The following is a 55,288-nucleotide window of genomic DNA, read 5'->3' as shown; positions in this document are numbered from 1 at the left end:
ATGAGCCCCAGCTCGGCGCAGACCCCCTCCCCATGACCGGCCGCTCCCCGCGCGAGCGGGGATGAGCCCTCACCTCTTAAGAGGTGAGTTTCGGCGAGTGACCGCTCCCCGCGCGAGCGGGGATGAGCCCAAGCGGATCTGCCGGGCCTGCTCAGAACAGTGCCGCTCCCCGCGCGTGCGGGGATGAGCCCGACCCGAAGGGCGCACTGAGGAAGGGCAGCATCCGCTCCCCGCGCGTGCGGGGATGAGCCCCGCGTCAAGGAAGCGGCTGCCGAGCAGTGGCTCCGCTCCCCGCGCGTGCGGGGATGAGCCCAGCCAGGGCCGGGTCCGGCATCCGGCGGTGGCCCACTCCCCGTGCCCGCGGGGATGACCCCTCGCGGTGGTAGGTGGTGGCCTCATTCGGACCCGCTTCCCACTCCCCGCGCCCGCAGAACGCTCCAGTTCCCTGTGCACCGTTCCAGTGCGGCGCCCCCACAGCGCATCGGCACCGTGAAAACCCCGCGCGGCGCGGGCCCGCCCCGGAGCAGAATCCCCCCCCATGACCGACATGAACGCGTTCCGGGACGCCGTCGCCGCGTGGGCGGCGGGCGGTGCCGGCGAGGTGGTGGCGGGTGGGGCCGGGGCGGGGGAGCTGGCGCGGCTGCTGCCGGTGCGGACCGCGGTGCTCCTTGAGGGGCCGAGCGACGTCGCCGCCGTCGACGCGCTCGCCGCGCGCACCGGGCGCGACCTCGCCGCCGAGGGCGTCTGCGTCCTGTCGATGGGCGGGGCGATGAACATCGGCCGCTACGCCGCCCTCCTCGGCCCGCCCGGCCTCGGGCTGCGCCTCGCCGGGCTCTGCGACGAGCGCGAGCGCGGCTTCTACGACCGCGGCCTGGCCCGCGCCGACGCGCCGGGCCGGTCGTTCTTCACCTGCGTGGCCGACCTGGAGGACGAACTCGTCCGCGCGCTCGGCGTGCCCCGGGTCGAGGAGATCGTCGGCGCCGAGGGCGACCTCGCGGCCTGGCGGACCTTCGTGCGCCAGCCCGCGCAGCGCGACCGCTCGCCCCGGCAGCGGATGCGCCGCTTCCTCGGTACCAAGAAGGGCCGCAAGATCCGCTACGGCCACCTCCTGACCGAGGCGCTCGCCCCGGAGGAGGTGCCGGTGCCGCTGCGGCGGCTGCTGACGAGCCTGTGAAACGGCCGCCGCCCGGCCGGCGTCACGTGGAGATCGTCGTCACCGCGTCCACCCCGTAGGTGCGGGCGTACCCGTTCTCGGTGCCGACCAGCAGCTCGACGACTTCGAAGTACCGGTCCCAGAACGGGGTTTCGCGCAGGGCGTCGACGAGGAGCTGGTAGGCGTCGTGGTCGTCCGCCTCCCAGACCCAGACGTCGGTGACGCGCGCGGAGTAGAACTCCGTGTCGTAGAACCGGGACCTGACCCCGGTGGTCTTCGCCCTGACAGCCGGGACGACCTGGCCGGTGAAGGCGGCCACCCGCTCCTCGACGGTCATCGCGAGCCATTCGGGGGTGGTCTTGACGAGCATGAACGCGGTGACGGGCGGCGCCGTCCTGGTGGCGGGCACGGGGGCGCTCCTCCGGTCGGTGGTCAAGTGCCGTGTTCGGCGGGCGGGTTCAGGCACGGTCGAGCACCGCGGGCCGCAGGGTCCGCGCGCACCAGTCCGCGAACCCGGTCGGGGACGCGGTCTCCGGCGTGCGGGCCACCCCCGCGTCCAGGCCCTGGTCCTTGGCCGCCTTCATGTCGACGACGCCCCGCGCGAACGCCGGGTCGAGGCCGTACCCGACGAGGGACGCGTACAACTCGTCGAGCGGCAGCCGTTCGTAGCGGACGGGGCGGCCGAGCTGCTCCGTCATGACGCGGGCGAGGTCGTCGGGGGAGAGGTCCTGCGGGCCGAGGACCGGGACGCTCCCGGTGCCGCTCCACGACCGGTCGAGCAGCAGACCGGCGGCGACGGCGGCGATGTCCTCGACGGCGACCAGCGGCGCCCTGCGGTCCGCGGCGACGGAGTCGGTGAAGACGCCCTTCTCGCGGATCGAGTCGGCCTCCTCCAGCAGGTTCTCGAAGAAGGACGGGTTGGCCAGCGCCCGGTAGGCGGTCCCGGTGGACGCGATCAGGTCGTCCATGGCGAACGTCGCGGTGACCAGCCCGGCCCGGTCGGCGAGCGGGGTGCCGCGGCCCAGCGCGGAGACCCCGACGACGTGGCCGACCCCGTGCGCGGCCAGGGCCCGCGCGGCGGGCCGGGTGAACCCGGCGTAGGCGTCGTCGGGGGCGCGGGAGGCGTCCGGGGGCGTCAGCCAGAAGACGGCGTCCGCGCCCGCGAAGGCCCGGTCGACGACGGCGGGGTCGCCGTGCGAGCCGGTGACCACCTCGACCCGGTCGCGGACGGCGTCCGGGAGCCGGGCGGGATCACGCGCGACGACGCGCAGCTCCTCGCCCGCCGCCGGGGCGGACTCCAGGAGCCGGGGAACCAGGTGACGGCCGATGTTGCCGGTCGGGGCGGTGATGACGATCATGCGGACCTCGCGGGTCGAAGGGGTGGGTACGCCCCTCATCCTGCGGAGGACCGCGGTGTTGCCACAATGGGAACTTCAGCACGCAATCATTGACGAGAACGGAATGATGCAGGTGGAGAGCGCAGAGCCGGTCATCGACGCGCAACTCGCGGTGGCGCTTGACGCGCTGCTGGCCGAGAACAGCGTGACCCGCGCCGCCGCGCGGCTGCACACCTCGCCCGCCGCGATGAGCCGCACCCTGGCCCGGCTGCGCCGCGTCCTTCAGGACCCGCTGCTGGTGCGGGCCGGGCAGACCATGGTCCCCACCCCGCGCGCCGAGGCCCTGCGCGAGGAGGCCGCCGCGCTGGTCCGCGGGCTCGGCGCGCTGCTCAGCCCCGGCACCGGCGTCGACCCCGCGAGCCTGCGCACCACCTTCACCCTCCAGGCCGCCGACCTGGTCGGCGCGGCCCTCGCCCCGGGGCTGCTGCGACTGGCCCGGCGGGAGGCGCCCGGCGTCGCCTTCCGGCTGCGCGCCGAGGAGTGGGAGGGCGGACCGGCCCTGCGCCTGGGCCGGATCGACCTGGAGGTCGGGGCGATCGACCACGTCGACCCCGAGACCCGGGTCGAGGACCTGGTGGAGCTGCGCATGACGGCGGCCGTCCGCCCCGGCCACCCGCTCACCCGGGCGCCGCTGACCGCGGCGGGGCTGGCGGCGGCCGAGCACGTCGCGGTCAGCCGCCGGGGCCGCTTCACCGGCCCGCTGGACACCGCCCTGGCCGAGCAGGGCCTGAGCCGCAGGGTGAGCGTGGTCCTGCCGGGTCACCTGGCCGCGATGACGCTCGCGGCCCGCAGCGACCTGGTCTGCCTGGTCCCGGCGTCCCTCCCGGGCGAGCCCCCGTCCCCCCTCACCGACGACGCCACGACCCTGGGCCTGCGCCTCCTGGACATCCCGCTGCGGCTCCCCCCGGTACGCATCGGCATGGCCTGGCACCCCCGCCACGCGGCGGACGGCGCCCACCACTGGCTCCGGGGGGCGGTGCGGCGGGTGCTGAAGGGGGATGCGGAGCTAGTGAGTTGAGGGGGTGTCACCAGGCTTCCGCGCCTGCGCAGGGCGGCGCCGACAACTCCCGCCAACTTCCGTCACCTTCGGCGAGCTGCGCCCGACAACTCCCGCCAACTTCCGTCACCTTCGGCGAGCTGCGCCCGACAACTCCCGCCAACCTCCGTCGCCGTCGGCGAGCTGCTCCGACAACTCCCGCCAGCCTCCCTCGCCTTCGGGGAAGCGGCGCCGACAATCCCAGCATCCCCACCGCCCCACCCCGCCCCACCCCCTCCCCGGGCGTCGGCGAATCGTCAGGCGTCCGGGGCCGCCTCCGGGTGGGTGAAGCGCACCGGCTTGTCCAGGGAGCGGGCGTAGGCGATCTCGGCCCGGGTGCTGTCCCCGATGTGGTCGCCGACGACCAGCACCTCGTCGGCGAGCCGGATCTTCGCGCGGTGCAGAGCGTCCAGCCGGACCTTCAGCGCCTCCGCCGCGACCGGGTCGGACCAGAGCTCGTGCGGCGACTTCAGGTCGCAGCCCGGCCTGACGACGATCCTCCCGGCCGCGGTCTCCCGCAGGTCCGCCTCGGCCATCGCGCTCATGAAGCGGGTGGAGCCGCAGATCGCGACCACGCGCGGGATCTCCAACAGCGCCTTCGCCTCCGCGAGTTGTTCCTCGGGGGTGGGCTGACGGGGGTGGGACACCGGTTCCTCCTGGTGGTGGAAGGGGCGTGGGAGGGGCGTCCGGCGGGATCCCGCACCGGCCGACGGCCCCCGGCGGAGCCGACCGCCACCGAAAAGGGCGAGGTCCGAAGACCTCGCCCGCTGTCGCCGCAGCCGTCGGTCAGGGCCACACCAGGCAGTACGCCTGATGCCCGGCCTCGTGCAGGCGGTGGCTGAAGTCCTGCCATTCGTGCAGGAGTTGGTACACGTTGAACGCGTCTCTCGGGCCCCCGCGGTCCGGGACCGTCGACCAGATGAACGCCGCCGCGCCCACCGCCTCCTCGCCTATGCCGCGCAGCGGGTCCACCACCGTCATCGGCAGCTTGACCACCGCGTAGTCCGGGTGCAGCACGACCAGTTCGAGGGGCGGGACCTTGTGGAGGGGGACGCCCTCGATGCCGGTGAGGACCATCGCGGCCATCGTCTCCGGCTTGATCTTGGTGAACATGCCGTTCATGCCCAGCTCGTCGCCGCCGAGTTCCTCGGGACGCATCGAGATCGGGACGCGGGCCGCGGTGGCGCCGTCGGGCGCACCGAAGTATTTGTAGGTCACCCCCACCCGACCACCATTCCTGCTCCCGGCCCCGGGACGGTCGACCCCGCGTTCGTTCTTCTGGTCCTTGCGATCCATACGGTCCATACGGTCCATACGTCGGTCGCGTCGTTCCGACTCACCCGGCACGTCCTTGCGTTCCTGGAGTGCGTCGGCCGCCTCCTCGGCGTCGCGTCGGTGCCTTCCCCGCCGGGCACGTCGAGGACCCAGGTCATCGGTCCCCTCGCCCAGTCCGCCACCGCGATGCATATCTCCACCCGACTGCTTTTCTAGGACGCGTGGCCCCCGCCGCGCAACCCGATCATCGTGTCAGTGACCTCCCCCACGGCCGCCCGCCGAAACGTGCGGTGAAACACCTGTCCGCAGGATCTTCGCAGCCCCGGAGCGGCCCCTCGTCCCTTCTTACGGACGGGAAGGCCGTCCGCGCTGTGTGTACCAGGTCTCAGTTTCGCAGATCGGCGGCGCCCCCTGCGGGCCGAGCGCCCTGGCCTACCCTGAGAGGGCCACAGACCACCGGAGCCCGGGAAAAGCCGAGACACCCCAGAAGTCGGAGACGTCGCAGGTCATGACCGAACTGCCCTATCCATACGATGCGCCTGCCTCGCAGGCCCTGTTCGACCGCGCGTCCGTGGTCACGCCCGGGGGCGTGAACTCCCCGGTGCGCGCCTTCCGCGCGGTCGGCGGCACGCCCCGTTTCATGGTGTCCGGGACGGGGCCGTACCTGACCGACGCGGACGGGCGCGAGTACGTCGACCTGGTGTGCTCCTGGGGGCCGATGATCCTCGGCCACGCGCACCCCGAGGTGATCGCCGCCGTCCAGGAGGCCGTCGCGCGCGGCACCTCCTTCGGCACCCCCGGCGAGGGCGAGGTCGCCCTCGGCGAGGCGATCGTCGAGCGGGTCGGACCGGTCGAGCAGGTCCGGCTCGTCTCCAGCGGCACCGAGGCCACCATGTCCGCGATCCGGCTCGCCCGCGGCTTCACCCGCCGCGCCAAGGTCGTCAAGTTCGCGGGCTGCTACCACGGCCACGTGGACTCGCTGCTCGCCTCGGCGGGCTCCGGCGTCGCCACCTTCGCGCTGCCCGACACCCCGGGCGTCACCGGCGCCCAGGCGGGCGACACCATCGTCCTGCCCTACAACGACCTGGACGCCGTACGGGAGGCCTTCCGGCTGCACCCCGGCGAGATCGCCTGCGTCATCACCGAGGCGTCGCCCGGCAACATGGGGGTCGTGCCGCCGCTGCCCGGCTTCAACCAGGGCCTCAAGGACCTCTGCGCGGAGCACGGCGCCCTCTTCGTCTCCGACGAGGTCATGACCGGGTTCAGGACCAGCCGCGCCGGCTGGTTCGGGGTCGACGGCGTCGTGCCCGACCTGATGACGTTCGGCAAGGTCATGGGCGGCGGGTTCCCGGCCGCGGCGTTCGGCGGCCGGGCCGACGTCATGGCGCACCTCGCGCCCGCCGGGCCCGTCTACCAGGCGGGCACCCTGTCGGGGAACCCGATCGCCACCGCGGCCGGTCTGGCCCAGCTCCGGCTGCTCGACGGGGCCGCGTACGACGTCGTCGACGCCGTCTCCGCGCAGGTGCGGTCGCTGGTCGGGGAGGCGCTGAGCAAGGAGGGCGTCGCCCACCGGGTGCAGAACGCCTCCAACATGTTCTCCGTCTTCTTCACGGACCGCGAGGTGCGCGACTACGAGGACGCGAAGGCCCAGGAGTCGTTCCGGTTCACCGCGTTCTTCCACTCGATGCTGGCGCAGGGCGTGTATCTGCCGCCCTCGTCCTTCGAGTCCTGGTTCGTGTCCACGGCGCACGACGAGCGTGCGCTGCAGCGGATCGCCGACGCCCTCCCGGCGGCGGCCCGAGCGGCGGCGGAGGCCACCTCAGCATGAGCAGCGAGAAGGACATCACCGTCGTCCACGTGATGCGGCACGGCGAGGTCGCCAACCCGGAGGGGGTGCTCTACGGGCGGCTGCCCGGGTACCACCTGTCCGAGCTGGGACGGCAGATGGCGGAGCGGGTCGCCGAGCACCTCGCCTCCCGTGACGTCACCCACGTCGTCGCCTCCCCGCTGGAGCGGGCGCAGGAGACGGCCACCCCGATCGCCAAGGCGCACGGTCTCGACCTCGGCACCGACGCGCGGCTGATCGAGGCGGAGAACGTCTTCGAGGGCAAGACCTTCGGCGTCGGGGACGGCGCGCTGCGCCGCCCGGAGAACTGGAAGCACCTCGTCAACCCGTTCAAGCCGTCCTGGGGCGAGCCCTACGTCGACCAGGTGGTCCGGATGACCGGGGCGCTGGAGGCGGCCAGGGACGCGGCGCGCGGCCACGAGGCGGTGCTGGTCAGCCACCAGTTGCCGATCTGGATCGTGCGCTCGTACGTGGAGCGGCGGCGGCTGTGGCACGACCCGCGCAAGCGGCAGTGCACGCTCGCCTCGCTGACGACGTTCACCTACGAGGGCGACCGGATCGTCTCGGTCGGCTACACCGAGCCCGCCCGTGACCTCGTCCCGGCCCATCTGCTGTCCGGCGCGAAGCCGGTCAAGGGGCAGCCGGGGCAGGGCAAGGCCTTCGGCGCCTGAACGACCCGGACCCGGCAGCTCCCCGGAGTCCGGCGGTTTTCCCCGCCTTCTCCCCGCACCCGTCCCGCCTCCTCCCCGCGCCCCAGGGCGTGTGGGACGGGTGGGGCGGGTGAGCTGTCCGGGGTCTCTTGCGGCTTCGTTACTTTTATTACGATATTCACACGCTGATCTGGAACCTCTTCGTTCGTCATTTCCTCTGACTGGGTGACCATCGCAAGAAATGACGAATCGGGGATGCAATGCGCTCGCTCTCTCGCAGGGGAATGCTCGGTCTCGGCGCGGGAGCCGCGGCGACCGTCGGCCTCTCGGCCTGCGGAGGCCAAAAGTCGTCCGACGGCGCGAGCCACGCCGCCGGATCCCGGCCCAGCCCCTCGGGCAGCAGCGGCGGCCCGCACCCCGCGCGGCCGATCGGCGACGGCTCCACCTCCTTCACCGGCAAGCAGCCCCACCAGCCCGCCGCCCCCGAACCGCTGGAACCCGGCCAGACCCCGCCGCAGTTCGTGGTCTTCTCCTGGGACGGCGCGGGCGAGGTCGGCAACGGACTCTTCCCGCGCTTCCTCGACCTGGCCAAGCAGCACGACGCGCACATGACCTTCTTCCTCTCGGGCCTGTACCTGCTCCCCGAGTCGAAGAAGCGGCTGTACAACCCGCCGAACAACCCGCGCGGCGCCTCCGACATCGGCTACCTCACCGACGAGCACGTCAAGGCGACCCTCGCCAACGTGCGCCGCGCCTGGCTGGAGGGGCACGAGATCGGCACCCACTTCAACGGCCACTTCTGCTCGGGCAACGGCACCGTCGGCAACTGGACCCCCCAGCAGTGGCGCAGCGAGATCGACCAGGCCAAGGCGTTCGTCACGAAGTGGCGCACCCACACCGGCTGGACCGACCTGCCGTCGCTGCCCTTCGACTACGAGAAGGAACTCGTCGGCGGACGCACCCCCTGCCTGCTCGGCCAGAACAACCTGCTGCCCACCGCCAAGGACCTCGGCTGGCGCTACGACGCCTCCTCGCCCGGCGGCCGGCAGACCTGGCCCGTGAAGCGGCTCGGCATCTGGGACCTGCCCCTCCAGCAGGTCCCCTTCCCCGGGCACAGCTTCGAGGTGCTCTCCATGGACTACAACATGCTCGCCAACCAGTCCGTGAACTCGACCAAGGCGCCCGCCCACAACTACCCGGGCTGGCGCAAGCAGTCCGCGCAGGCCTACATCTCCGGCTTCCGGCGGGCCTACGAGACCAACCGCGCGCCCTTCTTCGTCGGCAACCACTTCGAGCAGTGGAACGGCGGCATCTACATGGACTCCGTCGAGGAGGCCTTCAAGCACATCGCGCGGGAGAAGGAGAAGGGCGAGGACGTGCGCCTGGTCTCCTTCCGGCAGTTCGTCGACTGGATGGACGTCCAGAAGCCCGAGGTGCTCGCCAAGCTGCGCACCCTCGACGTCGGCCAGGCCCCCACCGGCGGCTGGAAGACCTTCCTCGCGGCCGGCGCCCCCACCGCCACGTCCTCCGGGAACGCCGCCTGAAATGCGGATTTCGGCCCGCGAGGGGGGTGCGCAAGATCCCCAGAACGGGCATGCGAAACTTTTCACATGAGTGCCGCCCGCCGCGCCCCCCTGCGCTCGCCCCGTAGCCGTGCCGCCCTGCTCAGCGCTGTGGCCGCGGCCGCCGCGCTGACCCTGTCCGCCTGCGGTTCCGGCGGCACGTCCGGGGGCTCGGGCGACACCAACTTCGTCACCGGCGCCGACGGCGTGGCGACGGCGGCGAAGGGCGAGCGCGCCGACGCCCCCGACCTCTCCGGGAAGACCGTCGACGGCGGCCGGGTCGACGTCGACGACTACAAGGGCAAGGTCGTCGTCATCAACGTCTGGGGCTCCTGGTGCCCGCCCTGCCGCGCCGAGGCCAAGAACTTCGAGACCGTCTACCAGGACGTCAAGGGCAAGGGCGTCGCGTTCGTCGGGATCAACACCCGCGACACCGGCACCGGACCGGCCAGGGCCTTCGAGAAGGAGTACGGGATCAGCTACCCCAGCCTGTACGACCCGACGGGCAAGCTGATGCTCCGCTTCAAGAAGGGCACCCTCAACCCGCAGGCCATCCCCTCCACGCTCGTCCTCGACCGGCAGGGCCGGATCGCCGCGCGCACCCTCCAGGCGCTCAGCGAGGAGAACCTGCGCGCCATGCTCGCCCCGGTCCTCGCGGAGAAGTGACGTGAGCACAGCCGCCACCCTCGTGAGCAGCCCCCTCACCACCCTCGCCGCGACCGGCTACAACGGCACGGTCCTCAACGGCGCCCTGCTCGCCGCCCTGCCGATCGCCCTGCTCGGCGGACTCGTCTCCTTCTTCTCGCCGTGCGTGCTGCCGCTGGTGCCCGGCTACCTCTCCTACGTCACCGGGGTCACCGGCACCGACCTGGCCGACGCCCGGCGCGGCCGGATGGTGGCCGGCGCCTCCCTCTTCGTCCTCGGCTTCACCGCCGTCTTCGTCTCCAGCGGCGCCCTCTTCGGCTACTTCGGCGACACCCTCCAGGAGAGCCGGGACGTCCTGTCCAAGGTGCTCGGCGTCCTCATGATCGTGATGGGCGTCTTCTTCATGGGCCTCATGCCCTGGATGACGCAGCGCGAGTTCCGCCTGCACCGGCGGCCGGTCGGCGGCCTGGTCGGGGCCCCGCTGCTCGGCGCCCTGTTCGGCATCGGCTGGACGCCCTGCATCGGCCCGACCCTGGCGTCGGTGCTCGCGCTCTCCTCGCAGCAGTCGAGCGCGGGCCGCGGCGCCCTGCTCACCGTCGCCTACTGTCTGGGACTCGGCGTGCCCTTCGTGCTCGCCGCCGTCGCCTTCCGCAAGGCCCTCGGCGCGTTCGGCTGGGTCAAGCGGCACTATGTCTGGGTCATGCGGATCGGCGGCACGATGATGATCGTGACCGGCCTGCTGCTGCTCACCGGCGTCTGGGACTCCCTGGTGCAGGAGATGCAGACCTGGTCCAACGGCTTCTCTGTGGGGATCTGATCGATGAGCACGCCTTCCGGGACGGCGCCGAAGAGCACCGCGTCCGCCGCCGACCGTCCGGGCAGCGAGAGCGCGGCCGGGACCGCCGAGGACCAGGACGTCAGCGCCGCGGCCTCCCAGCTGTCCACCGCGCCCCGTGAGGACGCGCCCCAGCCGGGGCTCGGCGTCGTCGGCTGGACCCGCTGGTTCTGGCGGCAGCTCACCTCGATGCGGATCGCGCTGCTGCTGCTCCTGCTGCTGTCGCTGGGCGCGATCCCCGGCTCGCTGATCCCGCAGAGCGGCACCGACGAGACGAAGGTCGCCGACTTCCGCGCGGCCCACACCGTCCTCGCGCCGGTCTACGACCGGCTCGGCCTCTTCCACGTCTACAGCTCGGTGTGGTTCTCCGCGATCTACATCCTGCTGTTCGTCTCCCTCATCGGCTGCATCGTCCCGCGCACCTGGCAGTTCGTCGGGCAGGTGCGCGGCCGTCCGCCGGGCGCCCCCCGGCGCCTCGACCGGCTGCCCGCCTACACCACCTGGCGCAGCGGCGCGACGCCCGCGGAGTTCCGGGAGGCCGCCCTCGCCCTGCTCAGGCGCCGCCGCTTCCGGGCCCACGCCGTCGGGGACGCCGTCGCCGCCGAGAAGGGCTATCTGCGGGAGGTCGGCAACCTCGCCTTCCACCTCGCCCTCATCGTGATGCTGATCGCCTTCGCCTGGGGCCAGTTGTTCAAGTCCGAGGGCAACAAGCTGATCGTCGAGGGCGACGGGTTCTCCAACACCCTCACCCAGTACGACGACTTCAAGTCCGGCAACCTCTTCACCCAGGACGACCTCGACCCGTTCAGCTTCCGTCTGGACGACTTCGAGGGCACCTACGAGGAGACCGGCCCCAACCGCCGGCACCCCCCGCACCTACCAGGCCGCCGTCACCTACAGCGCCGGCGCGTACGGCAAGGACGAGAAGCGGCTCATCAAGGTCAACGAGCCGCTGGAGATCGGCGACTCGAAGGTGTACCTCACCGCCCACGGCTACGCGCCCGTGGTCACCGTCCGCGACGGCAAGGGAGCCGTCGTCTACCGCCAGGCCGTGCCGCTGCTGCCGCTCGACTCCAACGTCACCTCGTCCGGCGCGATCAAGGTGATGGACGGCTACCGCGACGCCAAGGGCGCCAAGGAGCAGCTCGGCTTCCAGGCGTTCTTCCTGCCGTCCTACGGCGGCGCGAACACCGCCGTCGTCTCGCAGTTCCCGGCGCTGCTCAACCCGATCCTCAACCTGGCCGCCTTCCACGGCGACCTCGGGGTCGACTCGGGCATCCCGCAGAGCGTCTACCAGCTCGACAAGAAGAGCCTGAAGGCCTTCAAGGACGCCAAGGGCCAGGCGCTGCGGGCGAACCTGAAGCCCGGGGAGACCATGAAGCTCCCCGGCGGCGCGGGCTCGATCACCTTCGAGAAGGGGGTCAAGGAGTGGGCGAACTTCCAGGTGACCCGGCAGCCGGGCAGCGGCTGGGCGCTCGGCGGCGCCCTCACCGCGATCTTCGGCCTGGCCGCCTCGCTGTTCATCCAGCGCCGACGGGTCTGGGTGCGCGCCACCGAGGGCCCGGACGGTGTCACCGTCGTGGAGATGGCCGGGCTCGGCCGCAGCGAGTCCGCGAAGGTCCCGGAGGAGCTGGGCGACCTCGCCGGTCTCCTCTACGACGGGACACCCGCCCCGCCCGGGGCCGACGACGATCCCACCGACCCCGCCGCACCCGCGACACCCTCTGAATCCTCCGACTCCCGAGTCGCACCCCCCGAAGGGGCTGAGCAGCAGTGACCCTCGCCGCCGCCACCAACGAACACCTCGCCAACCTCAGCAACACGCTGATCTACTCGTCGATGGCCGTCTACACGCTGGCCTTCTTCGCGTACATCGCCGAATGGCTCTTCGGCAGCCGCAGCAAGGTGGCCCGCACGGCCGCCGCGCTGACCGGGGACAGCGCGAAGAAGAAGGCCGCCGCGCCCGCCGTCACCGTGCAGCAGGCCGGCGGGACCGCCGTCCTGGAGCGGCCGCGGGTCGTCGTGCGGGCCTCGGCCGGGTCGCGGGACGTGCCCGACGGGCCCGGCGCGCACGGCGGCGACGAGCAGGGCGACCTGTACGGGCGGATCGCGATCTCGCTCACCGTGCTGGCGTTCGCCGTCGAGTTCGCGGGCGTCCTCACCCGGGCCCTGTCGGTGCAGCGGGCGCCGTGGGGCAACATGTACGAGTTCAACATCACCTTCTCGACGGTCGCCGTCGGCGTGTACCTGGTGCTGCTGGCGCTGCGCAAGAACATCCGCTGGCTCGGCCTGTTCCTGACCACCACGGTCCTGCTGGACCTGGGTCTCGCCGTCACCGTCCTGTACACGGCGAGCGACCAGCTCGTGCCCGCCCTGCACTCGTACTGGCTGTACATCCACGTCTCGACGGCGATCCTGTGCGGCGCGGTCTTCTACGTGGGCGCGGTCGCCACGATCCTGTACCTCTTCAAGGACTCCTACGAGAACAAGCTCGCGGGCGGCGGCAGGCCGGGCACCTTCGCCACCTCGGTGATGGAGCGGCTGCCCGCCTCGGCCTCCCTCGACAAGTTCGCCTACCGGATCAACGCGGCCGTCTTCCCGCTGTGGACGTTCACGATCATCGCGGGCGCGATCTGGGCGGGCGACGCGTGGGGCCGCTACTGGGGCTGGGACCCCAAGGAGACCTGGTCGTTCATCACCTGGGTCGCCTACGCCGGTTACCTGCACGCGCGGGCGACCGCGGGCTGGAAGGGCCGCAAGGCCGCCTACCTGGCGATGATCGCCTTCGGCTGCTGGCTGTTCAACTACTACGGCGTCAACATCTTCGTCTCCGGCAAGCACTCGTACGCGGGCGTGTGACGGCGGCCCCCGCCGCGGCGGGGGTCACTCGCCGATGTCCTCGCGCCACAGCTCCGGGCGCTCGGCGACGAAGCCGCGCATGAGGGCGACGCACTCCGGGTCGTCCAGCAGCACGATGCGCACCCCGTGATCGGCGAGCCAGCCGTGCCCGCCGCTGAAGGTGACGGCCTCGCCGATCACCACCCGGGAGATCCCGAACTGCCGTACCAGGCCCGAGCAGTACCAGCAGGGCGAGAGCGTCGTCACCATCGTGGTGCCCCGGTAGGAGCGCTGCCGTCCGGCCGCCCGGAACGCGGCGGTCTCCGCGTGCGCGGACGGGTCGCCGTCCTGGACGCGCCGGTTGCGGCCGCGGCCCAGCAGGGTGCCGTCCGCCGCGTACAGGGCCGCGCCGATCGGGACCCCGCTCTCGGCGAGCCCGGCGCGCGCCTCCTCGACGGCGGTGGCGAGCCACGCCCGCTCCGGTGTCTGCTCCATGTCGTCCCTCTCCTGCCGCCCGGACCCCCGCGTGCTGTCCGGAAACTACCCCCTCGCCCCACGGGGCGGCGGCGCCGACACCGCCGGGGCCCGCGCCGGGTGCCGTCTCACCGTCCCGCGTACAGCGCCTCCACCTCGGCCGCGAAGTCGTTCAGCACGGCCTCCCTGCGCAGCTTCATCGACGGGGTCAGGTGGCCGTCGGCCTCGGTGAGGTCGCGGGGCAGGACCGCGAAGCGGCGGATCGACTCGGGGCGCGAGACGAGCTTGTTGGCGTCGTCGATCGCACGCTGCAATACGGCGTTCAACTCCACGTCGTCGAGGAGGAGTTCGGCCGGTACCGGATGCTTGCGGTTCATCCGGCGCCAGTGGGTGAGCCCCTCCGGGTCGAGGGTGAGCAGCGCGCAGACGTAGGGACGGCGGTCGCCGACGACGACGCACTGGGAGATCAGCGGGTGCTGGCGCAGCCAGTTCTCCAGCGGCGCCGGAGCCACGTTCTTGCCGCCCGCGGTGATCAGGATCTCCTTCTTGCGGCCGGTGATGGTCAGATAGCCCTCGTCGTCCAGGTGCCCGATGTCGCCGGTCGGGAACCAGCCGTCCGCCGACGCGGGCACCACCCGGCCCGCGTGCGGGTCCCAGTAGCCGCGGAACACCTGGCCGCCCGCGAGCAGCACCTCGCCGTCGGACGCGAGCCGCACCCGGGTGCCGGGCATCGGCCAGCCCACCGTGCCCAGGCGGGGCGCGAGCGGGGGCGTGCAGGTGGCCGCGCCGGTCGACTCGGTGAGCCCGTACCCCTCGTAGATCTCCAGGCCGGCGCCCGCGTAGAAGGCCGCCAGCCGCCTGCCCAACGGCGAGCCCCCGCAGACGAGTTGGCGCACCCGTCCGCCCATGGCGCTGCGGATGCGGCGGTAGAGCAGCGGGTCGTAGAAGGCGCGGGCCGCCTTCAGCGCGGCGCCGGGACCCGGGCCGGTGCCCGCGCTGCGCGCCTCCACCGCCTCGCCGTACCGCACGGCGACCGCCGCCGCCCGGTCGAAGACGGCTGCCCGGCCGCCGGTCTCCGCCTTCGCGCGGGCGTTGTTGTAGACCTTCTCCAGCATGTACGGGATGGCCACCAGGAACGTCGGCCGGAAGGTGCCGAGGTCGGCGAGCAGGTCCTCGGAGGCCAGGCTCGGCGCGTGCGCGATCCGCACCCTGGCCCGCACGCAGGCGACGGCCACCATCCGGCCGAAGACGTGCGACATCGGCAGGAACAGCAGCGTCGACGCCTCGTCCGACGTCCTCGACCTGAAGACGGGGTAGAGGAGTTCGACCGCGTTGTCGACCTCGGCGAGGAAGTTGCCGTGGGTGAGGACGCAGCCCTTGGGGCGCCCGGTGGTGCCGGAGGTGTAGACGAGCGTGGCGGGCGTGTCCGGCACCAGCATCCCGCGCCGCACCGAGACCTCCTGGTCCGGCGTCCGCCGCCCCGACTCGGCCGCCCGGTCCAGGTGCCCCTTCTCCATGACCCACAGGTGGCGCAGGTCGGGCAGCCGGTTCAGCTCGGGCCCGAGCGCCGCCGCCTGCGCGGCCGTCTCCGTCACCAGCGCCACCGCCCCGGAGTCCTGGAGGATCCACCGGGTCTGGAACACCGACGAGGTCGGGTAGATCGGCACGGTGACCAGGCCCGCCGCCCACGCCGCGAAGTCCAGCAGCGTCCACTCGTAGACGGTCCGCGCCATGACGGCGAGCCGGTCGCCCGGCACCAGCCCCTCGGCGATCAGCCCGCGCGCCAGCTCCGCCACCTCCTGGGCGAACGCGGCCGCCGTCACGTCGGCCCAACCCCCCTGCTCCGTACGGCGGCTGAGGACGCGCGCGTCGGGCGCCTCGGCCGCGTTCCGGAACGGCAGGTCGGCGAGCGAACCGTGGGTGGGCGGCGCGACCAGCGGCGGTACGGACACCTCGCGCACCACGCCGTCCAGCCGCCGTATCTCGGGCTCCACGAGCCGGGGCGCACCGTCGTGGTCGTACGCGGCGGGAAAGGACACGGACATGGGCAACTCCAGTGGCGTGCGGCTCGGTTCCGCTCTGCCGAGGTGGTACGTGCGGTTCGTACCGAGTCGTTCACCGGTGACGCGCGGTGGCCGCGCCACCCCCGGTCGTGACGGCGATCGTACGGCGCCGGGGCGGTGGGCGGGTGTGGGTTGGGCAAGAGTCCGGCGCCGGGCCTGTGCAGCCCGGCGCCCCCGTCCGGGGCGCATGCCGACGGGTCCCCGTGTCCCGGTCCGCTCCGGGCCGCCGTGCGCCTCAGTCGCGTTCCAGGACCGCCGTCACTCCCTGGCCGCCCGCCGCGCAGACCGAGATCAGGCCGCGGCCGGGGGCGTCCCGCTCGGCGAGCAGCGCGGCCAGCGTCGCCACGATCCGGGCGCCGGTCGCGGCGAACGGGTGGCCGGTGGCCAGCGAGGACCCGGCCACGTTCAGCCGCTCCCGGTCCACCGGGGCGAGGCCGCGCTTCTCCCAGGCCGCGAGGGTCGCCAGCACCTGGGAGGCGAACGCCTCGTGCACCTCCACCAGATCGAAGTCGGCCATGGTGAGCCCGGCCCGCTCCAGCATCCGCGGGACCGCGTACGCCGGGGCCATCAGCAGCCCGTCCTCGCCGCCGCCGACGTCGCCGTGCGGGAAGTCGACGGCGGCCGTCTCGTACGCGCTCAGGTACGCCAGCGGCGCGAGGCCGCGTTCGCGGGCCCACTCCTCCGACGCCAGCAGCACGGTGGCCGCGCCGTCGGTGAGCGGCGTCGAATTGCCCGCCGTCATCGTCGGATCGGGGGAGTCAAGGCCGAACACCGGCTTGAGCTTGGCCAGTTGGGCCGGGGTCGAGCCCGGCCGCAGGTTCTGGTCGCGGGCCAGACCGCGGAAGGGCACCACCAGGTCCTGGAAGAAGCCCCGTTCGTAGGCGGCCGCGAGCCGCTGGTGGCTGGTGGCGGCCAGCGCGTCCTGGGCCTCCCGGGTCACGCCCCAGGCGCGGGCGGTGACGGCCGCGTGCTCGCCCATGGAGAGCCCGGTGCGCGGCTCGGCGTTGCGCGGGATGTCCGGGACCAGGTGGGCGGGCCTGATCCGGGCCAGCGCCCTGATCCTGGCCCCCGCCGACTTCGCCCGGCGCGCCTCGAGCAGAATGCGCCGCAGCCGGTCGTTGACGCCCAGCGGGGCGTCGCTCGCGGTGTCGGCGCCGCCCGCGACGGCCGACTCGATCTGCCCGAGCGCGATCTTGTTGGCGGCGGCGATCACCGCCTGGAGCCCGGTGCCGCACGCCTGCTGGAGGTCGTAGGCGGGGGTGCGGGAGTCCAGCGCCGAGCCGAGGACCGTCTCCCGGGCGAGGTTGAAGTCACGGCTGTGCTTGAGCACCGCCCCGCCGGCGAACTCGCCCACCGCGCCCGGTTCCTGGAGCCCGTACCGCGCCACCAGGCCGTCCAGGGCGGCGGTCAGCATCTCCTGGTTGGAGGCGGTGGCGTAGGCGCCGTCCGAGCGGGCGAAGGGGACACGGCTGCCGCCGATCACCGCGACGCGTCGGGCCACCGGCCGCTGCACGGGACTCATCTCGACCTGCTCCTCACCGTTGACCTACACTTACCTTCGGTAACCTTACTCCAGAGTAAGCACGTTGAGTCCGAGCGGGGAGACACGCATGGCCGACCGTTATCTGAGCTTCACCGGCACCGCGCCCGGCCGCCTGCTGACCCGGCGGCTCGGCCTGCCCCGGCCCGTGCCGCTCAGGCGCTGGTCGGCCGAGCACCCCGCGCTGGACGGCCGCACGCTGCACCTGACCGCGGGGAGGTCCGCCCTCGACCTCGCGCCGGTCCTCGCCCGCACCGGCCCCGGCGGCGGCACCGGCGCCCCCGCCGCCGTCGTCCTCGACGCCACCGGGGTCCGCGACACCGACGCCCTCGCCGAGGTCCACGCCGCCCTGCACCCCGTCGTCCGGTCGGTCGCCGCCTGCGGACGCGTCGTCGTCCTGGGCTCGCCCCTCGACCCGGACGACCACCACCAGTCCGCCGCCCAGCAGGCCCTGGAGGGCTTCACCCGCTCCCTCGGCAAGGAGATCGGCGGCGGCAGGACCGTCAACCTCGTGCGGCTCACCGGGGCGGACGCCGCCGAGTCCACCCTCCGCTTCCTGCTCTCCCCCAAGTCCGCCTACGTCAGCGGCCAGGTGATCGCCGTCGGCCCCGGCGAACCCGACCCGCCCGCCGACCCCGAGCGCCCCCTCGCCGGCCGCACCGCCCTGGTCACCGGGGCCGCCCGGGGCATCGGCGCGGCCGTCGCCGAGACCCTCGCCCGCGACGGCGCCCGGGTCGTCGTCCTGGACGTGCCGCAGGCCGGGGCCGACGCCCGCGCCCTCGCCGAACGCCTCGGCTCCACCGCCCTCGCCCTCGACATCACCGCCCCCGACGCGGGCGCCCGGATCGCGGACGCCCTGCCCGACGGGCTCGACGTCCTCGTCCACAACGCGGGCATCACCCGCGACCGGCGGCTGGTCAACATGCCCGCCGAGCGCTGGAGCCAGGTCGTCGACGTCAACCTCGGCGCCGTCCTGCGCACCACCGACGCGCTGCTCGCCGCGGGCGCCCTGCGCGACGGCGGCCGGATCGTCGCCACCGCCTCCATCGCGGGGCTCGCGGGCAACGCGGGACAGACCAACTACGGCACCGGCAAGGCGGGTGTGGCCGGCCTGGTCCGCGCCCTCGCCCCGCACGCCCTCGCCCGGCACGGGGTGACCGTGAACGCGGTCGCGCCCGGCTTCATCGAGACCAGGATGACGGCCGCGATCCCGCTGTTCCTTCGCGAGGCGGGCCGCCGCATGAACTCCCTCTCCCAGGGCGGCCTGCCGATCGACGTCGCCGAGACGACGGCCTGGCTCGCCCACCCGTCGTCCGGCACGGTCAACGGCCAGGTGGTGCGGGTGTGCGGCCAGAGCCTGCTGGGCGCGTAGCCACCACCCCGGGGACGGACGACGGCACCCGCCCGGCCCGCCGCCGGACCCCCCGGGCCCGCCGCCCGCGCGGACCCACCGTCCCGGTACCGCCCGAGTCCGTCCCCGTCCCCGCCCGAACACCTCGCCCCCGACCCGCCCGAACGTCCGTCCCCGCCCCGCCGACCCGCCCGCCCCTTCGACGCCCCGAACCGGACGCAGGATCTTGTAGGAGCCCGATGCCCGTCACCCTCGCCCGAATGCCCGCACTCGCCCCCCTCCTCGCCCGCGGTGCCCTGCTGTCGCCCCTCAAGCGGCCCCGGGCGGGGGACCGGTTCCCGGACGACTGGCTCGTGCTGCCCGAACTCCGGCTCGACCTGGCCAGGTTGGCCGCCTACGAGCGCGTCTGCGGCTTCGCCACCGGGGAGGACGCGCTGCCCCTGACCTACCCGCACGTGCTCGGCTTCCCGCTGGCCATGCGGCTGATGAGCGCCCGCGCCTTCCCGCTGCCGCTGCTCGGGCTCGTCCACACGGCGATCGACGTCACCCGCCACCGCCCGCAGCCCGCCACCGGCGTGTACGAACTCGCCGTCCGCGTCGACGGGTTGCGACCGCACCGGCGCGGCACCGAGGCGGCGGTGACGACCGAGCTGCGGACGGCGGGGGACGTCGTCTGGGAGTCGCGGAGCACCTATCTGGCCCGGCACGCGACCGCGCCCCCGAAGACCCCGGACGCGCCCGGCGCCCGGCGGCCCGACCCCCGCGCACCCCTTCCGGCCCGCGCCGACTGGCAGTTGGGCGCGGACGTCGGACGCCGCTACGGCGCGGCCTCGGGCGACCGCAACCCCATCCATCTGCACCCCCTCACCGCCCGCCTGTTCGGCTTCCCGCGCGCCGTCGCGCACGGCATGTGGACGGTGGCCCGCTGCCTCGCCGCGCACGGCGCCCCCGAAGCGGTGCGGATGCGCGCGCAGTTCAGGGCCCCGGTGCTGCTGCCGGGCCGGGTGACCTACGCGGCGGACGCCGGACGCTTCGAACTGCGCGGCGGCGACCGCGTTCACCTCGTCGGGGACGTCTCCGCGCTCCCGCCGGTCTGACCCCGGTCCTGCGCGTCCTGGTCCGGCTCGGGCGGTGACCAGGGGCGGCCGTCCATCAGGTCGCCCAGACCCGCCCACGCGAAGTTCATCAGGGTGGCCGCCGCCTGCCGTGCCGTGGTCCCGGGGGTGGCGTTGGCCCACGCGGCGAGCGACTCGGCGGCCCCCACCAGGGCTTCGGCGAGCCCGGCGACCTCACGCCCGGGGAGGTGCGGGTCGCGGTGCGCCTCCCGGGCCGCATCCACGATCAGCTGCGTCACGAAGACGACGATCTCCTCGCGCATCGCCGTGACGACGGCCGCGAACGGCTCCCCGTGGGTGCGCGCCTGGAGGTGCAGCACCGCCCAGCCGTCCGGGTTGCGGGAGGTGTGCGTGAAGAACGCGTCCAGCCCTTCCCACAGTTGGCGGTCGGCGGGCAGCTCCCGGCGGACCCCGGCCCGCACCGCCTCGACCAGCGCTTCGGCCTCCCGGCGGATGCACGCGGTGAAGAGGGATTCCTTGGAGTTCAGGTACAGGTACACCAACGGCTTGGAGACGCCCGCGAGTTCGGCGATCTCGTCCATCGACGCGGCCATGTAGCCGCGCCGACCGAAGATCCGCACGGCGGCGTCCAGCATCTGCTGCTCACGGACCGCCCGCGGCATCCGTTTGGTCTTCACGGCACCCATGAGGGCAAGGGTAGTTCGGCCGCCCTCCGGACGGCCTGCCTGCTACGGGCTCAGGACGCCTGGCCCCGCGCGGGAGCGGCGGTCTCCTGGCGCGCGCGCACCGGCTCGTCCTCGCCGTCCTCCTGGCTGCGGTTGGCCTCCAGGTTGGCCTTGGCCCGGTCCACCCGCTCGACGATCCGCACCGAGGCGCGGTCGCGCTCCTTGCGCAGCACCACGAAGCTGATCGGGGCGGAGAGCACCAGGGCGAGCAGCACGACCCACATGCCGTTCGAGGCGCCGAGACCGCGCGGCACGACCTCGGAGTAGACGAGGCCCCAGACGACCACGAGGCAGCCCGCGAAGATCCCGAGGCGCATCAGCGTGTAGCGGAGCATCTCAACCACTCCTCCAATTCCAGACAAAGGCGATGTCCAGTGAAGCACGCCGCCCCCGCGGCCCCGGAGGCGGGTGCACGGCTCAGGACAGCGGCAGGAGCATGATGACGTCGTCCCGGTCGTCCCCGGGGGCCACCCGGATCGCGTCCGGGACCCGGCCGACCTCCTTGTAGCCGCAGGAGGCGTAGAACCGCTCCAGACCGAGGCCGCCCCGGCAGGTGAGCCGGACCGCCTCGACGCCCTCGATGGCGCGGGCCGCGTCGGCGGCGGCGGCCAGCAGGTCGCGGCCGTACCCCTTGCCCTGGTGGCGCGGGTGCACCATCACCGTGTAGAGCCACAGCCAGTGCCGCATCAGCCGGTGCGTGTTCAGGGTGAGGAACGCGGTCGCCACGACCTCGCCCGTGCCGTCCCGGCCGACCAGCAGCCGGGTGCGGCCCTCGACCATCGCCGTCAGGTGTCTGACCAGCTCGGGCCGGATGTCGTCGGGGCCGACCGGCGGCACGAAACCGACCGAGCCGCCCGCGTTGGACACGTCGGCCCAGAGCGTGAGCACCTGGTCCCGGAGGTCGCGGGAGACCGCCGGGTCCAGTTCGAACGTCAGCGCCACCGGATCACACCCGCATCGGCTGGGGCGCGTCACGGCGGGCCGGGTCGGCACCGTCGTACTCGCGGATGATCTCGTACCGGGTGTTGCGCTCCACCGGGCGGAAACCGGCGTCCCTGATGAGGTCCAGGAGGTCCTCACGGGTCAGCTTGTTCGGGGTGCCGTAGTTGTCCGCGTCATGGGTGATCTTGTACTCGACGACCGAGCCGTCCATGTCGTCCGCGCCGTGCTGGAGGGCGAGCTGCGCGGTCTGGACGCCGTGCATCACCCAGAAGACCTTGACGTGCGGGACGTTGTCGAACAGCAGCCGGGAGACGGCGAACGTCTTCAGCGCCTCGGCGCCGGTCGCCATCTGGGTGCGGGCCTGGAGCCGGTTGCGGACCTTGCCGTCCTTCATGTCCACGAAGTCGTGCTGGTAGCGCAGCGGGATGAAGACCTGGAAGCCGCCGGTCTCGTCCTGCAGCTCGCGCAGCCGCAGCACGTGGTCCACCCGGTGCCTGGGCTCCTCGATGTGCCCGTACAGCATCGTGCACGGGGTCTTCAGACCCTTCTCGTGCGCGAGCCGGTGGATGCGCGACCAGTCCTCCCAGTGGGTGCGGTGGTCCACGATGTGCTGCCGGACCTCCCAGTCGAAGATCTCGGCGCCGCCGCCGGTCAGCGATTCGAGACCGGCGTCGATCAGCTCGTCGAGGATCTCCGACGCCGACAGGCCCGAGATCGTCTCGAAGTGGTGGATCTCCGTCGCGGTGAACGCCTTGAGCGAGACGTCGGGCAGCGCCGCCTTCAGCTCGCGCAGCGACCGCGGGTAGTACCGCCACGGCAGGTTCGGGTGCAGGCCGTTGACGATGTGCAGCTCGGTGAGGTTCTCGCTCTCCATCGCGGTGGCGAGCTTCACGGCCTCCTCGATGCGCATCGTGTACGCGTCCTTCTCGCCCGGCTTGCGCTGGAACGAGCAGTAGGCGCAGGACGCCGTGCACACGTTGGTCATGTTCAGATGACGGTTGACGTTGAAGTGGACCACGTCACCGTTCTTGCGGGTCCGCACCTCGTGGGCGAGCCCGCCGAGCCACGCCAGATCGTCGGACTCGTAGAGGGCGATGCCGTCCTCACGGGTCAGCCGTTCACCGGAGCGGACCTTCTCCTCCAGCTCGCGCTTGAGCCCGACGTCCATACCCATACCTTTCGACGACAACGCGGCCAACGGTACGCCTACACCTCGTCGGGCAGCTCGCCGACCCGGTTCTCCCACTTGGTGGACAGCACCACCGTGGTACGGGTCCGCGAGACGCCCCTGGTGCCGCTCAGCCGCCTGATCGTGCGCTCCAGACCGTCGACGTCGGTGGAGCGCACCTTGAGCATGAAGGAGTCGTCACCGGCGATGAACCAGCAGTCCTCGATCTCCGGCAGGTCCTTGAGCCTCCGCGCCACGTCCTCGTGGTCGGCCGCGTCCGAGAGCGAGATGCCGATCAGGGCGATGACCCCGAGCCCGAGCGAGGCCGCGTCGACGGTGGCCCGGTAGCCGGTGATGACCCCGGCCGCCTCCAGCCGGTTGATGCGGTCGGTGACGCTCGGTCCCGACAGGCCGACCAGCCGCCCCAGCTCCGCGTACGAGGCCCGTCCGTTCTCTCTCAGGGCCTGGATGAGCTGCCTGTCCACCGCGTCCATGCGATCGAAGCCTTCCGCTGGAGATTCCTTGAAACGAAACGACGAGAGGTGCTGCGGGTGTTGCGGGTGGTGCCTGGGGGCGGGAGGGGACCGGGGCGGGAGGGGCGCCCGGCCGGGGCGGTCACCGCTCGGCCGCGTCCGCCGACCCGCCGCCCAGCTCCCCCTTCCAGCGCCGGTACAGCCGGTGCCCGACCCCCGCCGCGTCCAGCACCCGCCCGGCGACGAAGTCCACCAGGTCCTGGATGTGGGTGGCGCCCGCGTAGAAGGCGGGCGAGGCCGGCACGACGACGGCGCCCAGGTCGTCCAGGGTGACCAGGTGCCGCAGCGTCTGACCGCCCAGCGGGGTCTCCCGGACGGCGACCACCAGCGGCCTGCGCTCCTTGAGGGTGACGCTCGCCGCCCGCTGGAGCAGGTCCTTGGAGAGCCCGAGGGCGACGCCCGCCACGCACGCGGTGGAGGCCGGCACGACGAGCATCCCCTTCGCGGGGTACGACCCCGAGGACGGCCCGGCGGCCAGGTCGCCCGCGCTCCAGTACCGCACCCGCGCCAGGTCCACCCCGAACGAGCCCGGCTTGCCGTCGGCGCCCAGGGACAGCCACTCCCCGAGGTCCTCGTGCCAGTGCGCGTCCCGGAAGGGCAGGCCGGTCTCGTCGAGCAGGGTGAGCCGCGACGCCCGGCTGACCACCAGGTCGACGTCCTCACCGGCGTCGAGCAGCGCCCGCAGCACGGCGGCGGCGTATGGGGTGCCGGAGGCCCCGGACACCCCTACGATCCAAGGCGTACGCGGCGCGTTTCCTGGCTTGAGCGGGTTCACACCCCCGAGCCTATCCGGCACCGGGGGAGGGGAACCGGCCAAGGGGCCGGTACGTTCCCCGGAGGGGACGAACGAGAAGCGGGGGGCGCCATGCGGGAGACCGGGCCGACCTGGTCCAGAACGGACCGCGCGCGGGCCGCGGCCCTGCTGATGGCGGGCTGGGTGGCGCTGCTGTGGCTGCTGGAGGCCGTCGACGCGCTCAGCGGCCACGCCCTCGACACCTTCGGCATCGTCCCGCGCGTCCCCGCCGAGCTGCTCGACGTGGTCCCGGCGGCCTTCGTCCACTTCGGCTTCGGCCACCTCGCCGCGAACACCGTCCCGCTGCTGGTCCTCGGCTTCCTGACGGCGCTCGGCTCCCTGCGCAGGTTCCTCGCGGTCGCCGCGTTCGTGATCGTCGCGGACGGTCTCGGCGTCTGGCTGATATCCCCGTCCGGCACCAACACGGCGGGCGCCTCGGGCCTGATCTTCGGCCTCTTCGGCTACCTGGTCGCCACCGGGCTGCTGCTGCGCCGCCCGCTGCCGCTGGCCGTCGCCGTCCTGATCACGGCGGTCTGGGGCGGCTCGTTCCTGCTCGGGCTCTCCCCGGCGCAGAGCGGCGTCAGCTGGCAGGCGCACCTGCTGGGCCTGGCGGCGGGCGTGGCGGCCGCGTTCGTCTTCCACGGCCGTCCCGTCCGGGCGGGCGCCCGGACGGCGTAGCCGCCCGGGTCAGAGGGTCAGGCCGCGCACCAGCAGGTCGGCGAGCGCGCAGACGAACAGGCTGATCCCGATGAACCCGTTGGTCGAGAAGAACGCCCGGTTCAGCCGGGTCAGGTCGTGCGGGCGCACGATGGTGTGCTCGTAGACGAACGCGCCCGCGACGATCAGCAGCCCGAGCCAGAAGAAGGCACCGGCGCCGGTGGCCAGCGCGTACCAGACGAACAGCGCGGTGGTGACGGCGTGGCAGCCGCGGGCGCCCCAGATCGCCGCCGGGATGCCGAACCGGGCCGGGACGGACCTGACGCCGATCTCGCGGTCCGTCTCGACGTCCTGGCAGGCGTAGATCAGGTCGAACCCGCCGATCCAGATGCCGACGGCGAGCCCCAGGATCACCGCGTCCCACGACCACTCGCCGGTGATCGCCAGCCAGCCGCCGATCGGCCCCATGGCCTGCGCGATCCCCAGGATGGCCTGCGGGAAGTCCGTGAACCGCTTGCCGTACGGGTAGACCACCATCGGGACCACCGCGACCGGCGCGAGCGCCAGGCAGAGCGGGTTGAGCAGCGCCGCCGCCCCCAGGAAGACCACCAGCGCGACCAGCGCGCCGGTCCAGGCGTGCCGCACCGACATCGCGCCGGTGACCAGCTCGCGCTGGGCGGTGCGCGGATTGCGGGCGTCGATCTCCCGGTCGATGATCCGGTTGACCGCCATCGCGAACGTGCGCAGCCCCACCATGCAGACGGTGACCAGCAGCAGCCGCGTCCAGTGGACGCTGCGGTCCACCTCGTACATCGCGGTGAGCGCGGCGATGTACGCGAAGGGCAGCGCGAAGACGGAGTGCTCGATCATCACCAGGCGCAGGAACGCCCTGGTCCGGCCCGGCGACGGGATCGCCGCTGACGCGCTGCTCACAGCCCGTACTCCTTCCACCGGCGGTCGACCTTCGCCGCCGTCTCCTCGTCGGAGAGGACCATCTCCGGCCATCCCCCGTCCCGTGCGTAGCCCTCCTCGGGCCACTTCCGCGTGGCGTCGATGCCCGCCTTGCCGCCCCAGAACTGCTGGTAGGAGGCGTGGTCCAGATGGTCGACGGGGCCTTCGACGACGGACAGGTCACGGGCGTAGTCGGTGTTGCCGAGCGCGCGCCAGGCGACCTCGTGCAGGTCGTGGACGTCGCAGTCGGAGTCCACGACGACGATCAGCTTGGTGAGGGACATCATGTGCGCCCCCCAGATCGCGTGCATGACCTTCTGCGCGTGCTTCGGGTACTTCTTGTCGATCGAGACGATCGCGCAGTTGTGGAAGCCGCCCGCCTCCGGCAGGTGGTAGTCCACGATGTCCGGCACGATGATCTTCAGCAGCGGCAGGAAGAACCGCTCGGTGGCCCGGCCCAGCGGCCCGTCCTCGGTCGGCGGCCTGCCGACCACGATGGACTGGAGCAGCGGGCGCCTGCGCGTGGTCACGCAGTCGATGGTCAGTGCGGGGAACGGCTCCTGCGGCGTGTAGAAGCCGGTGTGGTCGCCGAACGGCCCCTCGGGCAGCATCTCGCCGGGCTCCAGCCACCCTTCGAGGACGACCTCGGCCTGCGCGGGCACCTGGAGCGGCACGGTCTTGCAGTCGACCATCTCGATCCGGCGTCCGGAGACGAACCCGGCGAAGAGGTACTCGTCGATGTCGCCGGGCAGCGGCGCGGTGGAGGCGTAGGTGACGGCGGGCGGGCAGCCGAAGGCGATCGCGACCGGCAGCCGCTCGCCCCGGCGCGCGGCCACCTGGTAGTGGTTGCGGCTGTCCTTGTGGATCTGCCAGTGCATGCCGATGGTGCGCCGGTCGTGGCGCTGGAGCCGGTAGAGGCCGAGGTTGCGGATGCCCGACTCGGGGTCCTTGGTGTGGGTGAGGCCCAGGTTGAAGAAGGAGCCGCCGTCCTGCGGCCAGGTGAACAGCGCGGGGAGCCGGTCGAGATCGACGTCGTCGCCGGTCATGACGGACTCCTGGACGGGCGCGTCCTTCACCTTCTTCGGCGGGACGTGCGCCATCGCGCCGAGCTTCCCGAACGCCTCGCGCACCCCGACGAACCCGTGCGGCAGCTCGGGCCGCAGCAGGCCGCCGATCTTCTCCGAGATGTCGCCGTAGGACTTCAGGCCGAGCGACTTCAGCAGCCGTCGGTCGGTGCCGAAGACGTTCATCGCGAGGGGCATCGAGGAGCCCTTCACGTTCTCGAACAGCAGCGCGGGTCCGCCCGCCTTCTGCACCCGGTCGACGATCTCCCCGACCTCCAGGTAGGGGTCGACCTCGGCCTTCACGCGCTTGAGGTCGCCCTCGCGTTCCAGGGCCCGCAGCAGGGAGCGAAGATCGTCGTAAGCCATGTGCCCCAGTATCGGCCACCGGCTAACCTGGCCCGGTCACCGGGGCCGCCCCGGGCCGTATCCGTCACCCCGGGGAGAGCGTGCGCGCATGCTGAGATACCTGCCGTTCCTGCTGGCCCTGGCGTTGATGATCTATGCCTTCATCGACTGCCTGAACACCCCGGAGGAGGAGGTCCGCGGCCTGCCCAAGGTGGTCTGGGTGATCATCATCCTGCTCTTCGGCGAGGTGCTGGTGGGCCCGATCGTCTGGCTGATGGCGGGCAAGAAGCGCTCCGGCGGCGCGGGCGGGCGCGCGGGCGGTCCGCAGCGCTGGGTGGCGCCCGACGACAACCCCGACTTCCTGAAGTCCCTGGACAAGGAGCCGGGGGACGACACCGGGACCGGCCGACGCGGTACCGAGCCGCCCAAGGACGTCACCGACCCCCAGGGCGACGAGAAGGGCCCGCGCGCCGACTGAGGTCCGCGCCCGGCTCCCGCGCCGTCAGGTCCTGCGCAGGATCAGGGCGGCGTGCGGGGTGGTCTCGCCCCGTTCCTCCTCGGCCTCCCGGACCGTGCGGGAGACCGCGCGGAACCCGGCGGCGGTGAGCAGCGCGGTCATGTCGTCGGGACGGCGGCGCAGGAAGTCCAGGGCGACGGGGTGGCCGAAGGGCCGGTCGTGACGCCGGGGCAGGTCGCCGACCTGGAAGGCGATCAGCAGCAGCCCGCCCGGCGCGAGGACCCGGTGGAACTCGGCGAACAGCGCGGGCAGCCGTTCCGCAGGGGTGTGGATGGACGAGTACCAGGAGACGGCACCGGCCAGGGCGCCGTCCGGCAGCGCCAGCTCCAGCATCGACCCCCGCTCGAATCGGAGCCCCGGGTTCTCCCGGCGGGCCACGGCGAGCATCGCGTCGGACAGGTCGAGCCCGTGGACGTCGAGCCCGAGCCCGGCGAGGTACCCGGTGACCAGGCCCGGCCCGCACCCGAGGTCGGCGACGGGCGCCCCCGGCCCGACCAGTTCGGCGTAGCCGCGCAGCACGGCACGGTCCAGCGGCCGGGTGGCCAGGACGTCGTGGAACATCGCGGCGTACTCCTCCGCGACGGCGTCGTAGAAGGCACGGGTGGGGTCGAGGAACGCGGCGTCGGTCATGGCCGCGAAGGTAGCGCGGGCCACCGACAGCGGCGGGGCGGTGAGGAGGAAGCGGTCCGCCGGCAGGGGCGGGCGGGTGCCGGGAAAGGCAGGAGCCCCGTCGCCTTGCGGCACGGGGCTCCTTGGGTACTGCTTCAGATCCGGATCAAAGCATCAGGCTCATCGAGCCAGGAAGCCAAGACGGCTCAGACGGGGGTGACGTTCTCCGCCTGCGGGCCCTTGGGGCCCTGGGTGACGTCGAAGGAGACCTGCTGGTTCTCCTCCAGCGAACGGAAGCCGTTCGCGTTGATCGCGGAGTAGTGAACGAAGACGTCGGGGCCGCCGCCTTCCTGGGCGATGAAACCAAAGCCCTTTTCGGCGTTGAACCACTTCACGGTTCCGGTAGCCATAAGCCCTCCTTGGGCCCAAAGGGTTGCCCTGCTCCAGAACCTGCAAGTGTGAAAACGAGTGCCGCACATCTGCATACTTCTGAAAACGACTAGAGCCCGCGGTTACATGCTCCGCAGGCTCTGTACTGCAAGGGAAACCAAACTGCAACTTGCGGCGAGCCTAGCACGCGGGCAGCCGCGAGCGGTAGAGCTCAAGATCACGTCACCCGGACGTTTGACGGCCGGGCGTGGATTGACGGAGTCGACCCCGGGGCCGGGGCCTGGAGATTACCCCATAGGGTCTAGCCTCGCGATGTGGACAATTCTCGCACCCGGCCGCGCGTCGGCCACATCCAGTTCCTGAACTGCCTGCCCCTGTACTGGGGCCTCGCGAGGACCGGCACCCTCCTCGACTTCGAGCTGACCAAGGACACCCCGGAGAAGCTCAGCGAGCGGCTGGTGCGGGGGGAGCTGGACATCGGCCCCGTCACCCTCGTCGAGTTCCTGAAGAACGCGGACGACCTGGTCGCCTTCCCCGACATCGCCGTCGGCTGCGACGGGCCCGTCATGTCCTGCGTGATCGTCTCCCAGGTCCCGCTCGACCGGCTCGACGGTGCCCGGGTCGCCCTCGGCTCGACCTCCCGCACCTCGGTCCGGCTCGCCCAGCTCCTGCTGGCGGAACGGTTCGGCGTCCAGCCGGACTACTACACGTGCCCGCCCGACCTCAGCCTGATGATGCAGGACGCCGAGGCGGCGGTCCTGATCGGCGACGCAGCGCTGCGCGCCAACCTGCTCGACGGACCGCGCTACGGACTCGCCGTCCACGACCTCGGCGCGCTCTGGAAGGAGTGGACGGGGCTGCCGTTCGTCTTCGCCGTCTGGGCGGCCCGGCGCGACTACCTGGAGCGCGAGCCGGAGATCACCCGCAAGGTGCACGAGGCGTTCCTGGCCTCCCGCAACCTCTCCCTCGAGGAGGTCGGCAAGGTCGCCGAGCAGGCGGCCCGCTGGGAGGCGTTCGACGAGAGCGTCCTGGAGCAGTACTTCACGACCCTCGACTTCCGCTTCGGCGCCCCGCAGCTCGCGGCGGTCCAGGAGTTCGCCCGCCGCGTCGGCCCCACGACGGGATTCCCGGCGGACGTGACGGTGGACCTGCTGCGGCCGTGAGCCGGTCCGCGGCGCCGGGCGGGGGACGGGGCCGCCGCCCCGAGCCCGGCACCGTTAGTCTCCGTTAGCCGAAGTGTCGTATGCGGCCCACGGGGCCGACGGGAGGACGACCATGCGCTTGCTGGTCACGGTCGTGCGGGACGGCGGTGAGCCGCACGACGTCGTGATCGCGACGGACGACACGGCCACCGCGGGGGACGTCGCGGAGGCGCTCGGGGCGACGCTCGGGCACCCCGTGGAACGGACGGGGGACGCGGGGAACGTGGTCCGGCTGCCGGGCCGCGGCCCGGCCCCCGTGCCGGAGCAGGCCACCGGGACCCGGCCGCCGTCGCTGTGGGCGGACGGCGAGTACTGCGACCCCCTGGCCCCGGCCGCCACCGTCCTGCGCGACGGCGCGCGGGTCTCCGTCGACGACTCCATAGGCCCGCTGCTGCGCCGGGGCGAACCCGTCGGACGGTACGAACTGCGCATCGCGGGCGGCCCCGCGGCGGGCCGGGTGGTCCGGCTCGGCGTCGGCGCCACGACCGTCGGCTCGGCCCCCACCTGCACCCTGCCCGTCCCCGACCCGGCGCTGCCGCCGCTCGCGCTGCGGCTCACGATCGACATCGGGGGCGAGGCGCGGCTGACCGCCGAGGGCGGCGCGCAGGTGCTCCTCGACGACGAGGCCGCGCCACCCGGCACGCCCTGGCCGCTCGGCGGTGTCGTCCGCGCCGGTGACACGCTCCTCGTCCTCGACGAGGTCGGCGAACCCGACGCCCACCTCTCCCCGATGAGCGAGGGCGGCCTCGCCTACAACCGGCCGCCCCGGCTGTCCCCGCTCCGCCCCCGCCGCAGGCTCGTGGTCCCGGTGCCGCCCGCCAAGGGCGAACGGGCCAGGTTCCAGCTCCTGATGGCCGTCATGCCGCTGTTCTTCGGGCTCGGCATGTACGCCCTCACCCGGCAGCTCTACATGCTGGCGTTCTGCCTGATGAGCCCGCTGATGATGCTGGGCCAGTGGATCAGCGAGAACCGCGAGGGCAAGAAGAAGGACAAGTCCTCCCTGAAGCAGTACCGCAAGGACCTCGCCGAGCACGAGGTCCGGCTCGCCGCGCTCGGCAAGGAGGAGCAGCGGGCCCGCCGCGCCGACGCCCCCGACCCGGCCGAGGTCCTGCTCTTCGCCACCGGACCCAGGCGCCGCCTGTGGGAGCGCAGGCTCACCGACCCGGACGCGCTGCTGCTGCGGATCGGCACCGGCGGCCTGGAGTCGGACGTCGAACTCGTCCCGGCGCGCGGCGGGACCCTCACCGACGACGACCTCCCGCGGCCCCCCGTCCTGCCGGACGTCCCGGTCACCCTCCCCTTCGCCCGGCTCGGCGTCGTCGGCGTGGCGGGCGACCGGGCCCGCGCCCTGGCCACCGCCCGCTGGCTCACCGTCCAGGCCGCCGTCCTGCACTCGCCCCGCGACCTCTCCGTGGTCTCCCTCTCCGCCACCCGGGCCGCGGGCGCCGAATGGACCTGGGCGCACTGGCTGCCGCACACCAGCCCGGACCAGGGCCAGGACTGCGTCGCCCTGATGGGCTGCGACTCCGAGGGCATCACCCGCCGGGTCAGCGAACTCCTCACCGAACTCGCCCGCCGCAAGGCGGCCCGCACCCAGCAGAACGCCATGGGCCAGCTCTACCCCGACCCCGCCGTGCTGCTCGTCCTGGACGGCGCCCGGCTGCTGCGCCGGGTGCCCGGCATCCCCCAACTCCTCACCGAGGGACCGCAGTACGGCATCGTCGCGCTCTGTGTCGACGAGGACGAGCGGCTGCTGCCCGAGGAGTGCAAGGCCGTCGTCGCCTGGTCGCCCGACGCCGCCCACCACGTCCGCGTCCGCGGCTACGGCATGGAGGACGCCGGTGACGTCCTCGCCGACCAGGTGACCTCCGAGTGGTGCGAACTGCTCGCCCGCTCGCTGGCGCCGGTGCGCGACGTCAGCCGCGACGACGCGGACGCGGCGCTGCCCGCGTCGGCCCGGCTGCTGAACCTGCTCACCCTGCCCGACCCGACCGGCGCGGACGTGGAACGGGTCTGGCGCGCGGGCGGAGCCACCACGGCCGCGCCGATCGGTGTCGCCGCGGACGGCCCGTTCGTCCTCGACATCCGCCGCGACGGCCCGCACGCCCTGGTCGCCGGGACCACCGGCGCGGGCAAGTCGGAGCTGCTCCAGACGATCATCGCCTCGCTCGCCGTCGCCAACCGCCCCGACGCCCTCAACTACGTCCTCATCGACTACAAGGGCGGCAGCGCCTTCATGGACTGCGCCCGGCTGCCGCACACCGTCGGCATGGTCAGCGACCTCGACGCGCACCTCACCGAACGCGCGCTCGCCTCGCTCGCCGCCGAACTGCACCGGCGCGAGCGCATCCTCTTCGACGCCGCCGCCAAGGACATCGAGGACTACGACGACACCCGCAGGCTCCGCCCGGAGCTGGAGCCGATGCCCCGACTGGTGCTGGTGATCGACGAGTTCGCCTCCCTCGTCGCCGAACTGCCCGACTTCATCGCCGGGTTGGTCGACATCGCCCGGCGCGGACGCTCCCTCGGCGTCCACCTGGTGCTGGCGACCCAGCGCCCCGCGGGCGTGGTGAGCGCCGACATCCGGGCCAACACCAACCTGCGGATCGCCCTGCGCGTGACGGACGCCTCCGAGTCGCAGGACGTCATCGACGCCCCCGACGCCGGAGCCATCGCCAAGTCCACCCCCGGCCGCATGTACGTGCGCTCCGGCGCCCAGTCGCTGGTCGGCGTGCAGTCCGCCCGGATCGGCGGCCGGCGCCCGGCGACCGGTGCCGGCGGCCCCCGGGCCACCCTGCTGCCGCTGTCGTGGAACGCCTACAGCCGCCCCTTGCCCAAGCGGGAACAGGCCGACGACGACGGCACGATGGTCACCGACCTCGCGGTGCTCGTCGACGCCGTCCGCGACAGCGCCGCCCGCATGGGCTTCGGCGAGCAGCGCAGCCCCTGGCTGCCCCCGCTGCCCGAACTGGTCACCCTGGACGACGTCGCCGCCCACGCCGCCGGACCGGACGCCGGACGCGGCGACGACGTCGCGCCGATCCCGTACGGCCTCGTCGACCTGCCCGCCCGGCAGAGCCGCAGCCCGCTCGCGCTCGACCTGGTGCACGGCGAGCACACCCTGCTCCTCGGCGGCGCCCGCTCCGGACGCTCCACCGTCCTGCGCACCCTGGCCGGTTCGCTGGCCGGCGCCACCTCCCCGCACGACGTGCACGTCTACGGCGTCGACTGCGGCTCCAACGCCCTGCTGCCGCTGATGCGGCTGCCGCACGTCGGGGCCGTCGTCAGCCGGGACGAACCCGACCGGGTGCGGCGGCTGATCGACCGGCTGCTCGCCGAGATCGCCCGCAGACAGCGGCTGCTCGCCATGGAGGGCGCCTCCAGCGCCGCCGAGCAGCGGGCCTCGGCCGCGCCCGAGGAGCGGCTGCCGTGGATGGTGCTCCTGCTGGACGGCTGGGAGGGCTTCGCCTCGGCCTTCGAGAACTACAACTACGGCCAGCTCCTCGAGGCGGTGCAGCGCATCTTCCGCGAGGGGTCCGCCGTCGGCCTCAAGGTGGTCATGACCGCCGACCGCAGCGGGCTCAGCGGCCAGGTGTCGTCCGCGTTCGCCGACCGGCTCGTGCTGCGCTTCGCCGACCCGAACGACTACTCCACGGCCGGGCTCCAGCCGCGCGAGGTGCCGAAGAACATGCCGCCCGGCCGCGCCCTGCGGATCACCGACACCGGGGTGGACGAGACGCAGATCAGCCTGCTCGCCCCCGACCCGGCCGGACAGGCGCAGGTGCGCGCGCTGCGGGAGATCGCCGAGCAGGCGCGGGCCCGCCACCGGCGGATCCCGGCCGGCCGGCGCCCGCTGCGGGTGGACGCGCTGCCCACCCGCGTCACGGCCGCCGAGGCGCTCGCCCTCGACCCCGACTTCACGGTGCCCTCGCCGCTCTGGGCGCTCCTCGCCGTCGGCGGCGACGAACTGCGCCCCGTCGGCGTCGACCTGGAGGAGAACGGACCCGGGTTCGTCATCGCCGGACCGCCCAGGTCCGGCCGCTCCAGCACCCTGGTGACGGCGACCGAGTCGCTGCTGGCCTCGGGCGTCCCGGTGGTGCTGGTCACCCCGCGCCGCTCACCCCTGCGCGAGCTGGAGGGACGTCCCGGCGTCCTCGGCGTGCTCAACGCCGACAGCCGCGAGGACGACCTGGCCGAGCTGATGGGCAAGGCGCCGGACGGCTCCTGCGTCATCGTCGTCGACGACGCCGAACTCCTCTACGACACCAGCCTCGACGAGGCGCTGGAGGAGGTGGTCCGCAAGGCCGCCGACGGCGGGGTCGGGGTGCTCGTCGCGGGCTCGACCGACAGCCTCTCCGGGCAGTACCGGGGCTTCGCCGTCGAGGCCCGCAAGTCCCGCAACGGCCTGCTGCTCACCCCGCAGAGCCCCTCGGACGGCGAACTCCTCGGCGTCCGGCTCCCCGCGAACAGCGGCGGCGGCGCCGCGGGCACCGGCCTGTTCGTCACGGGCGGCTCGTTCACCCCGGTCCAGGCGGTGCTGCACGGGTGACGGGGGCGGGGTTGCCGGCGCCGGGGGGTGTCGAGGGGGAGCGACCGGCGGGGCGGTCCGCGTCGGTCGGTCGGTTCCCGCAGCTCCGGGCGTCGGTGAACGGTGACGGCGGGGGCGTCCATGTGACGCGGCCCGTTCCCGTCGGCCCCGGGGTCCTGAACGGGTGACGGCGCACGGCCCGCACCCGGGGGCCCGTTCGTGTGAACGGGCCCGCGCGGGCCGGGCCGTGAGCCGTGCGGCGGACGGGTCCGCGGGCGCCGCGGGGACGCCCGGCCGGGCCGGACACCCCCGGGTACGGCCCGGTCCGCGTGGATCGCCTGCGATCAGGTGGCGCGCTCGATGTTGTCCGCGCTCGTGTTGGACGACTTGCTGGCCTCGTTCAGCGTGTCGACCCACTTCGAGAAGGTCGGCTTCACGTCCTGCCAGTCCTGGCGGAAGCGCTCGGCCTTCGGACCCTTCCAGATGCTCTGGCTGCCGGACGTCTTCGAGTCGAGTTCCTTGATCAGGACCTGAAGGTCGTGGGCCTTCTGCTTGTAGAGCTTGGAAAGTTCCCGGAGTTGCTGAAGATCTGCACCGCGATCCATGGCGATCCTCCCCGTGTGATCAGTGACAAACGGACTGTCCGTTTGCACCAGTGGACGCTACCGCACCGCCCGTCACCGCCGTCCAGTGCCGCCGGGCATCCGACGGGCCGCCGCGCACAGGGTGTTCACGCCGGTCCCGGGCCAGATGGGGCGCCCGCACGCGTCGGTATGCTGCAACCGCCGAGAACACGGGGGAGACTGCTATGGCAAATCCAGACATACAGGAACTCAACCAGCGGGCCGGGCAGTTGAGGTCGCTCGCCGACCACATCGACTCGCTCGTCGACGCCGCGAAGAAGCACAGCACCACCGGGATGGGCTCCTGGGAGGGGCCGAACGCGGACAACGTGCGCGGCAGGCTGCGGAGTTGGCAGACGACGTGCGGCACTGTCGCGACAGCACTGCGCGAAGAGGCGCAGAAGGCCACGCAGGCCGCCAAGGACCTCCAGAACCCGAAGAAGTGAGCCGGCGCCCGACCGCCGCGCCGCGAAAGGAACCCCTCCCGTGCCCTCGTACGACAGCTCCCGCGCCCGCTTCCGCCTCGCCGACCGGCACATCGCCGTCTTCGCCCACCTGCTGGACGGTGAGACACCGCCCGAGGAACTCTGGGAGTCGCTGGTCGAACTGCAACGCCTCGGCCTGGTCGGCGAGGAGGGCGAACTCGCCCCGGTGCTGCGGGATCTGCTCGGCGCGCTCGCCGACCCCGTCGTGCTGATCCAGGTCGAGGTGACCGGCGAGCACGGACCCGTCAACCACGGCGTCGTCGTCGGGCAGGACGCCGTCATCTCGCACGACGGCTGGCCCGGCGAGGAGGAGTCGGAGTACGTCTCCATCGAGCCGAACACCCTCGTCTGGGACCTCGCCCGCAAGGTCAACCTGCACCGGGGCGAGAAGCCGGAGGAGGGGGCTCCCGAGGTGCGCGTCGCGACGACGATGCGGGCGCTCGACGCGGCCTTCGTCGCGCTGGAGGAGCCGGGCGCCGACGACGACGCGACCCGCGCGCTGGTCCGCGACGCCGTCACCGCGGCCGACCCCGACCTCGAGGGGACCGCGCTCGATCTCTTCCGCGACCTGGTGGTCTCGCTCAACGCGACCTGGCGCGTCACGACCGCGTGGGACGGCAGGCACGACGGTCGGACCTCCACGATGATCCGCGCCCTCGCCGTCTGGGACTGCGGCCCCCTCGGCTACTGGCTGCGCGAACAGCCGGAGGAGCCGATCACCGCGGGCCAGGTCGGCCCGGACAGCCCGCTGGTCCTGCGCGGGTCGGACTCGGGCGAGGTCTGGGAGAAACTGACGGATCTGCTGCCGGACCGGGAAGAGCTGAACGTCGCCGACACGGCATGAGAAGCATCGATCCGGACGACGTCGACCGGCTGGCGACCCTGCTCGACGGTCGCGACGGCATCGCCGACAAGCTGGACGAGGCGATGACACGCGCGTCCCGCCTGGGCGTCTCAGCGGAACTCGCTCCACTGAAACCCCTGCGCACCTGGGCCACGGAGACGGCCGCCGACCTCCGGGGGCGAGCGGCCGTCGCCCGTCTGGAGAACGGGGACCCGGACGCGGGGCTCAGGTGGGCGGGGTTCAGCAAGAAGGAGGTCGCCGAGGTGGCGGTGTACCTCAAGGCTCCGGGCGCCGTCCTCATCGCCAACGCCCTGGCCGTCGAAGGCGGACCTGAGGCGGAGGCCTACCGCCGCAGGTCAAGGGAGTCCCTTGACGACTGGGTCGACCGCCTGCGGGCCCACGGGATCGCGAAGATCCCGGTGTTCAGGCCGTACGAGAAAGAAATTGGCGAACTTCTCGGTGCCGTGGGTGACGTCAGATCGACAGTGGGACATGGTGGAAGAGCCGCGTTCCAGACGGTGAACGTGACCAAGGTGGTGATGGGGAACTCGCTGACACGGGGCGTACTGCACACGCGTAAGGCTCAGCTTGCTGGTGTCCTCCAGAGACTCGCTGCCAGGAGCTGGTGGGTGCCACAGAAGGTGGACCAATGGGCGGTCGGCCTCGTCGAGTGGAAGCCGGTCGTAAAATCTCTCTCTGCGCCGGGTACTTGGCTTCCGAGCAAGCTCGCCGGGATAGCGTCCAATAATTCCCTGTACCGCAATCTCGCCAGAGTGCCCTTCCTGAACTCGCAAATACTCTCCCAGGTGGGTGAAGGGTATGACTTCCTTCGTGATTCGGGGGCAATGACCAATCGTCAGCTATTCGGTATGACCGGAAAGCAGCTGGTCGATGGGATCGTGGGCTCCGATGACTTGGCTCGTGAATTCGGCGGGCTTACCCATTCCGGGGTCGAGGTGCAGCGTGCTGCCAATGCGAGCTACTGGAAGGTGGGTAAGAATGCTTTCGCGTCGTCCCGCATTTCTGGTGGCGGGCGACTGGCGGCTGCTGGTGAGGGGCTCAGGGCCGCGGGGCGTATGGGAGGCCTTCTGCGCGGTGCAGGCGTCGTCGGTGGCGCGGCGTCCACCGTTTACAGCGGCGTGAACTTGGTTGCCCAGGGAAACCCGGTGAGCCACTTCGGAAGCCGTGAGGAGGGCGCCAAGTATGTTGCCGATGTGGCTGAGGTCGGCTTCAATGCGTCTCTCACGGCAGCTACGGTCGCACCTAACCCCGTCACGCTCGGAGCAGTGGCGGTGACAGGAGCGGTTTACGCCGGGGCCAAGGTCGTTGAACACTGGGACGACATCAAGGGTGGCGCGAGCAAGGCCAAGGCTTGGGCGGGCGACAAGGCCAAGGACTTGGGGAAGAGTCTCGCCAATTCCAAGGCCAACCCGATGAACTGGGTTTAGAAAGACAATTTTCAGAGATGGCGGGTTTCTGATTCTACCGTCGAGTGGAGTGGCATGGGCCCGGCCTGGAAAACTGCACAGCTTGGCCGTCGTCCTGGTGCTCGAAGAGGTCAACGCGACCTTCCTGACGACGATCGAGGCGCCCGTGCCGGTGGCAGAGTCTCGTTCAGCGGCTTGTAGCGGGGAGAGATCAGCCCGGAGCAGCGGCCGAACCGGGGAGCCGGGTGGGCGGGGGAGTGGGCGCAGATCTGGCCCGAAGAAGTGCCGAGTGTTCGATGAGTTGACTGCGGAGAAGGAACGATGGGCGATTTCGAGTTCGAGTTGATTCCTGAGCTGCAAGGGCCCCTGCGCGCCGGTTACACCGGCACCGTGGGTCCTTTCGGGGAGGTGCGGGTCCTCGCCCCGTACTCCGGGCCGGGTGAGGAGCCGCCGCGCAGGGCCACCGTCACCGGCGACGGGTTCCCGGACGCGGTGTTCAGCGGAGGCGCGGCCAATCGGCCCTCCCTGGACGGCGGCATGCTGAAGATCGACGAGGTCGCGGTGGACCTGGAACTGAAGGTGAAGGGCGTCCGCAAGGGGTCCCGCTGGCTGGAGATCAGGCACCAGGGGCACGCCTACATCTACGAGGCGGCGGGCTGGACGGCGCGCCTCAGACGGGACGGACTGGACGTGACGACCGGCCGGGGCCGCTACATCCCCGAGGTCGGCGGAACACGCGTCGGCAGGGTCGAAGGCGACGCCACCGCCACCGACCTCGCGCTGGCCCTCGTCCTGGAGGAGGTCGACACGTCGGTGCTCACCACCAGCGGAGCCCTCTTCGCCATCCCCCTGCGCTTCCTCTTCGGCAGGCAGCGCGACGAAGGCAGCCCGGAGTAGCCGGACCCCCCGTCAGAACCACGTCCAAGGCCAACCCGATGAACTGGTTCTAGAAAGAGGATGCATCGATGACGGGTTTCGATTTCACGCTGAAGTCGAACGACACGTACCCCGTTCCGGACGGCTTCACCGCGAACGCCGGGCCCTTCGGCGCCGTGAGCGTGGTCAGGCCGAGGGGAGAGCCTGGGCGGGCACACCTGCGGCAGGTGCTCCTGAGCGGGCCCTCGTTCCCCGACGCGGAATTCAACGGAGGCGCGGGTATCCTCCCGTCGGTGGACGGGGGTCGGCTGACGGTGGACGGCACTCCGGTGGCCATGGCCCTCAAGGTGCAGGGGATCCGGAAGGGATCACGCCGGCTGGAGCTGAACTTCCGCGGACAGCACTACACGTACACCTCCAACGGCTTCATGAAGCGGGCGCAGCTCAGCAGGGACGACGTCACGATCACCCTGGACACGCCCCCCTGGAAAAAGGGGGATGGCCGCCCCGCCCGGCAGGTCAGCGTCGAGGGAGAAGCGCTCGTCACGGACCTCACCATCGCCCTGGTGCTCGAAGAGGTCAACACGAACTCCCTGACGACGATGGGGGCGATCCTGTCGATTCCGGGCAAGGTTCTCTTCAGCGGTGCGCAGCGCGACGAAGGCAGCCCGGAGTGATCGGAAACCCCCGTCAGAACCAATTCATGGGGTTCGCCTTGGACTTGGCGATGCTCTTGCCCAGGTCCTTCGTCTTGTCGCCGACCCAGTCGGCCGCCTTGCCCGCGCCCTTCTTGATGTCGTCCCAGTGCTCCACGACCTTCGCCCCCGCGTACACCGCCCCGAAGCCGACGGCGAGGCCGATGGTGACGGGGTTGGGGGCGATCATCGCGGCCGTCATCGACGCGTTGAACCCGACCTCGGCGACGTCCGCCACATAGCCCGCGCCGTTGCGCTGGAACGCCTTGACCGGGTTGCCCTGCGCGACGACGTTCGCGGCGCTGAACACCGTCGAGGCGGCGCTGCCCGCGACGCCCGCCCCGCGCAGGAACCCGGCGACCTTGCCCGCCCCGGCGAGTCCCTTGGTGACCGACGCGGTGCGGCTGAAGCCGAGGTCGCGGGCCTTGGAGTAGATGTTGCCCGAGGTCCTGAGCAGGTTCGCGTTGCCGGCGCGGGTGACCGCCTGCCCGGAGTGGGTGAGGCCGCCGTAGCGGGCCGCGAGGGTGTCGGAACCCACGATGAAGTCGATCGCCTTGTTCGCCGAAACCCCCTTCCAGATGGGGGACTTCATGAACTTCAGGCCGCGGATGACGTCGTAGCCCTTGCCCGTCCACTCGGCGACCTTCGCCTTGGTGCCGGGGACCGTCTGCGCCCATTGGCCGAGCTTGCTCGGGAACCAGCTTCCGGGGGCGCCCAACGACCGTATCTTCGGCGTGTACTTGATGAGCTTGGTGCCCGACCAGCGCAGCAGGTTGTTGTCCGAGCCGCGCAGCGTGACGCCGATGCGGGTCTTCCAGGTCCGCAGCAGCCCCTCCTTGAAGGAGTTGCCGACCAGCACCTTGGTGAGCGCGGCGCCCTGGATGGTGACGGTGGCCGTGGTCGCGTTGACCGACTTCCAGTCGCCGTACAGGTCGATCACCGTCATGATCGTCGACGCGTGCGGCTTCAGCCCCGGTATCTGCTCCAGCGCGTGCGCCTTGATCCGCGAGATCCAGTCGTTCAGCGACTCGTTGGACTTACGCTTGAAGGCGTCGGCCTTCGGATCGTCGCTGGCGGCAACGGAGTTGGCGAGCAGGATCTCGTCGGGGGAGAGCCCCTCGCCCTCGTGCTCCTTGAGGAAGGCGTCGATCTCCTTGCCGCTGAAACCGGCCCAGAGCACACCGGCTTCCGGGTCACCGCTCTCCAGCCTGGCGATCGCCGCCCGCTTGCGGAGGTCGGGACCGGTGTCGGACACCCAGCTCCGCAGCGGCTTCAGCGACGTCAGCCGACTGGAGACACCCAGCCGCGAGGCCCTGGAGAACGCCTCGTCGAGGTTGTCCCGGACACCGCCCTTGCCGTCCAGCAGCCGGGCGAGCTGATCCAGGTCGTCCGGATTGACGCTCCTCACGCTCTTGCCCCCTCAACGGTGTGGACCCCCGCGCACACCACTGGCCGCATCCTACGCACGCGCCCGTCGCGCCACCCCGGCCCCGGCGTTCCCACAGCGCCGCACCACAGAACCGTTACGCGTCACCCACCAGAGCGAACGCGAACGCGAGCCGCCGGTCGAGCCAGGTCGCCTCGATCTTCACCTCCCGGCTGCCCTCGGACGTCATGACGATCTTGTCGTCGGCCCGCCACTCCAGGGACCGCGCCTTGCCCGTCGTCTTCTCGTCCGTGCCCGCGTGGAAGAGGCTGTCCACGGCCTCGAACGCGGCCCGCACCGCGAACCGGCTCGCGACCTGCCCCGCGCTGCCGCTCGCCCACTCGTTGCGCCCGACGATCTCGGGACGGCCGGGCTGCTCGATGCGCCAGGTGTGCTTGAAGGGACGCTTCGGCGGAACGCGCCGCAGCACGCCGATGACCTCGCCCCCGGCGTCGCGGACGGTGTGCCGGGTCTCGCCGTCCGCCTCCTCGGGCTCGTCGACCCAGCACAGCAGGCGCTGGGCGTCGGCGTCCTCGTAGAGGGTGAGTTCGGGACGGGACGGCAGCCCGGCCACCGACGACGAGCCGAGGAACGCGCAGGGGGCGAGGACGGGACGGTCCTTGCCGCCGGTCGGCACGCGCACGGCGGGCTTGCCGAAGACCGACCGGGGCTGCTTGGGGGTCCGGGGGCGCTCGACGGACCCGACGACGAACCGGAAGACGGTCTCCCAGGGAACGGGGTCCACCGGCCCCTCCTCCGCCGGCTTCGCCTTGCTGTTCCTGCTGAACGCCACATCCGCCTCCACGGCCGTGTTTCCGCCTCGGTCGGCACGACTCTACCGACGCGATCGCACGGCTTTACGAGAGCGGCCGAGGAGGGCCAGGGGCGGGACGGGGTATCCGCGGCGGTCCGGCGAGCGGGGCTTCGGGCGGTGAACTCACCTTCGCCGCCTGCCGCTCAGGGCTGCCTCAGCGGGGCAGTCCGGCGGGGAGGTCACACCGGGCGTCAGCGAGGTCGTCCGCGCGGGCGACATCGGAGACGTCGCCGTATCCGTCCGACGCGTCGAGGTCGCTCATGTCGTCCCAGAGCCGCAGGGTTCCCCGCGCACCCAGCGCGCCCACGATCCTCTCGGCGAAGGGGTACGCGTCGTGGTTCTGGGCGAAGAGCCGGTTCAACTCGTCGAATTCCGCGGTATCGAGGTCCGCCGGGTTCTTCTCCGCCACATCCGTGGCCCGCTCTACGGCCTTCGCCGCAGCGGCGTCGGCAGCGCGGTTCACCGCACAGGCAGGTGGTCCCGGGGCCAGGAAGCCATGTGCAGGATGTCCCCGCCCCGCCCCCGCCTTGCGCTCCGGACGTGCGTGGAGCCCCTGTCCGCTGTGCCGGTGTCCGAGGTCGGAGACGGCTGGGGCGGGAGCCGAAGGCAGCGTCGAGCCGGAAGCCCTGACGGTATCCGTGCTCTTCGCTTTTCGGCAGGGCGAAGTCGGCGCAGGGCCAGCCGACTCGCGAGCGCGCGGTCCCGATCGTCCTTCCTTTACGATGCGTTGTGTTTTCGATGGCGAATGGGGAGGGCGTCAGACGGATGAGCGGGGTCAGGTTCGAGCTTCGACGCGCGGAGTCCGGCCGGGGTCGCCGGGGCGAGGTCTTCTCCTGGGCGGGGCAGGTGGACGGCGTCGGGGACGTCCGGTTGGAGTTCCCCACGGAGCACAGCGACTATCCCGCCGAGTACTGCGAAGTGGCCGTGAGCGGGGAGGGGTTCCCGCTCACCACGTTTCTCGGGCTGCGTTATCTGCGGCGACCGCTGTTGGCGCGCGGCGAGTTGCGGGTGGAGTGGGAGCCCGCCGATCTCTCCCGGAACGCGCTGCTGCCGGGACGGCGAGGGCGCGCCCTTCGCATCCACCTCAAGGACCGGGCCTACGTGTACAGCCAGCGGGGCGGCAAGCGCGGGCACGAGCTGAGCCGTGACGGCGCCACCGTCCTTTTCGAGCGCTCCAGTTGGCGGCTTCCGCAGACCATCTCCGGTACCTGCCTCGGCGCGGCCGACGCGCTCGACATCGGCGTCGGTCTGGTCCTCGAAGGTGTGTACACCCGGAACCTCACGGCGACCGGGGCGCTCGTCTCGCTGCCCGGACGTCTCCTCAACCGGATCAGCGACCTCTGATCCGGCGCCCCCTCACGTCGACCGACGCCTTCTCGGACGGACGGAACAACGAACCATGCCCTCCATGGACATCGCCCGGCGACGGCTGCGGCTGTCGGACTCCCACATCAGCGTCCTCGGTCTGCTGGCCGAAGAGGGACGTCTGCCTCAGGAGCTGGCCACGGCGAAGCGCGAATTGGTCACCGCCGGGATCATCGACGGCGAAGACAAGATCGTCGCAGAGCTGTACCCGTTGGTCTCCACGCTCATGGTGCCGCGCGTGATCGCGCAGGTCGAACTGTCCGGCCCGCGTGGCACCACACGGAGCGGGGCCGTTGTAGGCGACGACTTCCTGTTCACCCACGAGAACTGGCCCGGTGACACGGAGTCGGAGTACGTCCCCGCAGAACCCGGGACGCTGGTGTGGGGCCTGGCCCGCATGGTCGGCCTGCACCGGGACCTGACCGCCGAGACGGACTCCGCCGAGGAGATCACCACCACGATGGGGGCCTTCGACCGGGTGGTGGAGCGCATGGAGGCGAGCGCTCTCGACGAGCCGCAAGCGATGGCCGGGGACGCCGGGGCTCCGCCGAGGCTCGTCGAGGTACTGGCCCAGCTCAACTGCATGTGGCGGATGACGGTGGTGTGGCACGGAAGTGCGCGGCTGCCGGCCGACGGGAACCCGGCGGTCTCGGGACTCGCTGTCTGGGACTGCGGCCTGGAGGGCTACTGGCTGCGCGAGTTGCCGGCGGAGCCGGTCGCCGATGGCCGAGTGAACTCGGAAAGCGTACTCAGAGTACGGCGCACGTCGGCCGAGCAGCTCTGGCGCATGATCACTGATCTGCTGCCGAGCGGAGACGAATTGCGCGCCGCGAAGACCTGACCGCGCAACGCTTTTCGACCGACGGCGGCAATGTTCTCCGACGCTGAGAACCTTCCCGCTCTGGCCTGTGACGCGTCCCGGCAAACGATCGACATCGGAGAGTCAATGGGTGACCATTCCAAGCGCATGGGGAATCCCGACGACCTGGAGCATCTGGCCGCCCTGTTCGACGGGCGGGGAAAACTCGGCGACAGACTGGACGAGGCGTTCACCCAGGCGTCGAGCCTCGGGGTACGGGACAAACTGGCCCCGCTCAGACCCATGGTGCGCTGGACCGACGACACCGCTGTCGACCTGCGCCGCCGCGCTGCCATCCTCCGGGCCGAGGACGGCGACCCCAGAGCCGCTGCTCTGTACGCGGGCTTCAAGCCGGAGGAACTGCGGGGCGGAGGGCTGCCGCCGGAAGCCATGCTCATCGCGAACGCTTCCGTCGCCGACGCATCGGAATCCGACACCGCCTGGCTCAGAAGGAAGCCGGGGGAGACGTATCAGGACTGGCTGCAGCGGATTCCCGGCGACGCGATCGCCAAGGTGTCCGGCGACAAGAACCTGGGCGAAGTCGTCGGGGACTACATCACCTTGACGGCCCTCGCTTCGACTGTGCCAGGGGCCTTCAAGGTGGCGGCCGCAGGCACCTTGCACCTGATCAAGTACTTCAAGAACGGCACCTTTCTCAAGGCGCCGGGTACGACTCTGGCCCAAATCCTCAAAGGCCGTGCTCCCAGCTACATCCCGGCCCAGGTGGCGCGCCTCGGCGGGACGATCGGCGCCAGGACGCCCCCGGCGATCCTGAGCGCTCTCACCGGCTCGGACACACTCGCCCAACTGCACGGCGGAAAGCTCTGGGCCTGGGAGACCAACGTCCTCAAGGTCGGAAAGAACGTGAGCGCCGCGTCCCGGGCCGCCGGGGCGGGTCGGCTCGGCGCCTTCGCCGGAGGTGCGGGAGCGGCGTTGCGCACCGCAGGGTGGTGGCGTGCCGCCGGTGCAGGCGGCGGCGCGGTCTCGACCGTAGTGGGCGCTGTCGACGTCTGGCAGGAAGGAAACCCCGCGACGGCCTTCAAGCGTGAGGGAGCCGGATACGTCTCGAAGGTCTCCGGTGTCGCTTTCAACGCCTCCCTGACCGCTGCGATGATCGCGCCCAACCCGGTGACGATCGGCGCGGCCGCTGTGACCGGCGCGGTGTACGGAGTCGCCACCATCGTCGACAACTGGGAGACGGTGAAGCGGTTCCCGGGGAAGGTGGCCGACGCGGGGGCGTGGGCAGGGAAAAAGGCCGGAGAAGGTGCCGAGAAGCTCTCGGACGGCGCGAAGGCTCTGGGCAGGAAACTCGGTGGACTCTTCGGTTAGTCGGGTCACCGGCGCCCTGTGAAGGGCTCTCCACGAAGTTCACGGAAGCGCATCGGCCACCGTCGCCGCGTGGCCCGGCCCGTGTGGCGCGTGGGATCATCCCGACGCACGCCGATCGTCCGACTCTGGGGGAACGTAACTCATGGCGACCATCCGACGCGGGGCCGCTGCTGCCGGCCTTCTCGCCTCCCTGGTCCTTGTGACCGGTTGCAGCAGCGACGCGGGCAACGGAGGGGACGGTGACCGGATCGAGGGGGCGGGCGGCGCCGCGACGTCGGCCCCCGCGTCGCCGTCCGCCTCCGCGTCCCGCGACAAGGACGCCCCCGCGTTCGACCTGCCGTCCGACATCACCGTCACCGCCGACCGCGAGGAGACGGGGGACGCGACCAAGGACGCGGTGTTGAGTGACCTCTCCTATGCGGCCCATGCGCGGGTCGAGGCTTTCGGCGCGGGCAAGGGGCAGACCGTCAACATGAACCGCTATTTCGCGGCCAACGCCCTCGTCTACTGGGTCAAGCGGGTCGAGGAGTTCAAGAAGGACGGCCTGACCGTGACGGGCGGTTACCGGTACTACGGCTTCGAGGTCACGGACGTCGCGAAGGGCAAGGCTGCGGCTCGCTACTGCGAGGACCAGAGCAAGGCGTACAACAAGGTGATCAAGAGCGGTGAGGTCCAGCGCACCCGGCCGAGCGACAAGGACTTCGTCCTCTACACGGTGCAGACCGCCAGGGACTCGGCCGGTGACTGGCAGGTGACACAGCAGAGCTGGAAGAAGGGGGACGCGACGTGCCTCCAGGGGCAGAGGTGATCATGCTGCGCCCGGCCCTCCGAACAGCCGTGGTCATCGGTCTCCTCGCGGCGCTGGGGACCGGCTTCCCCGCGAACGCGGGGGAGACCACCGGGGGTGATTCGGGTACCACCGAACCCGATCAGCCGGGCGACGACTCCGGTGGCGACTCCGGCAAGGGTTCCATCGGCGCCCACGTCCGGATCAGCCGGAGCGGGACCGGCTCAGGGCGACCCACCACGCCCGCCACCTCGGCGGACGTGGACTGGAAGCCCCCGGCCTGCTGGTACGAGCCCATGTACACCCCGGACGAGTACGAGAAGTTCATCAAGAGCGCGTACACCGGGGCCAGGGAACCGGCGGCCGGCTACGCGAGGAAGCGCGCCGGGCAGAAGTACCACAAGGGCGACAAGGGCCTCTGGTGGCAGGTGCAGTTCCGCGACGAGAAGTACTCCAGTGTCTGTCCCGTCACCACCGACAACTGGGAGATCTGGGTCCCGCCCGTCGACCCCGCTCCCGATCCGCACAAGCTCACCCCCGAGATCCTCTCCGAACTCGCCTACAACGCGACCGTGTTGCCGACCCCGCCGGTCGTGCTGAAGCCCGGGGCGGGGCGGCTCGTGGTGAATCTCGGGACGCGGGTGACGCTGGACGGGGACTTCGGCCGGGTCTGGACGACCGCCGCGCTCGACCACAAGGGCGTGCGGATGGCCGCGACCACGGTCGCCACCCCCGTCGCGCTCCGGGTCGACGCCGGTACCGCGGACGCGGACCCGCGGTCGTGCACGTACGACCTGGTGGAGCGCGGCGGCGGGTACACAGTCGACAGCGCGGGCGCCGGGTGCGAGGTCACGTACCGGCGCTCCTCCGGCGACGCGGCCTACCCCTTCCGGGCGTCGATCACCTGGAAGGTCACCTGGACCGACTCCGCCGACCCCGACGGACCGGCCCGCGCGCCGGGGCTGCCGGACGGCCTGTCCACCGTCGAGCAGGACGTGACGGTCCGGGAGATCCAGGCCCTCAACCGCGCCCGGGTGACGCGCGGTTCCGCGGGGCGCGTTCATCGGGTCGGGTGACGTCCGTCCGTCCGTCCGCCAGTCCGCCCCTTTCTTCTGGCCGTCTGCCCGTTTGCCCGTCTTCCTGTTCGCCTGTCCCTCCGCCGTGAGCGAATCGTGCCGCCTTCATGAACACAGCGTGAGGAGTGGCCCGGTGGCGCGGACGTACCGACCGGCGGCCGGATTCGCTTCCGCACAGCCGGACCGGGTGGACGAATGCCCCCGCAACCTGCGCTTTCGCGGCCCGAGTTGCAGACGGACAACGAATTGCCCTGTGTGGCGCGGGTGTTCGGAAGCACCTTGAGGGGCTTATGTGCGGCTGATACGGTGCGATGGCTTGACACTCACCCCTGCGGTGGCTAATTGCCCAGGTCGGGCGGTACGTCCGGGTCGTCCCGGACGTCGGTTCACGGGCGGCCCCGGGTGAAGTGTCCTGATTCGCAGAGAATCGACGAGCGCGGCACAGAACAGGCAAGAGAACACGGCACTGAACGCGGTGCCGACTGAGTACTGGTCGAGACCAGCTTGGGCTTACGGGGAGCGTTTGCGTTGAAGATCCAAGAGCGTACGGGGGCGGGCGCGGGACGGCCCGGCGCTCCGGCTCATCCGTCGGTCGGTGACCGGCTTCCCACACCGCCGCGCGAGCGCAAGCCCGCGCTCGCCGCACTCGCGGTCCTCCTCATCCTCGTCGGCGCGCTCGGCGCGACGATGCTGGTGCTCCAGGCCGGTGACCGCGTCGAGGTCGTCAAGGTGACGAAGGAGATCCCGGCGGGCGGCTCGGTCAGCACCGCCAACACGACCTCCGTGCTGGTCGCCGACGACAGCGGCGTCGCGTACATCCCGTGGAAGCAGCTCGACGCGCTCAAGAAGCTGAAGGCGCTCAACCCGATCCCGGCCGGGGTCATCCCCGTGGGCCAGATGTTCGGCGACAGCGCCGGGGTCGCCGAGGGCAAGGCCACGGTCGGGCTCTCCCTCAAGGCCGGTCAGTACCCGAACGGTCTGGAGAGCGGGGACACCGTCGCCGCCTACCGGGTCGGCAGCAGCGGCTCCGGCAGCGGCTCCGGCTCCGGCTCCGGCAGCGGGTCGGGCGGTTCGGCCTCGGGCAGCGCGAACACCCTGATCGTGGATCGGGCCAAGGTCGACTACGCCCGTTCGGAGAAGGGCGACGAGCTGGTCGGGAGCACCAACCTCCCGGTCACGCTGATCGTCGACGCCGACCAGGCGGCGGCGCTCGCGCAGGCCGCCTCCGCCAACGAAGTGGCTCTCGTCCGCGTCTCCGGCAACTAGAAGGCGGCTCCGCACCCCATGGCCCTCATCGCCCTCGCCGCCGACAAGGGTTCCCCCGGCGTCACCACCGCGGCCGTCGCCCTCGCGGCGGTCTGGCCGCGCCGTGTCCTGCTGGCCGAGACCGACCCGGCAGGCGGCGACCTCGTCTACCGCAGCGCCGCCGCGCACGGCGGACCCCTGAACCCCAACACCGGCATGCTCTCCATCGCCGCCACCGCGCGCCGCGGCCTGGTCCCCGACCAACTCTGGGACCACGTACAGCCGTTGAGCGGCGGGCTCGACGTGCTCGTCGGGCTCGGCGGGGCCGAGCAGGCCACCGGGCTCGCCGGTCTCTGGCCGACCCTCGGCCGGGCCTTCGCCTCGCTCGCCGACTCCCCGAACGCGCCCGCCGACGTCATCGCCGACTGCGGCCGCATCAGCGGCGACACCCCCGCCCTCGAACTCCTCCCGCACGCCGCCCTGGTGCTGCTGATCGCCCGCACCGAGCCCGAGGCCATCGCCCGGGTCCGCGACCGGGCCGCCGTCCTGACGACGAAGCTGCACGGCGGTCCGCACGGCGCGGGCGGCCTCGGCACACCGCAGATCGGGGTCGTGCTGGTCGCCGACACCGGCGAGGCCGCGAAGATCTCGGGCCAGGTCGACACCATGCTCGTGCACGCCCGGACCGGCGCCCGGGTGGTCGGCACCATCGCCGACGACCGCGCGGGCGCCGACCAGTTGGCCGGGCGCAGGCGGGGACGGCTCGACAAGTCGCTCCTCGTCCGCAGCGCCCGCAAGGTCACCGCGGACCTCCAGCAGCAGTACGGCGCCGCCTGGTCGGTGCCCACCCCGCCGCCGCACGCGGGGGCCGGCCGATGACCGCGGTCGACCACCAACTGGTCAAGCGGTTCCGGCAGGACGCGGGCGACCGCATCTCCGAGCAGCGCAGGCTCGACCAGGCCGGCGGCGTCACCCCGATGTCCCCCGAGGACGAACGGCAGTACGCCCGCGCGGTGATCGCGCAGATCCTGGAGGAGAACGCCCGCGCGGAGATCAACGCGGGCCGCACCCCGCTGGACGCCGAGACGGAGGAGCAGTACGCGGCGGCCGTGCACGCGGCCCTGTTCGGCGTCGGGCGGCTCCAGCCGCTGCTCGACGACCCGGACGTCGAGAACATCGACATCAACGGCTGCGACCAGGTCTTCGTCGGGTACGCCGACGGCCGGGAGGAGAAGGGCGAACCGGTCGCCGAGACCGACGAGGAACTGATCGAGCTGATCCAGGTGCTCGGCGCCTACTCGGGTCTCTCCTCGCGCCCCTTCGACACCGCCAACCCGCAGCTCGACCTGCGGCTGCCGGACGGCTCCCGGCTGTCGGCCGTGATGGACGTGGCCCGCCGCCCGGCGCTCTCCATCCGCCGGGCCCGGCTGGGCAAGGTGTTCATCTCCGACCTCGTCGGCAACGGCACGCTCAGCCCCGAGGTCGCGCACTTCCTGGCCTGCGCGGTCCGGGCCCGCAAGAACATCATGATCGCGGGCGCCACCAACGCCGGGAAGACGACCCTGCTGCGGGCCCTCGCCAACGAGATCCCCCCGCACGAGCGCCTCATCACCGTGGAGCGCGCCCTCGAACTCGGCCTCGACACCTTCCCCGAACTGCACCCGAACGTCGTGGCGTTCGAGGAGCGGCTGCCCAACTCCGAGGGCCAGGGCGCCATCTCGATGGCGGAGCTGGTCCGCCGCTCGCTGCGCATGAACCCGTCGCGGGTCATCGTCGGCGAGGTCCTCGGCGACGAGATCGTGACGATGCTCAACGCCATGTCGCAGGGCAACGACGGCTCGCTCTCCACGATCCACGCCAACAGCTCGAGCGAGGTCTTCAACCGCATCTCCACCTACGCGTTGCAGGCCACCGAACGGCTGCCGATCGAGGCCAGCCAGATGCTGATCGCGGGCGCCGTCAACTTCGTCGTCTTCGTCCAGCGGCGCAACGACTTCCAGACCGGCGGCCGCCTCCAGCGCGCGGTGACGTCGGTGCGCGAGGTCAACGGCGTCGACGGCCGGGTCCTGTCCAGCGAGGTCTTCGCCGAGGCGCACGACGGACGGGTCGTCCCGCACGCCCCGATCTCCTGCCTGGACGACCTGATCGCCCAGGGCTACCGGCCCACCGGGACATGGGGGTGAACATGACGCCAGTCGCAGCGGGCCCGCTCGGATCCATGGGCGGCCTCTTCTCGACGACCGTGCTGTACTCGGTCGGCTGCGGAGTCGCCGTCGGCGGCGGACTCGCGCTGCTCGTGGCGGCGATCCGCGGGCTGCCCGCGAGACCGGCCCACGAGCGGCAGAAGGCCGCCGAACGGGCCGCGGAGATCGTCCGGTTCGCCGGACGGCGCGGCTCGCTCGCCGCCATCGTCGCCGTCGTCGTCCTGCTGCTGACCCGCTGGGCGGTGGCCGGGATCGCCGCCGGGGTCCTCGTCTTCTTCTGGGACCGGCTGTTCGGCGGCGCCGGGGAGGAACGCGCCGCCATGCGCCGGGTCGAGGCCCTCGCCTCCTGGACGGAGTCGCTGCGCGACACCATCGCGGGCGCCGTCGGCCTCGAACAGGCCATCCCGGCGTCGGCGCGGGCCGCCGCCCCCGTCCTGCGGCCCCATCTCGACGCGCTCGTCGACCGGTTGAGGTCCCGCACCCCGCTGCCCGAGGCGCTCCAGCACCTCGCCGACGAGATCGACGACGCGTCCGCCGACATCATCGTCGCCGCGCTCATCCTCAACGCCCGGCTGCGCGGCCCCGGTCTGCGCCAGGTCCTCGGCGCGCTCGCCAAGTCGGCCCGCGAGGAGGTGGACATGCGCCAGCGCGTGATGGCCCAGCGCTCGTCCACCCGGCGCTCGGTGCAGATCGTCGTCGCCGTCTCGATCGCGTTCGTGCTCGGGCTGTCCGTCTTCAACCGGGACTTCGTCGAGCCGTACGGCACCCCCACCGGCCAGCTCGTCCTGGCCTGCGTCTGCGGCCTGTTCGCGCTCGGCTTCTGGTGGCTGCGCAAGCTCTCCACCATCGAGACGCCCGAACGGTTCCTGGTCCGCGACGACTCCGCCGTCCGGCTCGTCCGCCCGCGCACCGCACCCGGCCAGAGCCCGCAGCAGGAAGAGGGGGTACGACGATGAGCCTGACGATGCCCGTCCTCGTCGGCGCGATCCTGGGCCTCGGCGTGTACGTCCTGGTACGCGCCCTCGTCCCGGCCCGGCGCAGCGCCGTCTCGCAGGTCGCCCGGATCGACGCGATGCGGGCCCGCGGCGCCGCCTACGAGTCCGCGCGGCAGAGCGCCGCACAGGGCAGGTTCGGCGGACTGCGGGCCCAAGTGGGCCTGCGGGTCTCCGAGTTCTATCTTCAGCAGGGCTGGGAGCAGCGCTCGCTGCGGGCCGATCTCGCCGTGCTGGACCGGAGTTGGGAGAACTTCCTCGCCACCAAGGTGCTGCTGGCCGTGGCCGGACTGGTCTTCGGCCCGTTCCTGTTCGCCGTGGTGTGGACGATGAGCCTCGCCGAGGGCCCGGTCGTGCCGGTCTGGCTTGCGCTCGCCTGCGCGGCCCTCTTCTTCTTCCTGCCCGACCTGGAGGTGCGGCGGGACGCGGCCGACAAGCGCCGTGACCTGCGCCGGGTGATCGGCGCCTATCTGGACCTGGTGTCCATGAGCCTGGCGGGCGGGCGGGGTCTGCCGGAGGCGCTGATGGCGGCGGCCGAGGTCTCCGACGGCTGGGCCACCCAGCGCATCCGCAACGCCCTCGCCGACGCCCGCATCACCGGCACCAGCCAGTGGCAGGCGCTCGGGCGGCTCGGCGAGGACATCGGGGTGGAGGAGCTGAAGGACCTCTCCGCCTCGCTGGCGCTGGTCGCCGACGACGGCGCCAAGGTCAGGGAGTCGCTCGCCTCCCGCGCCGAGACCATGCGGCACCGCGAACTCGCCGAGATCGAGGGCAGCGCGGGCGAGAAGTCGCAGTCGATGCTCGTCGCGCAACTGCTGCTGTGCGCCGGGTTCCTGGTCTTCCTGATCTTCCCGGCGGCGATGCGGGTGTTCCAGGTGTCCTGACGCGAGCCCACCCGAGTCCCGCACCGACCGAACCGCCACCCCGTCCGACCGCGTCCCACCGGACGCATCGACCCCACCGAACGCAGCGAACGGCAACCGAAACGGCACACCGCCGCCGGTCGACCGGCGCCCTGCCTCCGAGAGGACAACCCACCATGAAAGCGCGGAACTTCTTCACCGGTGTCCCCGCCGTCGACCTCCTCGTCACCTTCTTCCAGGGCCGGGTGCAGCGCGTCCGCTCCGGTGAACTCGACCGCGGCGCCTCCGCGGTGGAGTGGGTCATCATCTCGGCGGTCGTCGTGGCGATCGTCGGCGTGGTGGCCGCGATCATCAACACCGCCCTCAGCGACGGCGCGAACAAGGTCGGCGACTGCATCAAGGGCGCGAGCGCCAGCAAGACCTGCTGAACGCGCCGACGGGACAAGGGTCTACGGGGATGCCGGTGCGTGTACGCCGCTGGGCACGCCGCCGGGTGGAGGCCGCCTCCGCCCGCGGTGAGTCCGGCATGACCGCGATCGAGTTCGTGCTGCTCACGCCGGTCCTGTTCTTCATGATCTTCGCGACGGTGCAGTTCGCGCTGTACTTCTTCGCCGATCACGTCGCCCAGGCCGCCGCGCAGGCGGGTGCGCGCAAGGCCCGCGCCACCGCGCACGACCAGCCGGGCGCCTGGCGGGGCGAGGCGCGGGACGTGGTGGACAGCTACATCCGCCAACTGGGGCCGCAGTTGGTCCTGGCCCCGGACGTGACGATGCGTCAGCCCGACGCGGACACGGTGGGGGTGGAGATCACGGCCCGCATCCCGACCGTCTTCCCCGGCCTCGACCTGACGGTGCACGCGCGGTCGGAGGGACCGGTGGAGAGATTCGTACGGGACGACGGGGCGGGCGGCCGATGACCCACCGCACCGCAGCCTCCGCCGCAGCGCCCCACGCCCGGCGGGCACGCGCCCGGGTGAACCCCCTCGGCAGGGCGGCCGCCGACGACCGGGGTCCGTCCGCCGCCGCCGACCGGGGTCCGTCCGCCGACGACCGGGGCCTGTCCACCGTCGAGGTGGTCATCCTCGCCCCGGTGATGATCATGTTCATCCTGGTCCTGGTGGCGTTCGGACAGCTCGTCGACGGCCGCGGAGCCCTGGACGGCGCCGCCCGTGACGCGGCCCGTGCCGGTTCGATCCAGAAGGACCACGCGACGGCGATGTCGGAGGCCGCGCGGGCCGCCGAGGCCGACCTCGCCGACGTCTGCTCGGGTCCGGTGAACGTCGTCCAGACCAGCCAGGGCTTCGTCTCCGGCACGATCTTCACGGTCGAGGTGAGCTGCCGGGTGCGCGGCCTGGCCATGCTGGGCCTCGACATCCCCACCACCCTGACGGCGCGCTTCAGTTCACCCCTCGACCCCTTCCGGAGGACCGCGTGAGCAACCTCCGCGCCACGGCCCGCCGTTGGCTCGCCGACCGCCGGGCCCGCCTGGACGACCGGGGTTCGGGAGCAGGCGCCGTCATCGTCTTCGCGCTCGTCTTCCTCTCCCTGTCGGCGTTCGTCATCGATGGCGGGATGTCGATCTCCAAGCGGGAGCGCGCCGCCGACATCGCGGAACAGGCGGCCCGTTACGCGGCCCAGGACATCGACCTGGACGCCCTGTACGACGACGAGGGCGGCGCGGCGCCCATCAACTACCAGAACTGCGACGCCCGGGTGAAGACCTTCGCCCGCACCATGGACCTGAGCGGCGCGGACATCGCGGCCACCCACTGCGTGACGGCGGACGCCGACGAGGTCCGCGTCGAGGTCCAGCTCACCTACGCGCCGGTCTTCACGGGCCTGTTCTACGGCGGGAACGTCGTCGTGCACGGGGACGCCGTGGCGGAGAACGAGGTGGGGTGAGCGACACGACCACGAACCCGCCCACCACCCCCGACGCCGACCGACGCCCCGCAGCGGACGCCGACCGTTGTCCCGCGCCCGACGCCAACTGCCGTCCCGCGCCCGACGCCAACTGCCGTCCCGTACCTGCCACCGACCGCCGTCCCGCACCACCCCATGACCCACGCCCCGCCCGCCGGAGGCACCCCGCCCCCGCCCGCCGAGAGCACCCCACCTCTCTCCCTCCGCTCCCTCCCCTCCGCCCCTCGACCGTGCGAACGCTCCCTCCCTAAGATCTCCGTGGGCTCCACGCGCCCCGCCCCGCCCCCCCATCCCCAGCCCCGACCACAGGACCCAGGACCCCCGTCATGCCGCGACGCCGCACCTCCAGCTCGTCAAGCTCCACGGCTCCGCGGAACCGGACGCCGCAACCCGTGCGCGTCCAGCGGCGTACCGTCGGCGACGTGCTGCGGGCGCTGCTCGCCTTCGCCGCGCTGCTCGTCCTGCTCGCCGGGGTGCCCGCGGCCCTCGTCCTGTTCATCGGGTGGCCGCTGCCCCACGGGGTGCCGAGCCTGGACTGGCTGCGCAGCGAGATCACCGTCTCGACGTTCCTGAACATCCTGACGGTCGTCGTCTGGCTGGCCTGGGCGCAGTTCACCGCCTGTGTGCTGGTCGAGGTGAAGGCCGCGCTCTCCGGTGTCGGCGTCCCCGGGCGGGTGCCCGGCGCGGGCCCGAGTCAGCTCCTCGCCCGGCAGCTCGTCGCCGCGCTGCTGCTGGTCGGGGCCACCGCGGCCGGACTCACCCCCGGGCTCTCGCAGCTCGGGCACTCCGTCGAGGGCGGCCAGAAGCCCGCCGTCGCCGCCGCCCGGCAGACGCCCGGCCTCTTCGCGCAGCAGCAGGAGCGGGCCGCCGACGGCGCCGCCGCCGTCGCCGCGCAGGCGTCGGTGGCCGCCGCGCACGCGGACGCCGCCCACCGGCACGGCGACACGAAGTACTACCGGATCCAGCCGCCCGAGGGCCGCCACCACGACTCGCTCTGGGAGATCGCCCAACGCCACCTCGGCGACGGCCGCCGCTACAAGGAGATCTACGCGCTCAACAAGGACCGCGTGCAGCCCGACGGCTCCAGGCTCTCCGAGGCCAGCCTGATCAGGCCCGGCTGGATCATGGAGATGCCCGGCGACGCCCGCGGCGGCGACCTCGTCGAGGCGCCCGGCGCGACCGCGGGGGTCCCCGCGGAGGTCCGGCGGCAGATCGCCGACTACGCCGGGAGCGGCGACCGGGCCCGGGACGGCGCCGACGCACACGCCCCCGGCGGCACGGACACCGCGCC

55 protein-coding genes and 1 pseudogene are annotated in these 55,288 nt (G+C 72.2%); 35 read left to right on the top strand and 21 right to left on the bottom strand.

Annotation, left to right across the window (positions count from 1 at the left end; translation table 11 throughout):
• Nucleotides 1-538 precede the first annotated feature (538 nt).
• On the top strand, nt 539-1,174 hold the full coding sequence (locus GA0115242_RS08240; protein ID WP_093826102.1) for a TOPRIM nucleotidyl transferase/hydrolase domain-containing protein: 636 nt from the start codon (nt 539-541) through the stop codon (nt 1,172-1,174).
• A 22-nt stretch (nt 1,175-1,196) separates the two neighbouring features.
• Here the strand turns inward: GA0115242_RS08240 and GA0115242_RS08235 are convergent, their stop codons facing one another.
• Nucleotides 1,197-1,562, bottom strand: a complete 366-nt coding sequence (locus GA0115242_RS08235; protein ID WP_093826100.1) for a darcynin family protein — start codon at nt 1,560-1,562, stop codon at nt 1,197-1,199.
• A gap of 49 nt (nt 1,563-1,611) precedes the next feature.
• Nucleotides 1,612-2,511 (bottom strand): NAD(P)H-binding protein, encoded by a 900-nt coding sequence (locus GA0115242_RS08230; RefSeq protein ID WP_093826098.1) that lies wholly within the window; start codon nt 2,509-2,511, stop codon nt 1,612-1,614.
• A gap of 103 nt (nt 2,512-2,614) precedes the next feature.
• Between GA0115242_RS08230 and GA0115242_RS08225 the strand changes: the two genes are divergently transcribed.
• Complete coding sequence (locus GA0115242_RS08225) at nt 2,615-3,568, top strand: LysR family transcriptional regulator (RefSeq protein WP_093826096.1); 954 nt, start codon at nt 2,615-2,617, stop codon at nt 3,566-3,568.
• 275 nt (nt 3,569-3,843) lie between these two features.
• Here GA0115242_RS08225 and GA0115242_RS08220 read toward each other — a convergent pair whose 3' ends face one another.
• Both GA0115242_RS08220 and GA0115242_RS08215 read right to left on the bottom strand, forming a co-directional pair.
• Nucleotides 3,844-4,233, bottom strand: coding sequence for a hypothetical protein (locus tag GA0115242_RS08220; RefSeq protein WP_093826091.1), 390 nt, complete (start codon nt 4,231-4,233; stop codon nt 3,844-3,846).
• Nucleotides 4,234-4,372: 139 nt separating this feature from the next.
• Nucleotides 4,373-4,810: a hypothetical protein gene (locus GA0115242_RS08215; protein ID WP_003992141.1), complete on the bottom strand. Its 438-nt coding sequence runs from the start codon at nt 4,808-4,810 to the stop codon at nt 4,373-4,375.
• A 559-nt stretch (nt 4,811-5,369) separates the two neighbouring features.
• On the opposite strand from GA0115242_RS08215, the gene hemL reads away from it, so the two are divergent.
• From hemL to ccsB, 7 genes and pseudogenes are all read left to right on the top strand, one after another.
• On the top strand, nt 5,370-6,689 hold the full coding sequence (gene hemL, locus GA0115242_RS08205; protein ID WP_093826087.1) for a glutamate-1-semialdehyde 2,1-aminomutase: 1,320 nt from the start codon (nt 5,370-5,372) through the stop codon (nt 6,687-6,689).
• A complete protein-coding gene (locus GA0115242_RS08200; protein WP_093826085.1) occupies nt 6,686-7,378 on the top strand; it encodes a histidine phosphatase family protein in 693 nt (230 codons plus the stop codon). The genes hemL and GA0115242_RS08200 overlap by 4 nt, the downstream gene beginning before the upstream one ends.
• 239 nt (nt 7,379-7,617) lie before the next feature.
• The gene (locus GA0115242_RS08195) at nt 7,618-8,901 is read left to right on the top strand and encodes a hypothetical protein (protein WP_161353036.1); all 1,284 of its coding nucleotides are present in this window, start codon (nt 7,618-7,620) and stop codon (nt 8,899-8,901) included.
• Nucleotides 8,902-8,967: 66 nt separating this feature from the next.
• Nucleotides 8,968-9,585: a TlpA family protein disulfide reductase gene (locus tag GA0115242_RS08190; RefSeq protein ID WP_093826082.1), complete on the top strand. Its 618-nt coding sequence runs from the start codon at nt 8,968-8,970 to the stop codon at nt 9,583-9,585.
• A gap of 1 nt (nt 9,586) precedes the next feature.
• Nucleotides 9,587-10,381, top strand: a complete 795-nt coding sequence (locus GA0115242_RS08185) for a cytochrome c biogenesis CcdA family protein (RefSeq protein ID WP_370672257.1) — start codon at nt 9,587-9,589, stop codon at nt 10,379-10,381.
• Between the two features lie 3 nt (nt 10,382-10,384).
• Nucleotides 10,385-12,176: pseudogene (locus tag GA0115242_RS08180) on the top strand (cytochrome c biogenesis protein ResB).
• Nucleotides 12,173-13,258 carry a c-type cytochrome biogenesis protein CcsB gene (gene ccsB, locus GA0115242_RS08175; protein ID WP_093826081.1) on the top strand — a complete coding sequence of 362 codons (1,086 nt, stop codon included), beginning with the start codon at nt 12,173-12,175 and terminating at the stop codon, nt 13,256-13,258. The pseudogene GA0115242_RS08180 and the gene ccsB overlap by 4 nt, the downstream one beginning before the upstream one ends.
• Before the next feature lie 24 nt (nt 13,259-13,282).
• Here ccsB and GA0115242_RS08170 read toward each other — a convergent pair whose 3' ends face one another.
• The 3 genes from GA0115242_RS08170 to GA0115242_RS08160 form a co-directional block, all read right to left on the bottom strand.
• The gene (locus GA0115242_RS08170) at nt 13,283-13,732 is read right to left on the bottom strand and encodes a nucleoside deaminase (protein ID WP_093826078.1); all 450 of its coding nucleotides are present in this window, start codon (nt 13,730-13,732) and stop codon (nt 13,283-13,285) included.
• 107 nt (nt 13,733-13,839) lie between these two features.
• On the bottom strand, nt 13,840-15,756 hold the full coding sequence (locus tag GA0115242_RS08165) for an AMP-dependent synthetase/ligase (protein WP_093826075.1): 1,917 nt from the start codon (nt 15,754-15,756) through the stop codon (nt 13,840-13,842).
• 253 nt (nt 15,757-16,009) lie between these two features.
• A complete protein-coding gene (locus GA0115242_RS08160; RefSeq protein ID WP_093826073.1) occupies nt 16,010-17,296 on the bottom strand; it encodes an acetyl-CoA C-acetyltransferase in 1,287 nt (428 codons plus the stop codon).
• A gap of 88 nt (nt 17,297-17,384) precedes the next feature.
• On the opposite strand from GA0115242_RS08160, the gene GA0115242_RS08155 reads away from it, so the two are divergent.
• Nucleotides 17,385-18,686: a 3-oxoacyl-ACP reductase gene (locus GA0115242_RS08155; protein ID WP_093826071.1), complete on the top strand. Its 1,302-nt coding sequence runs from the start codon at nt 17,385-17,387 to the stop codon at nt 18,684-18,686.
• Between the two features lie 239 nt (nt 18,687-18,925).
• A complete protein-coding gene (locus GA0115242_RS08150; protein ID WP_370672256.1) occupies nt 18,926-19,762 on the top strand; it encodes a MaoC family dehydratase in 837 nt (278 codons plus the stop codon).
• Here GA0115242_RS08150 and GA0115242_RS08145 read toward each other — a convergent pair.
• From GA0115242_RS08145 to GA0115242_RS08120, 6 genes are all read right to left on the bottom strand, one after another.
• Nucleotides 19,723-20,427 (bottom strand): TetR/AcrR family transcriptional regulator, encoded by a 705-nt coding sequence (locus GA0115242_RS08145; protein ID WP_093826067.1) that lies wholly within the window; start codon nt 20,425-20,427, stop codon nt 19,723-19,725. The genes GA0115242_RS08150 and GA0115242_RS08145 overlap by 40 nt on opposite strands.
• 50 nt (nt 20,428-20,477) lie before the next feature.
• The gene (locus tag GA0115242_RS08140; protein ID WP_093826065.1) at nt 20,478-20,801 is read right to left on the bottom strand and encodes a DUF4229 domain-containing protein; all 324 of its coding nucleotides are present in this window, start codon (nt 20,799-20,801) and stop codon (nt 20,478-20,480) included.
• Between the two features lie 82 nt (nt 20,802-20,883).
• Nucleotides 20,884-21,408 carry a GNAT family N-acetyltransferase gene (locus GA0115242_RS08135; protein WP_093826063.1) on the bottom strand — a complete coding sequence of 175 codons (525 nt, stop codon included), beginning with the start codon at nt 21,406-21,408 and terminating at the stop codon, nt 20,884-20,886.
• Nucleotides 21,409-21,412: 4 nt separating this feature from the next.
• Nucleotides 21,413-22,576, bottom strand: a complete 1,164-nt coding sequence (gene mqnE, locus GA0115242_RS08130) for an aminofutalosine synthase MqnE (RefSeq protein WP_093826061.1) — start codon at nt 22,574-22,576, stop codon at nt 21,413-21,415.
• 38 nt (nt 22,577-22,614) lie between these two features.
• Complete coding sequence (locus GA0115242_RS08125; protein WP_093826059.1) at nt 22,615-23,070, bottom strand: Lrp/AsnC family transcriptional regulator; 456 nt, start codon at nt 23,068-23,070, stop codon at nt 22,615-22,617.
• Between the two features lie 121 nt (nt 23,071-23,191).
• A complete protein-coding gene (locus GA0115242_RS08120; RefSeq protein ID WP_093826057.1) occupies nt 23,192-23,884 on the bottom strand; it encodes a UbiX family flavin prenyltransferase in 693 nt (230 codons plus the stop codon).
• 90 nt (nt 23,885-23,974) lie between these two features.
• On the opposite strand from GA0115242_RS08120, the gene GA0115242_RS08115 reads away from it, so the two are divergent.
• Nucleotides 23,975-24,580, top strand: a complete 606-nt coding sequence (locus GA0115242_RS08115) for a rhomboid family intramembrane serine protease (protein WP_093826055.1) — start codon at nt 23,975-23,977, stop codon at nt 24,578-24,580.
• A gap of 9 nt (nt 24,581-24,589) precedes the next feature.
• Here the strand turns inward: GA0115242_RS08115 and mqnP are convergent, their stop codons facing one another.
• Both mqnP and GA0115242_RS08105 read right to left on the bottom strand, forming a co-directional pair.
• Nucleotides 24,590-25,492 carry a menaquinone biosynthesis prenyltransferase MqnP gene (mqnP, locus tag GA0115242_RS08110; protein WP_093826053.1) on the bottom strand — a complete coding sequence of 301 codons (903 nt, stop codon included), beginning with the start codon at nt 25,490-25,492 and terminating at the stop codon, nt 24,590-24,592.
• Nucleotides 25,489-26,940, bottom strand: a complete 1,452-nt coding sequence (locus GA0115242_RS08105; protein ID WP_093826051.1) for a menaquinone biosynthesis decarboxylase — start codon at nt 26,938-26,940, stop codon at nt 25,489-25,491. The genes mqnP and GA0115242_RS08105 overlap by 4 nt, the downstream gene beginning before the upstream one ends.
• An 88-nt stretch (nt 26,941-27,028) precedes the next feature.
• Here GA0115242_RS08105 and GA0115242_RS08100 point away from each other — a divergent pair, with 88 nt between their 5' ends.
• Nucleotides 27,029-27,397: a PLD nuclease N-terminal domain-containing protein gene (locus tag GA0115242_RS08100; protein ID WP_093826049.1), complete on the top strand. Its 369-nt coding sequence runs from the start codon at nt 27,029-27,031 to the stop codon at nt 27,395-27,397.
• 24 nt (nt 27,398-27,421) lie between these two features.
• On the opposite strand, the gene GA0115242_RS08095 is transcribed toward GA0115242_RS08100, so the two are convergent.
• On the bottom strand, nt 27,422-28,066 hold the full coding sequence (locus tag GA0115242_RS08095) for a class I SAM-dependent DNA methyltransferase (RefSeq protein WP_093826107.1): 645 nt from the start codon (nt 28,064-28,066) through the stop codon (nt 27,422-27,424).
• A gap of 185 nt (nt 28,067-28,251) precedes the next feature.
• Nucleotides 28,252-28,455 (bottom strand): cold-shock protein, encoded by a 204-nt coding sequence (locus tag GA0115242_RS08090; RefSeq protein ID WP_007490911.1) that lies wholly within the window; start codon nt 28,453-28,455, stop codon nt 28,252-28,254.
• A gap of 294 nt (nt 28,456-28,749) precedes the next feature.
• Here GA0115242_RS08090 and GA0115242_RS08085 point away from each other — a divergent pair, with 294 nt between their 5' ends.
• Nucleotides 28,750-29,598: a menaquinone biosynthetic enzyme MqnA/MqnD family protein gene (locus GA0115242_RS08085; protein WP_093826048.1), complete on the top strand. Its 849-nt coding sequence runs from the start codon at nt 28,750-28,752 to the stop codon at nt 29,596-29,598.
• Between the two features lie 112 nt (nt 29,599-29,710).
• Entirely contained in the window at nt 29,711-34,186 is a 4,476-nt protein-coding gene (locus tag GA0115242_RS08080; RefSeq protein ID WP_093826046.1) for an FtsK/SpoIIIE domain-containing protein, read from the top strand.
• A 323-nt stretch (nt 34,187-34,509) separates the two neighbouring features.
• On the opposite strand, the gene GA0115242_RS08075 is transcribed toward GA0115242_RS08080, so the two are convergent.
• A complete protein-coding gene (locus tag GA0115242_RS08075; protein ID WP_093826044.1) occupies nt 34,510-34,770 on the bottom strand; it encodes a WXG100 family type VII secretion target in 261 nt (86 codons plus the stop codon).
• Nucleotides 34,771-34,973: 203 nt separating this feature from the next.
• Between GA0115242_RS08075 and GA0115242_RS08070 the strand changes: the two genes are divergently transcribed.
• The 5 genes from GA0115242_RS08070 (at nt 34,974) to GA0115242_RS08050 (ending at nt 39,097) form a co-directional block, all read left to right on the top strand.
• Entirely contained in the window at nt 34,974-35,234 is a 261-nt protein-coding gene (locus GA0115242_RS08070; RefSeq protein ID WP_093826042.1) for a WXG100 family type VII secretion target, read from the top strand.
• 40 nt (nt 35,235-35,274) lie between these two features.
• Nucleotides 35,275-36,117, top strand: coding sequence for a hypothetical protein (locus GA0115242_RS08065; RefSeq protein ID WP_093826040.1), 843 nt, complete (start codon nt 35,275-35,277; stop codon nt 36,115-36,117).
• Nucleotides 36,114-37,565, top strand: coding sequence for a hypothetical protein (locus GA0115242_RS40660; protein ID WP_093826037.1), 1,452 nt, complete (start codon nt 36,114-36,116; stop codon nt 37,563-37,565). Before GA0115242_RS08065 ends, GA0115242_RS40660 begins: the two co-directional genes overlap by 4 nt.
• A gap of 300 nt (nt 37,566-37,865) precedes the next feature.
• Complete coding sequence (locus tag GA0115242_RS08055) at nt 37,866-38,441, top strand: hypothetical protein (RefSeq protein ID WP_093826034.1); 576 nt, start codon at nt 37,866-37,868, stop codon at nt 38,439-38,441.
• 68 nt (nt 38,442-38,509) lie between these two features.
• Entirely contained in the window at nt 38,510-39,097 is a 588-nt protein-coding gene (locus GA0115242_RS08050; RefSeq protein WP_093826032.1) for a hypothetical protein, read from the top strand.
• 13 nt (nt 39,098-39,110) lie between these two features.
• Here the strand turns inward: GA0115242_RS08050 and GA0115242_RS08045 are convergent, their stop codons facing one another.
• From GA0115242_RS08045 to GA0115242_RS08035, 3 genes are all read right to left on the bottom strand, one after another.
• A complete protein-coding gene (locus tag GA0115242_RS08045) occupies nt 39,111-40,523 on the bottom strand; it encodes a PE-PGRS family protein (RefSeq protein ID WP_093826029.1) in 1,413 nt (470 codons plus the stop codon).
• A gap of 115 nt (nt 40,524-40,638) precedes the next feature.
• The gene (locus GA0115242_RS08040) at nt 40,639-41,334 is read right to left on the bottom strand and encodes a hypothetical protein (protein WP_093826026.1); all 696 of its coding nucleotides are present in this window, start codon (nt 41,332-41,334) and stop codon (nt 40,639-40,641) included.
• 175 nt (nt 41,335-41,509) lie between these two features.
• A complete protein-coding gene (locus tag GA0115242_RS08035) occupies nt 41,510-41,818 on the bottom strand; it encodes a hypothetical protein (protein WP_141721538.1) in 309 nt (102 codons plus the stop codon).
• Nucleotides 41,819-42,120: 302 nt separating this feature from the next.
• On the opposite strand from GA0115242_RS08035, the gene GA0115242_RS08030 reads away from it, so the two are divergent.
• The 15 genes from GA0115242_RS08030 to GA0115242_RS07960 form a co-directional block, all read left to right on the top strand.
• Entirely contained in the window at nt 42,121-42,699 is a 579-nt protein-coding gene (locus GA0115242_RS08030; RefSeq protein WP_093826023.1) for a hypothetical protein, read from the top strand.
• Between the two features lie 64 nt (nt 42,700-42,763).
• Entirely contained in the window at nt 42,764-43,561 is a 798-nt protein-coding gene (locus tag GA0115242_RS08025; protein WP_237548922.1) for a hypothetical protein, read from the top strand.
• 105 nt (nt 43,562-43,666) lie between these two features.
• A complete protein-coding gene (locus GA0115242_RS08020) occupies nt 43,667-44,908 on the top strand; it encodes a mucin-2 (RefSeq protein WP_093826019.1) in 1,242 nt (413 codons plus the stop codon).
• A 142-nt stretch (nt 44,909-45,050) separates the two neighbouring features.
• Nucleotides 45,051-45,716: a hypothetical protein gene (locus tag GA0115242_RS08015; RefSeq protein WP_093826017.1), complete on the top strand. Its 666-nt coding sequence runs from the start codon at nt 45,051-45,053 to the stop codon at nt 45,714-45,716.
• Nucleotides 45,695-46,771 carry a hypothetical protein gene (locus GA0115242_RS08010; protein WP_141721536.1) on the top strand — a complete coding sequence of 359 codons (1,077 nt, stop codon included), beginning with the start codon at nt 45,695-45,697 and terminating at the stop codon, nt 46,769-46,771. Before GA0115242_RS08015 ends, GA0115242_RS08010 begins: the two co-directional genes overlap by 22 nt.
• 528 nt (nt 46,772-47,299) lie before the next feature.
• The gene (locus GA0115242_RS08005; protein WP_093826013.1) at nt 47,300-48,037 is read left to right on the top strand and encodes a hypothetical protein; all 738 of its coding nucleotides are present in this window, start codon (nt 47,300-47,302) and stop codon (nt 48,035-48,037) included.
• A gap of 18 nt (nt 48,038-48,055) precedes the next feature.
• Entirely contained in the window at nt 48,056-48,895 is an 840-nt protein-coding gene (locus GA0115242_RS08000; RefSeq protein ID WP_093826011.1) for a hypothetical protein, read from the top strand.
• Complete coding sequence (locus tag GA0115242_RS07995) at nt 48,892-50,199, top strand: CpaF family protein (RefSeq protein WP_093826009.1); 1,308 nt, start codon at nt 48,892-48,894, stop codon at nt 50,197-50,199. Before GA0115242_RS08000 ends, GA0115242_RS07995 begins: the two co-directional genes overlap by 4 nt.
• Nucleotides 50,200-50,201: 2 nt before the next feature.
• Nucleotides 50,202-51,176, top strand: coding sequence for a type II secretion system F family protein (locus GA0115242_RS07990; RefSeq protein WP_093826105.1), 975 nt, complete (start codon nt 50,202-50,204; stop codon nt 51,174-51,176).
• Entirely contained in the window at nt 51,173-52,096 is a 924-nt protein-coding gene (locus GA0115242_RS07985) for a type II secretion system F family protein (RefSeq protein WP_161353034.1), read from the top strand. The genes GA0115242_RS07990 and GA0115242_RS07985 overlap by 4 nt, the downstream gene beginning before the upstream one ends.
• Before the next feature lie 155 nt (nt 52,097-52,251).
• Nucleotides 52,252-52,503 carry a hypothetical protein gene (locus GA0115242_RS07980; protein WP_093826007.1) on the top strand — a complete coding sequence of 84 codons (252 nt, stop codon included), beginning with the start codon at nt 52,252-52,254 and terminating at the stop codon, nt 52,501-52,503.
• Between the two features lie 29 nt (nt 52,504-52,532).
• On the top strand, nt 52,533-52,991 hold the full coding sequence (locus tag GA0115242_RS07975; RefSeq protein ID WP_093826005.1) for a TadE family protein: 459 nt from the start codon (nt 52,533-52,535) through the stop codon (nt 52,989-52,991).
• Nucleotides 52,988-53,509 (top strand): TadE/TadG family type IV pilus assembly protein, encoded by a 522-nt coding sequence (locus GA0115242_RS07970; RefSeq protein WP_093826003.1) that lies wholly within the window; start codon nt 52,988-52,990, stop codon nt 53,507-53,509. Before GA0115242_RS07975 ends, GA0115242_RS07970 begins: the two co-directional genes overlap by 4 nt.
• On the top strand, nt 53,506-53,976 hold the full coding sequence (locus GA0115242_RS07965; protein WP_093826001.1) for a pilus assembly protein TadG-related protein: 471 nt from the start codon (nt 53,506-53,508) through the stop codon (nt 53,974-53,976). The genes GA0115242_RS07970 and GA0115242_RS07965 overlap by 4 nt, the downstream gene beginning before the upstream one ends.
• 347 nt (nt 53,977-54,323) lie before the next feature.
• A partial coding sequence (locus tag GA0115242_RS07960) for a LysM peptidoglycan-binding domain-containing protein (protein WP_370672255.1) occupies nt 54,324-55,288 on the top strand: 965 nt, incomplete at its 3' end.

Source organism: Streptomyces sp. SolWspMP-5a-2, assembly GCF_900091845.1.
Taxonomy (GTDB): Bacteria; Actinomycetota; Actinomycetes; order Streptomycetales; family Streptomycetaceae; genus Streptomyces; species Streptomyces doudnae.
Note: the sequence above shows the minus strand (reverse complement) of the source record. Positions and strands in the feature narration are given on the sequence as shown.

Excerpts from the sequence above, each read along its gene's own strand:
- GA0115242_RS08195 (WP_161353036.1), top strand. The coding sequence starts at position 7,618 with ATGCGCTCGCTCTCTCGCAGGGGAATGCTCGGTCTCGGCGCGGGAGCC.
- GA0115242_RS08070 (WP_093826042.1), top strand. The coding sequence starts at position 34,974 with ATGGCAAATCCAGACATACAGGAACTCAACCAGCGGGCCGGGCAGTTG.
- GA0115242_RS08160 (WP_093826073.1), bottom strand. The coding sequence starts at position 17,296 with ATGAGTCCCGTGCAGCGGCCGGTGGCCCGACGCGTCGCGGTGATCGGC.
- GA0115242_RS07970 (WP_093826003.1), top strand. The coding sequence starts at position 52,988 with ATGACCCACCGCACCGCAGCCTCCGCCGCAGCGCCCCACGCCCGGCGG.
- GA0115242_RS08095 (WP_093826107.1), bottom strand. The coding sequence starts at position 28,066 with ATGACCGACGCCGCGTTCCTCGACCCCACCCGTGCCTTCTACGACGCC.
- GA0115242_RS07995 (WP_093826009.1), top strand. The coding sequence starts at position 48,892 with ATGACCGCGGTCGACCACCAACTGGTCAAGCGGTTCCGGCAGGACGCG.
- GA0115242_RS08150 (WP_370672256.1), top strand. The coding sequence starts at position 18,926 with ATGCCCGCACTCGCCCCCCTCCTCGCCCGCGGTGCCCTGCTGTCGCCC.
- GA0115242_RS08240 (WP_093826102.1), top strand. The coding sequence starts at position 539 with ATGACCGACATGAACGCGTTCCGGGACGCCGTCGCCGCGTGGGCGGCG.
- GA0115242_RS08225 (WP_093826096.1), top strand. The coding sequence starts at position 2,615 with ATGATGCAGGTGGAGAGCGCAGAGCCGGTCATCGACGCGCAACTCGCG.
- GA0115242_RS08140 (WP_093826065.1), bottom strand. The coding sequence starts at position 20,801 with ATGCTCCGCTACACGCTGATGCGCCTCGGGATCTTCGCGGGCTGCCTC.
- GA0115242_RS08170 (WP_093826078.1), bottom strand. The coding sequence starts at position 13,732 with ATGGAGCAGACACCGGAGCGGGCGTGGCTCGCCACCGCCGTCGAGGAG.
- GA0115242_RS08155 (WP_093826071.1), top strand. The coding sequence starts at position 17,385 with ATGGCCGACCGTTATCTGAGCTTCACCGGCACCGCGCCCGGCCGCCTG.
- GA0115242_RS08230 (WP_093826098.1), bottom strand. The coding sequence starts at position 2,511 with ATGATCGTCATCACCGCCCCGACCGGCAACATCGGCCGTCACCTGGTT.
- GA0115242_RS07975 (WP_093826005.1), top strand. The coding sequence starts at position 52,533 with ATGCCGGTGCGTGTACGCCGCTGGGCACGCCGCCGGGTGGAGGCCGCC.
- GA0115242_RS08165 (WP_093826075.1), bottom strand. The coding sequence starts at position 15,756 with ATGTCCGTGTCCTTTCCCGCCGCGTACGACCACGACGGTGCGCCCCGG.
- GA0115242_RS08105 (WP_093826051.1), bottom strand. The coding sequence starts at position 26,940 with ATGGCTTACGACGATCTTCGCTCCCTGCTGCGGGCCCTGGAACGCGAG.
- GA0115242_RS08125 (WP_093826059.1), bottom strand. The coding sequence starts at position 23,070 with ATGGACGCGGTGGACAGGCAGCTCATCCAGGCCCTGAGAGAGAACGGA.
- mqnE (WP_093826061.1), bottom strand. The coding sequence starts at position 22,576 with ATGGACGTCGGGCTCAAGCGCGAGCTGGAGGAGAAGGTCCGCTCCGGT.
- GA0115242_RS08075 (WP_093826044.1), bottom strand. The coding sequence starts at position 34,770 with ATGGATCGCGGTGCAGATCTTCAGCAACTCCGGGAACTTTCCAAGCTC.
- GA0115242_RS08055 (WP_093826034.1), top strand. The coding sequence starts at position 37,866 with ATGGGCGATTTCGAGTTCGAGTTGATTCCTGAGCTGCAAGGGCCCCTG.
- GA0115242_RS08015 (WP_093826017.1), top strand. The coding sequence starts at position 45,051 with ATGGCGACCATCCGACGCGGGGCCGCTGCTGCCGGCCTTCTCGCCTCC.
- GA0115242_RS07990 (WP_093826105.1), top strand. The coding sequence starts at position 50,202 with ATGACGCCAGTCGCAGCGGGCCCGCTCGGATCCATGGGCGGCCTCTTC.
- GA0115242_RS08090 (WP_007490911.1), bottom strand. The coding sequence starts at position 28,455 with ATGGCTACCGGAACCGTGAAGTGGTTCAACGCCGAAAAGGGCTTTGGT.
- GA0115242_RS40660 (WP_093826037.1), top strand. The coding sequence starts at position 36,114 with ATGAGAAGCATCGATCCGGACGACGTCGACCGGCTGGCGACCCTGCTC.
- GA0115242_RS07985 (WP_161353034.1), top strand. The coding sequence starts at position 51,173 with ATGAGCCTGACGATGCCCGTCCTCGTCGGCGCGATCCTGGGCCTCGGC.
- GA0115242_RS08080 (WP_093826046.1), top strand. The coding sequence starts at position 29,711 with ATGCGCTTGCTGGTCACGGTCGTGCGGGACGGCGGTGAGCCGCACGAC.
- hemL (WP_093826087.1), top strand. The coding sequence starts at position 5,370 with ATGACCGAACTGCCCTATCCATACGATGCGCCTGCCTCGCAGGCCCTG.
- GA0115242_RS08145 (WP_093826067.1), bottom strand. The coding sequence starts at position 20,427 with ATGGGTGCCGTGAAGACCAAACGGATGCCGCGGGCGGTCCGTGAGCAG.
- GA0115242_RS08020 (WP_093826019.1), top strand. The coding sequence starts at position 43,667 with ATGGGTGACCATTCCAAGCGCATGGGGAATCCCGACGACCTGGAGCAT.
- GA0115242_RS08200 (WP_093826085.1), top strand. The coding sequence starts at position 6,686 with ATGAGCAGCGAGAAGGACATCACCGTCGTCCACGTGATGCGGCACGGC.
- GA0115242_RS07980 (WP_093826007.1), top strand. The coding sequence starts at position 52,252 with ATGAAAGCGCGGAACTTCTTCACCGGTGTCCCCGCCGTCGACCTCCTC.
- GA0115242_RS08000 (WP_093826011.1), top strand. The coding sequence starts at position 48,056 with ATGGCCCTCATCGCCCTCGCCGCCGACAAGGGTTCCCCCGGCGTCACC.
- GA0115242_RS08100 (WP_093826049.1), top strand. The coding sequence starts at position 27,029 with ATGCTGAGATACCTGCCGTTCCTGCTGGCCCTGGCGTTGATGATCTAT.
- GA0115242_RS08030 (WP_093826023.1), top strand. The coding sequence starts at position 42,121 with ATGAGCGGGGTCAGGTTCGAGCTTCGACGCGCGGAGTCCGGCCGGGGT.
- GA0115242_RS08050 (WP_093826032.1), top strand. The coding sequence starts at position 38,510 with ATGACGGGTTTCGATTTCACGCTGAAGTCGAACGACACGTACCCCGTT.
- GA0115242_RS08115 (WP_093826055.1), top strand. The coding sequence starts at position 23,975 with ATGCGGGAGACCGGGCCGACCTGGTCCAGAACGGACCGCGCGCGGGCC.
- GA0115242_RS08025 (WP_237548922.1), top strand. The coding sequence starts at position 42,764 with ATGGACATCGCCCGGCGACGGCTGCGGCTGTCGGACTCCCACATCAGC.
- GA0115242_RS08190 (WP_093826082.1), top strand. The coding sequence starts at position 8,968 with ATGAGTGCCGCCCGCCGCGCCCCCCTGCGCTCGCCCCGTAGCCGTGCC.